This is a genomic window from Streptomyces sp. LMG1-1-1.1 (assembly GCF_040815545.1).
Lineage (GTDB): Bacteria > Actinomycetota > Actinomycetes > Streptomycetales > Streptomycetaceae > Streptomyces.
The window spans coordinates 1-56,434 of the sequence record NZ_JBFPNH010000036.1 but is presented as its reverse complement, the minus strand read 5'-3'; the positions used below and the strand labels follow the sequence as shown (position 1 = coordinate 56,434).

Here is a 56,434-nt window from a genome sequence, read left to right as displayed (position 1 = left end):
GGCGCGGCTCGTGCTGCCGGACGACGTACTTCGCCTCCGGGTAGGCGCCGCTGGCGTACTCGTAGACGTAGTCGCCGAGATGGAGGATCGCGTCCAGGTCGGCGCGGCCGGCGAGGTGGCGGTAGGCGGAGAAGTGGCCTGCCTCCCAGTTCGCGCAGGAGACCACGCCGAAGCGGACGCCGGGTGCGGCGGCGTCGGCGGCAGGGGCCGTGCGGGTGCGGGCGGCGGGCGAGACGGCGTCGCCCGCGGTGAAGCGGAACCAGTAGGCGGTGGCCGGGCGCAGGCCGCGGACGTCCGCCTTGACGGTGTGGTCGGAGGAGGCGCTCGCCGTGGCCGTACCGGAGGCGACGACCCGGGCGAAGCCGCGGTCCTCGGCGAGTTCCCAGCCCACCCGGACGTCAGGGCCGAGGCCCGATCCGGGCACGGCCTCGGGGGAGGGGGTGACGCGCGTCCAGAGCAGGACGCCGTCGGGCAGCGGGTCACCGGAGGCGACGCCGTGCAGGAAGGCGGGTGCCCCGGAGTCCGCGAGGGCGGGAGAGGCCGCCCCGAGGAGGGCGGGTGCCGCGACGGCGGTGACGGCGGCGGCCTTGACGACCGCGCGACGTGTGGGGGCGGGAGATATGAAACGACTGGTCACGGCCAGTCAGATTACTGACGAGTACGCCCGTTGGGCAGGCGAAATCCGGAAGTTCGCCGACTCGTCGCCCCACGGACGCCCCCGCCCCCGCTCCCGGCCGGGGAGGCGGGGGCGGGGGCGGGGAGCGGGGCGGGGTGAGCGAGGGGCGTCAGGCCTTGAGGGCCGCCGCGATGGCCGTGTCGAACTCGGCCGGCGTCATCGGCGGGTTGTCGCTGCCCGCCGCCGTCACCGGCTTGCCGTCCATCTTCAGGGTCGGGGTGCCCGTCACCCCGCTCGCGTCGAAGGCCGCGGACATCTTCATCGCCCAGGCGTCGAAGGTGCCCTCCTCCACGTTCTTCTTGAAGGCGGCGTTGCCCTTGAGCGCCGGCACGGAGTCCGCCACCTCCAGGAGGTAGGAGTCCCTGGCGAACTTGTCGTCGTTCTCCTCCGGGTGGAAGTCCGTCGAGTAGAGCGCCGACTTGTACTTCAGGAAGGCCTCGGGGCTGACGTCCAGGGCCGCGCCGAGCGCGGACAGGGCGTTCTTGGAGCCCTCGCCCGGGGCGCCGTCGTCGATGAAGGTGGCACCGACGTACTTGATCTTGTACTTGCCGGCCTCGACGTCCTTCTCGACCGTGGAGCCCACCGACTGCTCGAAGGTCGCGCAGATCGGGCAGCGCGAGTCCTCGTACAGCTCCAGCGTCTTCTTCGCCGTCGACTTGCCGATGACGACCGTCGTGCCGTTCGCCCCCGAGGTGTTCTTCGGGGCCGTGACGGTCTTCGCGTCCGCCGCGGCCTCCCACTGGGACGGCTTGTTGGACTGCACCACCGCGTAGCCGATGCCGCCGGCCGCGGCCAGCACGGCCACGGCCGAGACGCCGACGACGAGCTGTCGGCGGGCCCGGTCCTTCTTCGCCTGGCGCTCGCGCTCGACGCGCAGGCGCTCGCGGGCGGCGGCCTTGTGGGACTGGCTGTTGCGTGCACTCATGATGATGATCTCCGTGAAGGGGGAAGGCAGGGGGAACCGCGGGACGCGCTCAGACGAGGGCGAGACCCGGGTTCGGCGGTCCCCGCCGCCCCACGGAGTGCACGAGGAACCGGGTACGGGACGGCCGCGGCCGCCCCACCGGCCGCCCGGCACGCCGGGGAGCCGGACCACCCGCACGGAAGAACGCCGCCACCAGGAGCAGCGGCCGGAACGCACTGGCCGCCACCGCGCCGACCAGCCGGGCCAGCGCGCGCTCCCCGCCGCGCAGCCAGCACGCCGCCGAGAACCCGACGCCCACGTGGGCCACGAGCAGCAGCCACGGCAGCGCCGGGTCGGGGGAGGACAGCAGGGCGGCGGCGCCCCCGCCCTCGGGGGTCGCCACGCCGGGCAGCGGGGTCCCCACGGCGCCGCCGCAGAACACCTCGACCCCCACCGCGCGCAGCGAACCGGCGACCGGGCCGCCGGCGGGGCCGTAACAGACCGCCTGACCGCTGGTGAAGAGGGTGTCGGCCGCCAGTTCCAGCGGGACGAGGAGCCCGGCGATCGGGCCGAGGCCGCGCTCGCGGCCGGCCAGCGCGTATGCCACGGCGAAGACGGCGACCGCCACGGGGACCACGGTCCCCAGCGGCAGCGGAACGCCCGAGAGCAGCACGTGGGACGCCACGGACAGCGTCACGACCAGGGTCGTGAAGAACGCCGCCCGCAGCGTCCTCAGCTGCGTCCCTGCCATGTCCATCGTCGTGGAGTGTGCCACGGGGGGCCGTAAGAGGTCCCTAAGGACTCCCTGTGGACGGCCCCGCCGATCCCTACAGGCCCGGGATCCGGCCGTTGCGGAAGAGGTCCACGAAGATCTGGTGGTCCGCCCGCGCCCGGGCGCCGTAGGAGTGCGCGAAGTCCACCAGGAGCTGGGCGAAGCCCTCCTCGTCGGCCGCGATGGCCGCGTCGATGGCCCGCTCCGTCGAGAACGGCACCAGCGAGTGGCCGCTGGAGTCGTCCGCCGCCGCGTGCATGGTCGCCGTCGCCCGGCCCAGGTCCGCGACGGTCGCCGCGATCTCCTCCCAGTCGTCGATGTCCGACCAGTCCAGGTCCACCGCGTACGGCGAGACCTCGGCGACGAGCTGCCCGGCGCCGTCCAGCTCCGTCCAGCCCAGCCACGGGTCCGCGTGCGCCTGCAGCGCCCGCTGCGAGATCACCGTGCGGTGGCCCTCGTGCCGGAAGTACTCCCGCACCGCCGCGTCCGTGACGTGCCGGGAGACCGCCGGGGTCTGGGCCTGCTTGAGGTAGATCACGACGTCGTTCTCCAGGGCGTCGCTGTTGCCCTCCAGCAGGACGTTGTACGAGGGGAGGCCGGCCGAACCGATGCCGATCCCGCGCCGCCCGACGACGTCCTTGACCCGGTACGAGTCGGGGCGGGCCAGGCTGGACTCCGGCAGCGTCTCCAGGTAGCCGTCGAAGGCCGCGAGGACCTTGTACCGGGTGGCCGCGTCCAGCTCGATCGTGCCGCCGCCCGCGGTGAAGCGGCGCTCGTACTCGCGGATCTCGGTCATCGAGTCGAGCAGCCCGAAGCGGGTCAGCGCCCGTGCCTCGCGCAGCGCGCCGAGCAGCGCCCCCTCGGCGGTCTCCAGGGTGAAGGCGGGGACCTCGTCGCCCTTGGCGCCGGTCGCGAGGGCGTGGACGCGCTCCCGGTACGCGGCCGCGTAGATCCGGACCAGCTCGGTGATCTGCCCGTCGCTGAGCGCCTTGGCGTAGCCGATCAGGGCGAGCGAGGCGGCGAGCCGCTTCAGGTCCCAGGTGAAGGGGCCGACGTACGCCTCGTCGAAGTCGTTGACGTTGAAGATCAGCCGGCCGTTGGCGTCCATGTACGTGCCGAAGTTCTCGGCGTGCAGGTCGCCGTGGATCCAGACCCGGCCGGTGCGCTCGTCCAGGTACGGGCCGCCGCGGGCCTCCCGCTCCAGGTCCGCGTAGAACAGGCAGGCCGTGCCCCGGTAGAAGGCGAAGGCGGAGCCGGCCATCTTCCGGAACTTGACGCGGAAGGCCGCCGGGTCGGCGGCGAGGAGCTCGCCGAAGGCGGTGTCGAAGACGGCGAGGATGTGCTCACCGCGCTCTGCCGCGGTGGGCTGGGGGACCGACATCGAGGTGCCTCCTGGTGCAAGACTGCGCATGACAAATGGGACAGGTGTTCCCGCTCTCCCAACGCCCGACGGTACCGGCGAGTGCCCGCGATCTGTCAGTCGGCCGACGTAGACTTCCACGCTGTCCCCCCAGAAATTCAGTCGGAGGCCTCCCCCGTGACCAAGCCGCCCTTCACGCACCTCCACGTCCACACCCAGTACTCGCTGCTGGACGGTGCCGCGCGGCTGAAGGACATGTTCAACGCGTGCAACGAGATGGGCATGACGCACATCGCGATGTCCGACCACGGCAACCTGCACGGGGCCTACGACTTCTTCCACTCGGCGAAGAAGGCCGGGGTCACGCCGATCATCGGCATCGAGGCGTACGTGGCCCCCGAGTCCCGGCGCAACAAGCGGAAGATCCAGTGGGGGCAGCCGCACCAGAAGCGGGACGACGTCTCCGGTTCCGGCGGCTACACCCACAAGACGATCTGGGCGGCGAACGCCACCGGACTCCACAACCTCTTCAAGCTGTCCTCCGACGCGTACGCCGAGGGCTGGCTGCAGAAGTGGCCCCGGATGGACAAGGAGACGATCTCCCAGTGGTCGGAGGGGCTCATCGCCTCCACCGGCTGCCCCTCCGGCGAGCTCCAGACCCGGCTCCGCCTCGGCCAGTTCGACGAGGCCCTCAAGTCGGCCTCCGAGTACCAGGACATCTTCGGCAAGGAGCGGTACTTCCTGGAGCTGATGGACCACGGCATCGAGATCGAGCGCCGGGTCCGCGACGGGCTCCTGGAGATCGGCAAGAAGCTCGGCATCCCGCCGCTGGTCACCAACGACTCGCACTACACGTACGCGCACGAGGCCGGCGCCCACGACGCCCTGCTCTGCATCCAGACCGGCAAGAACCTCTCCGACCCGGACCGCTTCAAGTTCGACGGCACCGGCTACTACCTGAAGTCCACGGACGAGATGTACGCCGTGGACTCCTCGGACGCCTGGCAGGAGGGCTGCCGCAACACCCTCCTGGTCGCGGAGCAGGTCAGCACCGACGGCATGTTCGTCGAGAAGAACCTGATGCCGAAGTTCGACATCCCGGAGGGCTACACCGAGGTCAGCTGGTTCCGCGAGGAGACCATGCGCGGCATGCACCGCCGCTTCCCCGGAGGCATCCCGGACGACCGCATGAAGCAGGTCGAGTACGAGATGGACACCATCATCTCGATGGGCTTCCCGGGCTACTTCCTCGTCGTCGCCGACTTCATCATGTGGGCGAAGAAGCAGGGCATCGCCGTCGGCCCCGGCCGAGGCTCCGCCGCCGGCTCGATCGTCGCGTACGCCATGGGCATCACCGACCTCGACCCGATCCCGCACGGACTGATCTTCGAGCGCTTCCTCAACCCCGAGCGCATCTCCATGCCCGACGTCGACATCGACTTCGACGAACGCCGGCGCGTCGAGGTCATCCGGTACGTGACCGAGAAGTACGGCTCGGACAAGGTCGCCATGATCGGCACCTACGGCAAGATCAAGGCCAAGAACGCCATCAAGGACTCCGCGCGCGTCCTCGGCTACCCGTACGCCATGGGCGACCGGCTCACCAAGGCCATGCCCGCCGACGTCCTCGGCAAGGGCATCGACCTCAACGGCATCACCGACCCCTCGCACCCGCGCTACAGCGAGGCGGGCGAGATCCGGGCGATGTACGAGAACGAGCCGGACGTGAAGAAGGTCATCGACACCGCCCGGGGCGTCGAGGGCCTGGTCCGCCAGATGGGCGTGCACGCCGCCGGCGTCATCATGTCCAGCGAGCCGATCGTCGACCACGCCCCGATCTGGGTGCGGCACACCGACGGCGTCACCATCACGCAGTGGGACTACCCGCAGTGCGAGTCGCTCGGCCTGCTGAAGATGGACTTCCTCGGCCTGCGCAACCTCACGATCATGGACGACGCCGTCAAGATGGTGAAGTCCAACAAGGGGATCGACATCGATCTCCTGGCCCTGCCGCTGGACGACGCGAAGACCTTCGAACTGCTCCAGCGCGGTGACACCCTCGGCGTCTTCCAGTTCGACGGCGGACCCATGCGGTCCCTGCTGCGGCTGATGAAGCCCGACAACTTCGAAGACATCTCCGCCGTGTCCGCCCTGTACCGGCCGGGCCCGATGGGCATGAACTCGCACACGAACTACGCCCTGCGCAAGAACGCGCAGCAGGAGATCACCCCGATCCACCCCGAGCTGGAGAAGCCGCTCGAAGAGGTGCTCGCGGTCACCTACGGCCTGATCGTGTACCAGGAGCAGGTGCAGAAGGCCGCCCAGATCATCGCCGGGTACTCCCTCGGCGAGGCCGACATCCTCCGCCGCGTGATGGGCAAGAAGAAGCCCGAGGAACTGGCGAAGAACTTCACCATCTTCCAGGCCGGCGCCAAGAAGAACGGCTACAGCGACGAGGCCATCCAGGCCCTCTGGGACGTCCTGGTCCCCTTCGCCGGCTACGCCTTCAACAAGGCGCACTCGGCCGCGTACGGCCTGGTCTCCTACTGGACCGCCTACCTCAAGGCCAACCACCCGGCCGAGTACATGGCCGGCCTGCTCACCTCGGTCAAGGACGACAAGGACAAGTCCGCCGTCTACCTGAACGAGTGCCGCCGCATGGGCATCAAGGTGCTCCCGCCGAACGTGAACGAGTCCGAGTCGAACTTCGCCGCCCAGGGCGACGACGTGATCCTCTTCGGCCTCTCCGCCGTCCGCAACGTCGGCACCAACGTCGTCGAGTCGATCATCAAGTCGCGCAAGGCGAAGGGGAAGTACTCCTCCTTCCCCGACTTCCTCGACAAGGTCGAGGCCGTCGTCTGCAACAAGCGGACGGTCGAGTCGCTGATCAAGGCCGGCGCCTTCGACGAGATGGGCCACACCCGCAAGGGCCTGGTCGCCCACCACGAACCCATGATCGACAACGTGGTGGCGGTCAAGCGCAAGGAGGCCGAGGGACAGTTCGACCTCTTCGGCGGGATGGGTGACGAGGCGAGCGACGAGCCCGGCTTCGGCCTCGACGTCGAGTTCTCCGACGTCGAGTGGGAGAAGTCGTACCTGCTCGCCCAGGAGCGCGAGATGCTCGGCCTCTACGTCTCCGACCACCCGCTGTTCGGCATCGAGCACGTCCTGTCCGACAAGACGGACGCGGCGATCTCCCAGCTCACCGGCGGCGAGCACGGAGACGGCGCGGTCGTCACCATCGGCGGCATCATCTCCGGCCTCCAGCGCAAGATGACCAAGCAGGGCAACGCCTGGGCCATCGCCACCGTCGAGGACCTCGCCGGCTCCATCGAGTGCATGTTCTTCCCGGCCACCTACCAGCTGGTGTCCACCCAGCTCGTCGAGGACACGGTCGTCTTCGTCAAGGGACGGCTCGACAAGCGCGAGGACATCCCCCGCCTCGTCGCCATGGAGCTGATGGTCCCCGACCTGTCGAACGCCGGGACCAACGCACCGGTGATCCTCACCATCCCGACGGTGAAGGTGACCCCGCCGATGGTCACCCGGCTCGGCGAGATCCTCAAGCACCACAAGGGCAACACCGAGGTGCGGATCAAGCTCCAGGGCCCCCGCACCACGACCGTGCTCCGGCTCGACCGGCACCGGGTGCAGGCCGACCCGGCCCTCTTCGGCGACCTGAAGGTGCTGCTCGGCCCGTCCTGCCTGGCGGGCTGACCTCCGCGACAACCCCGCTCCGGCCTCCGCACACGCGCAAGGGGCGCGCCCGTCGTCACGGGCGCGCCCCTTTGCCGTGGAGGCGTCAGTTGTGGCCGAAGCGCTTCTGACGACCCTTCCGCGCCATGTCACCCGGTGTGACCTGGGTGGCGCGCTGTTCGGCCTGGGATTCGAGGGCGGACTGCTGCGCCTGCTGGGCGCCGCGCTCGGCCGGGGACTGCTGCTTCTGACCGCGGGTCTGGTTGCGGTTCTTGGCCATGGGAATGCCTCCTCAAAGGGACCTAGGGGCCAGGGCCGCTGTCAGACTCACATACGGTACGAAGCGCCGCATGTTGGATCATTACGGAGCGTAGGGGGCGAGCTGGCGTGATATTCGCCACGCCGATGATCCAGTTCCGGCCGTCAAGCCCCCGACAGTCGGGCAGACTCGAAGGAAACCCGAAGCACCCTTTCGAATCCGAGGCTCCCGAAAGAGGGTGGAACACGTGGACCGCTGCGTCGTCCTGGTGGACGCCGGCTACCTCCTGGGCGCCGCCGCCAGTCTTCTCGCCGGGGAACCGGCCCGCTCCCGGATCACCGTCGACCACGCCGGCCTCATCCGGCAGCTGCGCGAGCGGGCCGAGGCCGAGACCGCCCTGCCCCTGCTGCGGATCTACTGGTTCGACGGCGCACCCGACCGGGTGCCCCAGCCCGAGCACCGCAGACTGCGCGTGATGCCCCGCGTCACCGTCCGGCTGGGCGCCCTGACCAGGAGCGAGGGGCGCTGGGCGCAGAAGGGCGTCGACGCGGCCATGCACACCGAGCTGACCGAGCTCGCCAGGAACCGGGCCTGCTCCGACATCGTGCTCGTCACCGGCGACGGCGACCTGCTGCCGGGCCTCATGTCGGCCAAGGAGCACGGCGTCGCCGTCCACCTCTGGGCCGTCCAGGCCGCCGACGGCGACTACAACCAGTCCGAGGACCTCGTGGCCGAGGCCGACGAACGGCGGGTCCTCGACCGGACCTGGATCACCCGCGCCGTCCGCGCCAAGGACCTCAGCGGCCTCTGCGCGCCCCCGCCCGCCCCGCGCCCCGAGATCGCGGCGATCCTCTCCGCGCCGCTGCCCGAGGCCGCCCTCGCCGCCTCGGCCGAACGGGCGGCGGAGGCCGCGGCCGCGCGCAACGGCAGCCCCGCCCCCGCAGGGGACCCCTCCGTCCCCGCCGACCGCGGCCACGGCGCCGACGGCCTCGTCCACCGCAACGGCCACGTCCGCGACGACGACCGCGCCCACGGCAACGGCCACCTCCCCGACAACGGCCACCTGAGGGACGACGCCCACCTCCGCGAGGACGGCCACCTGCGGGACGACGGCCACCTGAACGGCGCCCACCTGAACGGCACGGGGCTCCCCGCCCCGGCCCAGGGCAAGGGCGTCCCCACCCCCAAGGACCTGGCCGGCCTGCGCGGCCCCGGCACCACGTCCCTCCCCGGCCCGTCCGTCGCCGCCGGGCCGCAGGGCACCAGCGCGCTCCGCTGGTCCTCCGACCGGGGCTGGGTCGAGCGCCCCGCGCCCTCCCTCGGCGAGCCGGCCGAGACCGCCTCCCTGCCCACCCTCGCCGCGCTCACCAGTGCCGAGCAGCGCTGGGCCGACCGCGAGGAGGACATCACCACCGTCGGCGGTGACCCGTTCGAGGTCGGGCAGGTCTTCGCCCGCCGTTGGATGGAACGGCTTCCCGAGCAGAGCCACGTACAGAAGCTGTCCACCCTCTACCCCCGCATCCCGCACCGCATCGACGGCGAACTCCTCCGATACGCCGCCCGATTCGGCCTGCTCGCCCACAAGGACGACCAGATCGACGAGCACGACCGGTACGCGATCCGGGCCGGGTTCTGGCGCGAGATCGACGTCCGGGCCGCCGCCGAACACGCCCCCGCGCCCGGACCGGGCCCGGCGACCCCGTAGGCTCTTCCCCCGTGAGTACGGTGTGCGTGGTGCGGGATCTGGTCAAGACGTACCCCGCCACGCGCGGCAGGCGCGGTGCGCCCGCGACACCCGAGGTGCGGGCCACCGACGGGATCAGCCTCGACGTGCGCGGCGGCGAGATCTTCGGCCTGCTCGGCCCCAACGGAGCCGGCAAGTCCAGCCTCGTCCGCCAGCTCACCGGACTCATGCGCCCCGACTCCGGCACCGTCGAGCTCCTCGGCCACGACCTGGTCCGCCACCCCGAGCGGGCGGCCCGGCTCCTCGCCTACCTCGGCCAGGAGTCCACCGCCCTCGACGAGCTGACCGTCGCCCTCGCCGCCGAGACCACCGGACGGCTGCGCGGCCTCACCGCACACGACGCGCGCGCCGAGCGCGACGCCGTCCTGGAGGAGCTGGGCCTCACCCCGCTCGCCTCCCGGCCCCTCAAGAAGCTGTCCGGCGGACAGCGGCGGCTCGCCTGCGTCGCCGCCGCCCTCGTCGGCGGACGGCCCGTCCTCGTCCTCGACGAACCCACCACCGGCATGGACCCCGTCGCCCGCCGGGCCGTCTGGGCCGCCGTCGACCGGCGCCGCGCCGAGCACGGCACCACCGTGGTGCTCGTCACCCACAACGTCATCGAGGCCGAGACCGTCCTCGACCGGGTCGCCGTCCTCGACCACGGCCGGGTCATCGCCTGCGACACCCCCACCGGGCTCAAGGAACGCGTCGCCGGCGAGGTCCGCGTCGAACTCGTCTGGCGCGACGCCGCCCCGCTCCACCTGCCCGAGGTCGCCGCCCTGCGGGAACTCGCCCAGGAGACCGGACGGCGCTGGAGCCTCCGGCTCGCCCCCGACGCCGCCCGCGCGGCCGTCGCCACCGTCACCGGCGGCGCCGCCTTCGCCGCGCTCGACGACTTCACCCTCGCCACGCCCAGCCTGGAGGACGTGTACCTCGCACTGGGCGGGGCGACCGAGGGGCTGGTGAAGGCGTGACCCGCCGTGCCCCCCGCGCCCCGCGCGGCCCTCATGAACCGCACGTCACCGTCAGGAGCTGCCCGCAGTGAGCACCGTGCCCGCGGAGGTCCTGCCGACCGCCGCGCCGACCCCCCGGTCCCGCGGCGCCGAGGACGGCCCCGCACCCCTCGCCCCGCGCGCCCGGCTGCTGCCCGCCCTGGCCGCCGTCTACCGGGCGCAGCTCTCCCGGGCCCGGGTCGCCCGCATCCCGCTGCTCTTCGTGGCCACCTTCCAGTCGATCGGCATCATGGTCATGATGCGCGGGGTCGTCGACGGCGGCACCGAGGCGCGCGCCGTCGTGGCGGGCTCCACCGTCCTGGTCGTCGCCTTCGTCGCGCTCAACCTGCTCGCCCAGTACTTCGGGCAGCTGCGGGCCGGCGGCGGCCTCGACCACTACGCCACGCTGCCCGTGCCGCCCGCCGCGGTCGTGCTCGGCGCGGCCGGGGCGTACGCCTCCTTCACCGTGCCGGGGACGGCCGTCACCGCCGTCGCAGGCTCCGTGCTGTTCGGCCTTCCGCTCGGCCACCTGTGGATCCTCGCCGCCGTCGTCCCGCTCTCCGGCGCCGCGCTCGCCGGACTCGGCGCGGCCCTCGGACTCCTCGCGCCCCGGCCGGAGCTGGCCACCCTCCTCGGCCAGCTCGGCATGTCGGCGGCGCTGCTCCTCGGCGTACTCCCGGCGGAGGGGATGCCCGCACCGGTCGCGTGGGCGCGGGACCTGCTGCCGTCCACGTACGGCGTGGAGGCCCTGGCCCACACCTTCGACCCGCACCCGGACTGGGCGCTCGTCGCCGGCGACCTCGCCGTGTGCGGGGCGGTCGGCGTCCTCTCCCTCGCCGTCGCCACCTGGGCGTACCGGCGGGCCGCCGTCCGCTGAGGCGGGCCACAGGCGCACCTGGCACGATGGCGGGGTGACCGCACCCCTGACTCCGCCCCACCAGCCGCCGCACGACCCCGACTGGCCCCCGTCGCCCCCGCCGGCCGACGGGCCGGCCGGCGACCCGATCACGGGCGCCGAGGTGCTGCAGGGCGTCCTGGTGACCCTCGTCTCGGCGGTCGCGGGCGCGGTGCTCGGAGTCCTGTGGCTGACCCTGGCCCCCCGCGTCCAGCTGATTTCGGACGGCAAGGGGGTCTACCTCCGCGACTCCGAGGGCGAGTCGGCGATCGGCTCGGACGGCACGTTCGTGCTCCTCGCCCTGGCCTTCGGCGCGGTCGCCGCGCTCGTGGTCTTCCTGCTGCGCCGCAAGGGCGGGGTCCCGCTGGTGCTCGGCCTGGCCCTGGGCGGCGTCCTCGGCTCGCTCCTCGCATGGGGCCTCGGCACGTCCTTCGGCCCGACGGACGACGTCGTCGGCCACGCCAAGGCGGTCGGCCCCAACGTCGTCTTCGAGGCGCCGCTCGAACTGAACATGGCCGCGGCCGCGATGCTGGCCTGGCCGCTCGCGGCGATGATCGTGCACCTCGCCCTCACGGCCGCGTTCGGCCCCCGCGACCCCGAGCCGGAGGCGTGGGACCAGCCGAAGCCGTACCGGCAGGGCCCGAGCGCCGGCTGACGGCACCGGCCTCGGGGACGGCCGCGCCGGACGTCAGGCGCGGCCGATCGGGGCGACGACCGCCGAGGTGAGGGCCGCCAGGTCGGCGGGGGAGAGCTCCACCTCGAGACCGCGGCGGCCCGCCGAGATGCAGACGGTCGCGTGGTCCGAGGCCGAGGCGTCGAGGACGGTACGCAGACGCCTGCGCTGGCCCAGCGGGGAGATCCCGCCCCGGACGTACCCCGTGGTGCGCTCCGCGGCCGCCGGGTCCGCCATCGCCGCGCGCTTGCCGCCGACCGCCGAGGCCAGCGCCTTCAGGTCCAGCTGCCCCGCCACCGGGACCACCGCCACGGTCAGTTCGCCGTCCACGTCGGCCACCAGCGTCTTGAAGACCCGGTCGGGGGAGACCCCGAGGGCCTCCGCCGCCTCCTCGCCGTAGGAGGGGGAGGCCGGGTCGTGCTCGTACGCGTGCAGGGTGAAGGGGGTGCCGGCCGCGGTCAGCGCCACCGTCGCCGGGGTGCCCCCGCCGTTCTTCTTCTGCTTCTTCGCCACGCGCTCTTCCTCGGCTCGGTCCGTCCCGCGGGGGTCCGGCTCAGTTCGGGTACGTCGGGCCCTGCGTCAGGTCCACCGCCGGCAGCGACGGCAGATGGCGGAGCACGGCCGTCTCCGCGCGCAGCAGCGTCAGCTCCTCGCGCAGCCGCGTCGCCGTGTCCGGTGCCTGGAGCAGCCGCTGCTTCGACGGGGTGTCGAGCACCGCCGCCGCAGCGACCAGGTAGGACACCACCGACGGGTCGTCGGGCAGCTCACTCGTCGTCAGCGAGCGCTCCCGCGCCCCCGCGAGCCGCTTCTGATAGCTGCGGAAGGCCCGCAGGACGCCCTCGGAGAGGGTGCCGGCCTCCTCGCCGCGCTCCTCCGGGATCTCCTCGACCTCGGCGACGAGGAACGGTCCGCTCGCGTCGACCGAGAGCAGCTTCACCCGGGTCGTGCCGGTGGCCATCACCTCGAAGCTGCCGTTGGCGCGTTCGCGGATCGAGGCCGCGTCGGCGATGCAGCCGACCCGGTGGAAGGACTGGATCGGGTCGGAGCCGAAGCCCGCGCCGGGGCCCTTCTCCGGCAGCGACGTCTGGTCCGGCATGCCCGGGGCGGTCGGCGCGACCTCGCGGCCGTCGCGGATGGCGACGACCGCGAACCGGCGCGGCTCCGACTCGTCGATCGTGAGCAGCTCGCGCATCATGGCGCGATAACGCTCCTCGAAGACGTTCAGCGGCAGCACGAGGCCCGGGAACAGCACCGCGTTGAGCGGGAAGAGAGGCAGGCGAGCGGTGGTCACAGCGGCCAAGCCTAATGGCCGCCGGGCCCGCCCCGTCCGGCCCGTCCGTCTCCGGTGTCCCAGAGGGGTGTCCGACGGGCCACCTCGGCCCGTACGAGGTCCCTCGCGGCCAGGAATCCGAGGAGGGGGTCCCCCCTGTTCGAACGAAGCCGAGAGCCTGGGGAAGGGTCCTCCGGTACGGAGCCCCGCGCGGCCCTCCAGGGAAACGAGGTCGCGTACGGGCCGATCCGGCCGAACTCCTCCCGCGCCTCCCGCCACCGCGCCTGCTCCACCAGTACGTACGCGAGCAGGTTGCGGACCTCGGCCGGCCACGGGTCGCCCGCGGGGAAGGCCGCCGACAGGGTCAGGGCGCGGTCCGCGGCCCGGTCGATCCGCGCCGCGGGCACCGACCCGTCGTCCGCGGGCCCCACCCGCAGCCGGTCGTAGGCCGCGCGGACCGGCAGCGCACGGACGAGCGAGTCCTCCACGGCGTCGTCCGCGGCCTGTTCGGCGAAGTCGAAGGCGGCGCGGTGGGAGCCGTACCACTGCGCGGAGAGGTACTTGAGCGCCGCGACGTGGCAGCCGTAGTGGTGGGGGGAGCGGCGCACGGCCTGCGCCCAGAGCGACTCGAAGACGGTGTGCCCGGCGTGCGCCCCGCGCGCGTGGTCCAGGGCGAGGCGCCACGGCACCGGGTCCCGCGGCGCCTGCTCCGCGACCGCGCTGATCAGCGGGGCGAGGTCGCGCAGCCGCTCGGCCCGGGCCGGCGACTCCCAGGCCCTGCGGACCGCGAGCTGCGCCGTGACGAGGAGGGCGTCGGGGTCGCGGGGCGCGGCGTCGAGCCAGTGCGTCAGCCACTCCTCCCTGTTGTACGCGAAGGTGGCGAGCCGGGTGACGTACCGGTCGCGGTCCTCCCACTCGCCGCCGTCCCGGGTGGTGGCGAGCAGCTTCGCCGCCGGTTCCGGATCGGCGAGGGCGGCGGCGACGAGGGCGGGGGCGAGCCGCTCGTCCGGGGCGTCGAGCAGCACGTCGTCGTCCGGCACGAACCCCGCGGCGAGCCGCGGTGCGTGCCGGGCCGAGCGGACGGCGCCGACCAGGGCGCGGAGCAAGGACATCGTGCGACGTATTTTCCCACCGCGCCGGGGTCCCGCGCGCCCGCCTGCCCAGCCCTTTCACCCTCATTCCACCGGGCCCACACCACGGCTCCCGAGCCCCTCCACCGGGCCGCCCGGCCGACCGCCCGTCACCCGGCCGCCCGGCCGCCCGACCGCACCCCGCCCGTCGCCCCGCCCGGTCGGCCGTGCGACCGGCCCGCTCCGTCAGCCGCGCCGCAGCAGCCGGGTGGCGCCCGCCGCCACCGTCGTGGCCAGGATCCAGCCGAGGAGGATGAGCACGGCGGCGGCCCACTGCCAGAGGCCCTCCAGGCGCCAGTAGCCGTCCTGGCCGAGGTTGATCACCGGGAGCAGGAGGTCGAGCGCGTACAGCGGTCCGTTCCACTCGGGCGCCTCGTCGCCCTTCAGGGCGATCGGGCGGTAGTGGGAGAAGGCGAGGGTGCCCGCCCCCCAGAGCACCGCCATCCACAGGGCGGCCCGGCCCGGCCGGTAGCCGTACGCCACCGTCCAGTCCTGGAGGTACCCCCACAGCTTTCCCGCCAGGGGGAGCGTCTCGCGTCTTCGGCGCTGCTTGGCGAGCAGCACCTCGCGGGCGTCGGCGTCCTCCCCGCTGTTGCGCAGCACCGTCGCGAGCCGCTCGTACGGCTCGGGGGCGTACTCCGGGGTCGCCGCCGCGACCCACTCCAGGCGCCGGGCCAGCGGGAACGGCCCGTACGGCACGAGGTTCTCGTAGGCGAAGCCGCCCATCGCGAGCCCGCCGGGGCCCGGCCAGCTGGTCGACAGGTCGATCAGCGTGACGACCTTGGCGCCGTTCAGCACGACCCGCCCCTCCTCGGGCCGCTCGCCGTTGAACCGCAGCTCCGGGGTGACGATCCGGCGCAGCGACACCTCCTCCCGGCGCGCGCCGTTCAGCACGAACCGGGCCTGGTGCAGATCGACCGCGTCACCGAACCGGCCGTCGTCGAGCCGCACCCCGCCGTGGCACTCCACCGGCTTGCGCCGGGCGCCCTGGGCGGGCGACACCCCGTATGGCGGGGTGGCCGTGGAGTAGGTGGAGGCGTAGCTCCCCGAGTCGTCGTACACCCACGCCGCGTTCAGATAGAGCGAGCGCTCCACCGTCAGCTGCGGGGCGTTCAGGGCGCGGCGGCCCTGCGCCCCGCGCAGCACGCTGCCGCGCAGGCTGAGCGACACCCCGACGTTCGCCCCGCGCAGGCTCAGCTCGCCGTGCGTCTCGATCAGCTCGGCCTGGACGTCCTGCGCCACCACCATGCCGTCCGCCGTGATCGCCCGCCCCCGCCGGTCCGGCCACACCTGGATCTGGTTGATCAGCAGGTCCGTGCCGATCTGGGCGTCCGTCAGGCGTATGCCGTGCCGCACCCGGCAGCGCGGCAGGTGCAGGTCGCCCTCCGTGTGGAGGCGGGCCGCCTCCAGGCGCGGCAGCGAGCACTCCACCATCCGCAGCGTCCCGAAGCGCGCCTCGGGCAGCACCACCTCTCCGTCGAAACGGCAGCCGTGCAGCTCCACGTACGGCCCTATCGTCCCGCCCGCCAGGTTCAGCACGCCGGTGATCCGCACCCCGCGCAGCTTCAGCGCGGCCACCCGCCCGGACCGGGCCGGCGGCCCGGCGAGCAGCAGCAGCGCCACCACGTCGGCGCGGACGCTCCGCTCCTCACCCCACTCCCACTCCCGCTCCCTGAACGGGTCGTCCCGCTCCGCGATCCCCTCCGTGAGATCGCACGTCCTGCCGATCCGGAACGCCCGCCACACGGCCCGTTCCGGGCCCGTGAGGCCGTCCGGCATCCCGTCCTCGTGCGGCTCGGTCACTGCCGCCCCCTCGCTTTCCACGATCCGCTCCCACGACTCCGCCGACTCCGCCATGGGGGGATTCGTGGATTCGTACAGCCGTTCTTCCCGCTGTGTGACGGGCTGAACGCTAACGGTCAGGTGTGGCGACAAGACGCCACTGTGGCGTGTATCAGTCAGCGAATGGCATGTATCAGCTGTTGATACGGCCGACCGGCGTCGATGGGCCGTCTGCGAGAATTGACCCGTGATCTCTCGAATCGATCTGCGCGGTGAGACCCTGCCCGAGGGTTCCGCCCTGCGCGACCTGCTGCCCCGTGCCGAGTTCGACGTGGAAGCCGCCCTGGAGAAGGTGCGGCCGATCTGCGAGGACGTCCGGCATCATGGCGCGGCCGCGGTGATCGACTACGGGGAGAAATTCGACGGCGTCCGCGTCCCGGGCCTCCGCGTCCCCGCCGACGCGATCACCCGCGCCCTCGACGAGCTCGACCCGGCCGTCCGCGCCGCCCTCGAGGAGTCCATCCGGCGCGCCCGGCTCGTCCACCGCGAGCAGCGCCGCACCACCCACACCACCCAGGTCGTCCCCGGCGGCACGGTCACCGAGAAGTGGATCCCGGTCGAGCGCGTCGGGCTCTACGTGCCCGGCGGCCGCTCCGTCTACCCGTCCTCCGTCGTGATGAACGTCGTCCCGGCGCAGGAGGCCGGCGTCGAGGGCATCGCCATCGCCTCGCCGCCGCAGAAGGAGTTCGGCGGCCTGCCGCACCCGACGATCCTGGCCGCCTGCGCCCTGCTCGGCGTCGACGAGGTCTACGCCGCCGGCGGCGCCCAGGCCATCGCCATGTTCGCCTACGGCACCGAGGGAACGGCCGGCGAGCCGGGCTGCGCCCCCGTCAACCTGGTCACCGGCCCCGGCAACATCTACGTGGCCGCCGCCAAGCGCCTCCTCAAGGGCCGCATCGGCATCGACGCCGAGGCCGGCCCGACGGAGATCGCGATCCTCGCGGACTCCACCGCCGACCCCGTCCACGTCGCCGCCGACCTCATCAGCCAGGCCGAGCACGACCCGATGGCGGCCTCCGTCCTCGTCACCGACTCGGACGAGCTGGCCGCCGCCACCGAGGCCGAACTGAAGACCCAGGTCGCCGCCTCCAAGCACGTCGACGACCGGATCGTCCCGGCCCTCGCCGGCCGCCAGTCCGCGATCGTCCTCGTCCGCGACCTCGCCGACGGACTGAAGGTCGTCGACGCGTACGGCGCCGAGCACCTGGAGATCCAGACCGCCGACGCCGCCGCCGTCGCCGACCGGGTCCGCAACGCGGGCGCGATCTTCGTCGGCGCCTGGGCGCCGGTCTCGCTCGGCGACTACTGCGCCGGCTCCAACCACGTCCTGCCCACCGGCGGATGCGCCTGCCACTCCTCGGGCCTCTCCGTGCAGTCCTTCCTGCGCGGCGTGCACATCGTGGACTACACGCGCGACGCGCTCGCCGACGTCGCCCACCACGTGGTGACCCTCGCCGAGGCCGAGGACCTGCCGGCCCACGGCGCCGCGATCAAGGCACGATTCGGATGGAAGGTCCCCGAGAGCAAGTGAGCCAGAACGACAGCATCCGGATCGACGACCTGCCGGTCCGCGGCGAGCTGAAGGGCAAGTCCCCGTACGGCGCGCCCCAGCTCGACGTCCCCGTCCAGCTGAACACCAACGAGAACCCCTACCCGCTGCCCGAGCCCCTGGTGGCCCGGATCGCGGAGCGGGTCGCCGAGGCCGCCCGCGGCCTCAACCGCTACCCCGACCGGGACGCGGTCGAGCTGCGCACCGAGCTCGCCCGCTACCTCACCCGCACCGCGCACCACCCGGTCGCGGTGGAGAACGTGTGGGCGGCCAACGGCTCCAACGAGGTCCTCCAGCAGCTGCTGCAGACCTTCGGCGGCCCCGGCCGTACCGCGATCGGCTTCGAGCCCTCGTACTCGATGCACGCCCTGATCGCCCGCGGCACCGGCACCGGCTGGATCTCCGGCCCGCGCAAGGACGACTTCACCATCGACGTGGCGGCGGCCGAGAAGGCCATCGCCGAGCACCGGCCCGACGTCGTCTTCATCACCTCGCCCAACAACCCCACCGGCACCGCGGTCGACGCCGCCACCGTCCTCGCCCTCTACGAGGCGGCCCAGGCGGCCAAGCCCTCGATGGTCGTCGTGGACGAGGCGTACGTGGAGTTCAGCCACCGGGAGTCGCTGCTGCCGCTCCTGGCGGGCCGCCCCCACCTGGTGGTCTCCCGGACCATGTCCAAGGCGTTCGGCGCCGCCGGACTGCGCCTCGGCTACCTCGCCGCCCACCCGGCCGTGGTCGACGCCGTCCAGCTGGTCCGCCTCCCGTACCACCTCTCGGCCGTCACCCAGGCCACCGCGCTCGCCGCCCTGGAGCACACCGACACCCTCCTCGGGTACGTCGAGCAGCTCAAGGCCGAGCGCGACCGGCTCGTCTCCGAACTGCGGGCGATCGGCTACGAGGTCACCGAGTCCGACGCCAACTTCGTGCAGTTCGGGAAGTTCCCCGACGCGCACGCGGCCTGGCAGCGGATCCTCGACCGGGGCGTCCTGGTCCGGGACAACGGCGTACCGGGATGGCTGCGGGTCACCGCCGGCACCCCCGAAGAGAACGACGCGTTCCTCGACGCGGTCCGTGAATTGATGAAGGAGCAGGAACGATGAGCCGCGTAGGCCGCGTTGAGCGCACCACCAAGGAGACCTCCGTCGTCGTCGAGATCGACCTCGACGGCACCGGAAAGGTCGACGTGTCGACCGGGGTCGGCTTCTACGACCACATGCTCGACCAGCTCGGCCGGCACGGTCTGTTCGACCTGACCGTGAAGACCGACGGCGACCTGCACATCGACTCGCACCACACCATCGAGGACACCGCCCTCGCCCTCGGCGCCGCCTTCAAGCAGGCGCTCGGCGACAAGGTCGGCATCTACCGCTTCGGCAACTGCACCGTCCCGCTGGACGAGTCGCTCGCCCAGGTGACCGTCGACCTCTCCGGCCGCCCGTACCTCGTGCACACCGAGCCCGAGAACATGGCGCCGATGATCGGCTCGTACGACACGACGATGACCCGGCACATCTTCGAGTCCTTCGTCGCCCAGGCCCAGATCGCGCTGCACATCCACGTGCCGTACGGCCGCAACGCCCACCACATCGTGGAGTGCCAGTTCAAGGCCCTGGCCCGCGCGCTCCGCTACGCCGCCGAGCGCGACCCGCGCGCCGCCGGAATCCTCCCCTCCACGAAGGGCGCGCTCTAGTCGTGAACGGCCTCTCCACCATCCTCATCGTCGTCGGGCTCTTCCTGCTCGGCGGCATCTACTCCTTCGTCAAGCAGCAGATGCCCAAGGGCGTGATCGTGCTCGTCGCCCTCGGCGCCGCGATGTGCCTCGGCGCCGGCGTGCTGCGGCTGGACGTGTGGGCATGAGCGCGTCCCCGAAGAAGGTCGTCGTCTTCGACTACGGCTTCGGCAACGTCCGCTCGGCCGAGCGCGCGCTCGCCCGGGTCGGCGCGGACGTCGAGATCACCCGCGACTACGAGAAGGCGATGAACGCCGACGGGCTCCTCGTCCCCGGCGTCGGCGCCTTCTCCGCCTGCATGACGGGCCTCAAGGAGGCCCGCGGCGACTGGATCGTCGGCCGCCGGCTCTCCGGCGGCCGCCCCGTCATGGGCATCTGCGTCGGCATGCAGATCCTCTTCGCGCACGGCATCGAGCACGGCGTGGAGAGCGAGGGCCTCGACGAGTGGCCCGGTACGGTCGAGCCGTTGAACGCCCCCGTCGTCCCCCACATGGGCTGGAACACGGTCGACGCGCCCGCCGACAGCCAGCTGTTCGCCGGTCTCGACGCCGACGCCCGGTACTACTTCGTGCACTCCTACGCGGTGCGCGAGTGGACCCTGGAGGTCGGCAACAAGAACATCCGCGCCCCCAAGGTCAGCTGGGCCACCCACGGCGAGCCCTTCGTCGCGGCGGTGGAGAACGGCGCCCTGTGGGCGACCCAGTTCCACCCCGAGAAGTCCGGCGACGCCGGAGCCCAGCTCCTCACCAACTGGATCGGAACCCTGTGAGCACTCTCGAACTCCTCCCCGCCGTCGACGTCCGCGACGGCCAGGCCGTCCGGCTCGTCCACGGCGAGTCCGGCAGCGAGACCTCCTACGGCTCTCCGCTGGAGGCCGCCCTGGCCTGGCAGCGGGCCGGCGCCGAGTGGCTCCACCTGGTCGACCTGGACGCCGCCTTCGGCACCGGCGACAACCGCGACCTGGTCCGCCAGGTCACCGAGGCCATGGACATCAAGGTCGAGCTGTCCGGCGGCATCCGCGACGACGCCTCGCTGGCCGCCGCCCTCGCCACCGGCTGCACCCGCGTCAACCTCGGCACCGCCGCCCTGGAGACCCCGGAGTGGGTCGCCAAGGTCATCGCCGAGTTCGGCGACAAGATCGCCGTCGGCCTCGACGTGCGCGGCACCACCCTGCGCGGCCGCGGCTGGACCCGTGACGGCGGCGACCTGTACGAGACGCTGGCCCGCCTGGACTCCGAGGGCTGCGCGCGGTACGTCGTCACCGACATCGCCAAGGACGGCACGCTCCAGGGCCCCAACCTGGAGCTCCTGAAGAACGTCTGCGCGGCCACCGACAAGCCCGTCGTCGCCTCCGGCGGCGTCTCCTCCCTGGACGACCTGCGGGCCCTGTCCGGCCTCGTCCCGCTCGGCGTCGAGGGCGCGATCGTCGGCAAGGCGCTGTACGCCAAGGCCTTCACCCTCGAAGAGGCCATCGCCGCGGTGGCCGCCGTATGACCGATTCCGTACGCAAGGTCGTCACCGGCGCTCCCTGGGAGGAGCAGTTCGGCTACTCGCGCGCGGTGGAGCTGCCGAACGGCCTGGTCCTGGTCTCCGGCTGCACGTCGGTCGTCGACGGCCAGATCGCCGACGGCGGCCCGTACGACCAGGCGGTCAACTCCTTCAACGTCGCCTTCGGGGCGCTGAAGCAGCTGGGCCTGGGCGCGGAGCACGTCGTCCGGACCCGGACGTACATCACGCACGCCCGGGACGTGGAGGAGGTCGGCCGCGCCCACAAGGAGCTGTTCGACGGCGTCCGCCCCGCCGCGTCGATGATCATCGTCTCCGGCTTCGTCGACCCGCGCCTGGTCGTCGAGGTCGAGGTCGAGGCGTACCGGAGTGATGTCGCATGAGTCTCGCCGTACGCGTGATCCCCTGCCTGGACGTGGACAACGGCCGGGTCGTCAAGGGCGTCAACTTCCAGAACCTGCGGGACGCGGGCGACCCCGTCGAGATGGCCAAGCTGTACGACGCCGAGGGCGCCGACGAGCTGACCTTCCTCGACATCACCGCCTCCTCCGGCAACCGGGAGACCACCTACGACGTGGTGCGCCGCACCGCCGAGCAGGTCTTCATCCCGCTCACGGTCGGCGGCGGCGTCCGCTCGGCCGAGGACGTCGACAAGCTGCTGCGGGCGGGTGCCGACAAGGTGGGCGTCAACACCGCCGCAATCGAGCGCCCCGAGTTGATCCGCGAGATCGCGGAGCGCTTCGGCCGCCAGGTGCTCGTCCTGTCCGTGGACGCGCGCCGCACCGCCTCGGGCTCCTTCGAGGTGACGACGCACGGCGGCCGCAAGGGCACCGGCATCGACGCCGTCGAGTGGGCGCACCGGGCCGCCGAGCTGGGCGCGGGCGAGATCCTGCTCAACTCGATGGACGCGGACGGCACGAAGGACGGCTACGACACCGAGATGATCGCGGCGGTGCGCAAGCACGTCACGGTGCCGGTGATCGCCTCCGGCGGCGCCGGAAAGCTCGCCGACTTCGCGCCGGCCGTGGCGTCGGGGGCGGACGCGGTGCTCGCGGCCTCCGTCTTCCACTTCGGCGATCTGCGGATCTCGCAGGTCAAGGACGCGCTGCGGGAGGCGGGCCACCCGGTCCGCTGAGCAGTCGTCAGGAAGGGCCCCCGCGGGGGCCCTTCTTCTTGCCCGGATGTGCAGGATTATTTGCGCAACTTCTATTGCGCAAGATTTCTTTCGCATCTATGGTCGTGGACATGACCTCGCAGGAGAACCGCCGCATCGACGACCTGGGCACTCTGAAGGCGATCGCGCACCCCCTGCGCATGCGCCTCTACCGGGCCCTCTTCGTGGCCCGCACCGCCACCGCGTCCCAGCTCGCCGAGCAGGTCGACGAAGCCGTCTCGCTCGTCAGCTACCACCTGCGCAAGCTCGCCGAGCACGGCCTCATCGAGGAGGCCGAGACGCAGTCAGCCGACGGCCGCGAGCGCTGGTGGCAGCCCAGCTCGTACGGGCTGAGCATCCGCGACGAGGACGTCCGCGGGAACCCGGAGACGGCCGCCGCGAGCGACGCCGTCGGCCGCACCCTCAACGAACAGCGCGCCGAGCTCCACCGCCGCTTCATGGACGAGCGGCTCACCTGGTCCGACGAATGGCGCTCGGCCGCGATCAGCTCCGAATGGCTGCCGCGCCTCACCGCCGCCGAACTCGCCGCCCTCGGCACCGAACTCGACGCGCTCCTCCAGAAGTACGACCAGCGGGCCCGCGCCGCCGAGGCCGCCGGTGACACCGAGGGCCGCGAGAACGTCGCCGTCCACCTGCACGGCTTCCCCTACCGAGGCTGAGAGACGATGACCACGACCACGACCCCCGCCGCCGTCGCACCCGCCCGCCCCGCCCACCGCAACCGCCAGGTGCTGCGCTGGCTCGGCGCGTACACCGCCTCCACTCTCGGCGACAGCGTCTACTACCTCGGTCTCTCCTGGGCCGCCGTCAGCAGCGGCACCCCCGCCCAGGCCGGGCTCGTCATGACGGTCTCCGCCGTCCCCCGCGCCCTGCTCATGCTCTTCGGGGGAGTGATCGCCGACCGCCTCGGCCCCCGCCGCGTCGTCATCGTCTCCGACACCGTCCGCTGCCTGTCCACCCTCGGCCTCGCCGCGATCCTCTTCCTCGCCACGCCCGGACTGTGGGTGCTCGCCGTCGTCGCCCTCGTCTTCGGCACCGTCGACGCCGTCTTCCTGCCCGCCGTGGGCGCCCTGCCGCCCCGGATCGCCGACCGCGACCAGCTCGCCCGGGTCCAGGGCATGCGCGGCATCGGCTACCGCGCCGGCGCCGTCCTCGGCGCCCCGCTCGGCGGCCTCGCCGTCGCCCTCGGCGGCTCCGCGACCGCCTTCGCCGTCGCCGGCGTGCTCTTCGCGCTCTCCCTGCCCCTGCTCTGCACCCTCAAGCTGCGGTCACTCCCCGAGGAGAACGGCGAGAGCGGCGGCACCGCCCTGCGGGACCTCGCCGACGGCCTGCGCTACGTGCGCGGCCACCGCGTGCTCGGCCCGCTGATGATCGTCATACTCCTCGCCGACCTCGGCTTCGTCGGACCGCTCAACGTCGGCCTCGCACTCCTCGCCGAACAGCGCGGCTGGGAGGCCGCCGGCATGGGTTGGGTGCTCTTCGGCTTCGGCGCGGGCGCGGGCTCCGCCTCACTGCTCCTCACCGTGCGCGGGCGCGTCCCCCGGGCCGGCGCCGTGATGGGCTGGAGCATGACCCTCGGCGCCCTGTCGATCGGCGCCCTCGCCTTCGTACCGCAGCTGCCCCTCGCCGTACTCGTCGCCGGGAGCGTCGGCCTGCTCGCCGGACTCAACGGTGTGCTCTGCGGCGCACTCGTCCAGACCGAGTCCGACCCCGCCTACCTGGGCCGCGTCTCGGCGGTCGCCAGCCTCGGCAGCCTCGGTCTCGCCCCCCTGAGCTTCCCGCTCACCGGCGCCGCCATCGGCCTGTGGGGCCCCGGCCCGGTCTTCGTCGTCAGCGCCTCGGTCTGCGCCCTGTCAGGGGTCTTCGCCCTGCTGGTCCCCGCCCTCCGCAAGGCCGAACTGCCGAAGTAGCCGGAGGGTCCGGACAGGACCCCCGGCACGACCCGGAAGGTCAGGTCCTGAGCGGCGTCCTGTCCGGACAGGACCCAGGGGATGTCCTGCCGATCATGCCGGGCTCGACAAGACACCCCTAGAGCCCCAGCTGCTTCGTCTCCCGCAGCCGCTCGATCGCCTCCGGCTCCCCCTCAAGGGCCACCTTCGCCGAGTCCTGGCGCCCGTACAGGTACATCACCAGCTCGCCCGGCTCCCCGGACGCCGTCACCACTGGGGTGCCGCGGTGGGCCACGACCGTCTGGCCGTTCGGACGGCGCAGGACCAGACCCACCGGGGCCTTGCGGCCCAGCAGCCGGGCCATCCGCTCCAGACGGGACCAGAGGGCGTCGGCGAAGACCGGATCCAGCTCGCGCGCCGACCAGTCGGGCTGGGCCCGGCGCACGTCCTCCGCGTGCACGAAGAACTCGACGACGTTCGCCCCCTCGTCCACCTGCTTGATGGTGAACGGGGAGAACCGCGGCGGTCCCGTGCGGATGAGCTGGATCAGCTCCTCGTACGGCTTGTCGGCGAACTCCGCCTGCACCCGGTCCTGCCGCTCCCGCAGCGCCGGTACGAGGGAACCGGCCGCCGCGTCGGGCCTGCGCTCCCGCACCACCACATGGGCGGCGAGGTCCCGGGTCCGCCAGCCCTCGCAGAGCGTCGGCGCGTCCGGGCCCGCCGCCTCCAACAGATCCGCGAGCAGAAGCCGTTCACGTTTCGCATGGGTCGACATGCCCGCCAGCGTACGACCGGGGCAGCCGGTCCGCCCAGTGGACGCCCGGCCGGACACCGCCCCGGACCACGGCACAATGGCGCCATGAGCAGCAATCTCGACCCGGCCGTCTCCGCCCGGCTCAAGCGCAGCCCCGACGGGCTCGTGCCCGCCATCGCCCAGCAGTACGACACCGGCGAGGTGCTGATGCTCGGCTGGATGGACGACGAGGCCCTGCACCGCACCCTCACCACCGGCCGCGCCACCTACTGGTCCCGCAGCCGCCAGGAGTACTGGGTCAAGGGCGACACCTCCGGCCACGTCCAGCACGTCAAGGCCGTCGCCCTCGACTGCGACGCCGACACCCTCCTCGTCAAGGTCGACCAGATCGGGGCCGCCTGCCACACCGGCACCCGGACCTGCTTCGACACCGACGTGCTCCCCGTATCCCAGTAAGGTCTGGCGCCATGGATCTCGAGACGTTCCGCAAGCTGGCGGCCGACCGCCGCGTCATCCCCGTCAGCCGCAGGCTCCTCGCGGACGGCGACACCCCGGTCGGGCTCTACCGCAAGCTCGCCGCCGAACGCCCCGGCACCTTCCTCCTCGAATCCGCGGAGAACGGCCGCTCGTGGTCCCGCTACTCCTTCATCGGGGTCCGCAGCGACGCCACCCTGACCGTGCGGGACGGCGAGGCCCACTGGCTGGGCACCCCGCCCGTCGGCGTCCCCACCGACGGCGACCCCCTCGACGCGCTGCGCGCCACCGTCGAAGCCCTCCACACCCCCCGTGACCTCTCCTCCGGGATGCCCCCGTTCACCGGCGGCATGGTCGGCTACCTCGGCTACGACATCGTCCGCCGCCTGGAGAAGATCGGCGACTCCACCCGCGACGACCTGGAGCTCCCCGAGCTCACCATGCTCCTCACCAGCGACCTCGCGGTCCTCGACCACTGGGACGGCACGGTCCTCCTGATCGCCAACGCGATCAACCACAACGACCTGGAGACCGGCGTCGACGAGGCGTACGCGCACGCCGTCGCCCGCCTGGACGCCATGGAGGCCGACCTCGCCCGCCCGGTCGCCACCGCCCCCACGGCCCTGCCCGCCTCCGAACTGCCCGGGTTCTCCGCGCTCTGGGGCGGCACCGCCTACCAGGACGCCGTCGAGGACATCAAGGAGCGCATCCGGGCCGGCGAGGCCTTCCAGGTCGTGCCCTCACAGCGCTTCGAGACCCCGTGCACCGCCTCCGCGCTCGACGTCTACCGGGTCCTGCGGGCCACCAACCCCTCCCCGTACATGTACCTCTTCCGCTTCGAGAACGGCTTCGACGTCGTCGGATCCAGCCCCGAGGCCCTCGTCAAGGTCGAGGGCGGGCAGGCGATGGTCCACCCCATCGCCGGCACCCGGCACCGGGGCGCCACCCCGCAGGAGGACCACGACCTCGCCGAGGAACTGCTCGCCGACCCCAAGGAACGCGCCGAGCACCTCATGCTCGTCGACCTCGGCCGCAACGACCTCGGCCGGGTCTGCGCGCCCGGCTCCGTCGAGGTCGTCGACTTCATGTCGATCGAGCGCTACTCGCACGTCATGCACATCGTCTCCACCGTGACCGGCAAGGTCGCCGAAGGCCGGACCGCCTTCGACGTCCTCACCGCCTGCTTCCCCGCCGGCACGCTCTCCGGAGCCCCCAAGCCCCGCGCGATGCAGATCATCGAGGAGCTCGAACCCTCCCGGCGCGGCCTGTACGGCGGATGTGTCGGTTATCTCGATTTCGCCGGCGACGCGGACACCGCCATCGCCATCCGCACCGCCCTGCTCCGCGACGGCACCGCGTACGTGCAGGCCGGAGCGGGTGTCGTCGCCGACTCCGACCCCGTCGCCGAGGACAACGAGTGCCGCAACAAGGCCGCGGCCGTCCTCCGCGCCGTCCACACCGCCAACCGGATGAACGACAACTGAGCACGTAGGGGATAGTGGGGTACGTGAGTGCCGTACCCGTACCCCAGCCCCGGGCCGCCCGCGCGGCCGTCCCCACCGGCGGCCGCCGCAGCCTGGCCGCGGCCCTCCTCCTCGGCGCCCTCGGCGCCACCGTCGTCCTGCTGTCCGCCGGCCAGATCTGGGCCGAGGGCACCGCGTCCGTCGGCGGCGGCAGCGTCCCCGTCAAAGCCGACGGAAGCGCCGTCACCGGCGTGCCGACCGCCCTCGCGATCGTCGGCCTCGCCGCCCTCTTCGCCGTCTTCGCCGTGCGCCGCACCGGCCGCACCCTCGTCGCCGCGCTCCTCGCGCTCAGCGGCGCGGGCGCCGCGCTCGCCGCGGTCCTCGGCGCCTCCGACAGCACCGCCCTCGACGCCGAGGCCGCCCGCATCAGCGGCGACACCGCCGCCGCCGTGGCCGGCCTCACCCACACCGCGTGGCCGTACGTGACCGCCGCCGGCGCCGCCCTCATCCTGCTCGCCGGCCTCTTCGCCCTGCGCTTCGGCAAGAGCTGGCCCGCGATGGGCGGCCGCTACGAACGGTCCGGCACCCCGCGCGCCGGGCGCAAGGCACCCACCACCGACCCCGACCGGCCCGAGGACCTGTGGAAGGCCCTCGACCGCGGCGAGGACCCCACGCACGGAGGCTGACCGGAGGGCCGATCGCGACGCGTGATCGTCCCGGCACCCCCGATTCATCCTCGCGCGCCCACGTGCGGGACAATGAGCGCCGAGTGTCCGCGCACGCGAGACCTCACCATCGAGCAACTGCAACGAGGAGCAACTCATGGCGGGCAGCGCCCACGGACACACCCCGGCCGCCTGGACCGGTGTCATCATCTCCTTCATCGGCTTCTGCATCGCCGGCGTCTTCATGGTGGCCGCCAACCTGCCCGGTTTCTGGGCCGGCGTGGGTGTCATCGTCCTCGGCGGCATCGTCGGCGGCGCGATGAAGGTCGCGGGCCTCGGCATGCCGAAGGAGTCGGCGGCCGTCGCCGCCGCCCGCGAGGCCGCCACCGCGACCGCGCAGGCCCGTTCCTGACGCGACACGACGCACCCGAGGGTGCAGTCCGGCCGTGCCGGGCTGCGCCCTCGCGCGTCAGGGGCGAGAATCACCGGGTGGACACGCACCCGACGGCCGGAGCCGCGACCGACGCTTCCCCCACCCGACCGGGTGAATCCACCCCACCGGGAAACCCCGCCCCGCCCGCCCCCGCCGGACGGCCCGGAGGTCCGGGTGACGCCGGATCCGCATGGCCCGGGGGTCCGGGGGGTGCCGGATCGGCGGGGCCCGGGGGTCCGGGAGGTGTCGGATCGGCGTGGCCCGGGGGTCCGGGTGACGCCGGATCCGTGTGGTCCGGGGGTCCGGGAGGTGCCGTACCGCCGCCGCGGCCGCTCGTGCGGCGGCTGCTCGCGCCGGTCGGGACGCTCGCCGGGGTCGCCGCCGCGTTCGCGTACGTCGGGGCCGTCGACCCCAACGAACCCGGGCACTACCCCGTCTGCCCGCTGCTCCGCTTCACCGGCCTGTACTGCCCCGGGTGCGGCGGACTCCGTAGCGCCCACGCCTTCGTCACCGGCGACCTGCCGACCGCGCTCGGCGCGAACGCCCTGGCCGTCATCGGCTACGGGCTCTTCGCCGTCGTGATGGCCGTCTGGCTGATTCGTGCCACCCGCGCGGTGCCGATGCGCCTCGCGATCTCCCCGGTCTGGTGGTGGGGGATCGGGGCCGTCCTCGCCCTCTTCACCCTGGTCCGGAACCTTCCCTTCGGCTCCGCGCTGGCCCCCTGAGGCCCTTCACCGGCACTCGGGGACCCCCGACGGGAGTCCCAGCAGATGGGACGCCGCTCCGGCCGATGCGAGTCCGGGGCCGTCCTGCGGATAGGATCGAAGTGGCTGAACCTGTTTCCTCATCACCGTCCCGGAAGGGGGCCCCTCGCGTGAGTGTGCTCGACGAGATCATCGAAGGCGTGCGCGCCGACCTCGCAGAGCGACAGGCGCGGGTCACCCTCGACGAGCTCAAGGAGCGCGCCGCCAAGGCGCCGCAGGCCAAGGACGGCGTCGCCGCACTGCGCGGAGACGGCGTCACCGTGATCTGCGAAGTCAAGCGCTCCAGCCCGTCCAAGGGCGCACTCGCCGCGATCGCCGATCCGGCCGGACTCGCCGCGGACTACGAGGCGGGCGGCGCAGCCGTCATCTCCGTCCTCACCGAGCAGCGCCGCTTCGGCGGCTCCCTCGCCGACCTGGAGGCCGTCCGCGCCCGGGTCGACATCCCCGTCCTGCGCAAGGACTTCATCGTCACCGCGTACCAGCTCTGGGAGGCCCGGGCGTACGGAGCGGATCTCGCGCTCCTCATCGTCGCCGCCCTGGAGCAGGAGGCGCTGGTCTCCCTCATCGAGCGTGCCGAGTCCATCGGGCTGACCCCGCTGGTCGAGGTCCACGACGAGGACGAGGTCGAGCGCGCCGTCGAGGCGGGCGCCCGGATCATCGGCGTCAACGCGCGCAACCTCAAGACCCTCCAGGTCGACCGCTCCACCTTCGAGCGCGTCGCCCCCGAGATCCCGGCGCACATCGTCAAGGTCGCCGAGTCCGGCGTCCGCGGCCCGCACGACCTCATCGCCTACGCCAACGCCGGCGCCGACGCGGTCCTGGTCGGCGAGTCCCTCGTCACCGGCCGCGACCCGAAGGCCGCCGTCGCCGACCTGGTCGCCGCCGGCGCCCACCCGGCCCTCCGCCACGGCCGGAGCTGACCCCGCCATGACCCCCGTCCGCGCCACGCCGACCGCCCTGGGCCCCGCCCCGGGCGGCCCGGCCGTGCCCGCGGACGCCTCGGGCCGCCGCGGCCGGCTCCGTACCGCCGCGGCCCCCGTCTCCAAGCACGCCCCCTTGGCCAGGGGCTGCCGCCCGCGCGGCTGTCGCGCGCCCGCCCGCCGTGTCCACGGCCGCCGGGTCCGCTACGTCATCGGCTCCGAGCCGGGCCAGGTCAACGGCATGCGATGGCGCCCGCGCGCCCCGCGCACCTCTCCACACGACACCAGCCCCACCCGCCGCCCCTGACCCCACCCCCCGTACGGGCTTCGCCCACCACGGTGCGGGCTTTGCCCACCACGGTGCGGGCTTTGCCCACCACTGTGCGGGCCACGCCCACCACGGTGCGGGCCACGCCCACCACTGTGCGGGCCACGCCCACCACTGTGCGGGCCACGCCCACCACGGTGCGGGCCACGCCCACCACGGTGCGGGCCACGCCCACCACCGTGCGGGCCACGCCCACCACCGTGCGGGCCACGCCCACCACCGCGTGGGCCGAGCCCTCCGTCGTGCGGGCTGAGCCCCCCCGTGGGGGCCGCGCCCGCCGTCTGCCCACCCCCGTGTGGGCAATCGTCCCGCTGGGGCGGGACGGGTGGGCACACGGGACGGCGCCCTCGGCGGCGCCTCCGCCCCCTGCGCCTGGACCCGCACCAAAAGACGGGCCTTGCACCGGGTGCGGGGTCGGGCCCGGAAGCCTAGGCCCGGCAACGGGCCGTCCGTTGTGCCCACCCGTTCCGCCCCAGCGGAACGATTGCCCACAACGGGCAACGGGCGGCCACACCGGCCGGCGGGCACCCGCAACGGGCGGCCCCGACGGCCGACGGGCACCCGCAGGGCGCCCCCGACGGGTGGGCGCCACGACGGGTGGGGGGAAGGCGACCGTGTTGCCGTATGTGAGCGTGGCGCGCGCATAACGTGACCATCAACCCCACGTATCCCGGGGCACCCGCCCCGCGAGGAGCATCCGCATGTCGAGCGAGTTCTTCATTCCGGACCTGGAGGGCCAGGTCCCCACCGTCGAGGGCTACTTCGGCGAGTACGGCGGCAAGTTCATCCCGGAGGCCCTGGTCGCCGCCGTGGACGAGGTCGCCGTCGAGTACGACAAGGCGAAGGCGGACCCCGAGTTCGCCCGCGAACTCAACGACCTCATGGTCAACTACACGGGCCGTCCGAGCGCCCTCACCGAGGTGCCCCGGTTCGCCGAGCACGCGGGCGGCGCCCGGATCTTCCTCAAGCGCGAGGACCTGAACCACACCGGCTCGCACAAGATCAACAACGTGCTGGGCCAGGCACTGCTGACCAAGCGCATGGGCAAGACGCGGGTCATCGCCGAGACCGGCGCCGGCCAGCACGGCGTGGCCACGGCCACCGCCTGCGCCCTGTTCGGCCTCGACTGCACCATCTACATGGGCGAGGTCGACACCCAGCGCCAGGCCCTGAACGTGGCCCGGATGCGGATGCTCGGCGCCGAGGTCATCGCCGTGAAGTCCGGCAGCCGCACCCTCAAGGACGCCATCAACGAGGCCTTCCGGGACTGGGTCGCCAACGTCGACAGGACGCACTACCTGTTCGGCACCGTCGCCGGCCCGCACCCCTTCCCCGCCATGGTCCGCGACTTCCACCGGGTCATCGGCGTCGAGGCCCGCCGCCAGATCCTGGAGCGCGCCGGGCGGCTGCCCGACGCGGCCATCGCCTGCGTCGGCGGCGGCTCCAACGCCATCGGCCTCTTCCACGCCTTCGTCCCGGACGCGGGCGTGCGCCTGATCGGCTGCGAGCCGGCCGGCCACGGCGTCGAGACCGGCGAGCACGCGGCCACCCTCACCGCCGGCGAGCCCGGCATCCTGCACGGCTCGCGCTCGTACGTCCTCCAGGACGAGGAGGGCCAGATCACCGAGCCGTACTCGATCTCGGCCGGTCTCGACTACCCGGGCATCGGCCCCGAGCACGCGTACCTCAAGGACAGCGGGCGCGGCGAGTACCGCGCCGTCACGGACGACGCCGCCATGCAGGCGCTGCGGCTGCTCTCCCGTACGGAGGGCATCATCCCGGCCATCGAGTCGGCGCACGCCCTCGCGGGGGCCCTGGAGGTCGGCAAGGAGCTCGGCAAGGACGCCCTGCTCCTCGTGAACCTCTCGGGGCGCGGGGACAAGGACATGGACACGGCCGCCCGCTACTTCGGGCTGTACGACGGGGAGGGCTCGAAGTGACGACCGGAAACATCCAGCTGCTCGGTGACACCCTCGCCAAGGCGAAGGCCGAGGACCGCGCCGCGCTGATCGCCTATCTGCCGGCCGGGTTCCCGACCGTCGACGGCGGCATCGCGGCGATCAAGGCGGCCTTCGACGGCGGCGCCGACGTCGTCGAGGTCGGTCTGCCGCACAGCGACCCGGTCCTCGACGGGCCGGTCATCCAGACCGCCGACGACATCGCCCTGCGCGGCGGCGTCAAGATCGCCGACGTCATGCGGACGGTCCGCGAGGCCCACGAGGCCACCGGGAAGCCGGTCCTCGTCATGACCTACTGGAACCCGATCGACCGGTACGGCATCGAGCGCTTCACCGAGGAGCTCGCCGCGGCCGGCGGCGCGGGCTGCATCCTGCCCGACCTGCCGGTCCAGGAGTCCGCGGTCTGGCGCGAGCACGCCGACAAGCGCGGTCTCGCCACCGTGTTCGTCGTCGCGCCCAGCAGCAAGGACGAGCGCCTGGCCACCATCACGTCGGTCGGCTCGGGCTTCGTCTACGCCGCCTCGCTCATGGGGGTCACCGGCACCCGCGCGTCCGTCGGCGAGCAGGCCGCCGACCTGGTCCGCCGCACCCGGGCCACCTCCGGGCTGCCGGTCTGCGTCGGCCTCGGCGTCTCCAACGCCACCCAGGCGAAGGAGGTCGCCGGCTTCGCCGACGGCGTCATCGTCGGCTCCGCCTTCGTGCAGCGCATCCTCGACGCCGACGGCGACGAGGCCGCGGGGCTGGCCGCCGTAAGGGAACTGGCGGGCGAACTCGCCGAGGGTGTACGCCGCGTTTCGTAGCCCGTTCGGGTGGATCCGGGACCGGGGAGGCACGTACGCGCCTCCCCGGTTCGTTCCTGAGGCGTGAGCGAGAACAACCGTGGTGACGGTAACCGGAGCGCGCGGGAGCGCCTCCAGCAGCAGCGCGAGCGCGACAAGGCCCGCGAGAAGCAGCGGCGCGTCCTGATCGTGTCGGCGGCGGTGGTCGGGGTCCTCGGCCTCGCCGCGGTCGTCGGGGTGATCGCCGCGAACAGCGACAACGACGGCGGATCCGACAAGGCGGGCCCGGTGGTCGCGCCGACGGGATCGATCGAGGGCGACAAGCCCGCGATCCCCACGGGCACGACGGACGCCCCGTCCACGCTCGCGGTCTGGGAGGACTTCCGCTGCCCGGCGTGCGCCCAGTTCGAGACCGTCATGCGCGACACCATCCACGAGCTGGAGGCCTCCGGCGCGCTCAAGGCCGAGTACCACCTCGCCACCCTCATCGACGGGAACATGGGCGGCAGCGGCTCGCTGCGCGCGGCGAACGCGGCGGCGTGCGCCCAGGACGCGGGCAAGTTCACCGCGTACCACGACACGCTCTACTCGAACCAGCCGCCGGAGACGGACGACGCCTTCGGCAAGAACGACAAGCTGATCGAGCTGGCGGCGAAGGTCCCGGGGCTCGACACGCCCACCTTCCGCAGCTGCGTCCAGGACGGCACGCACGACAGCTGGGTCACGAAGTCGAACGAGGCCTTCCAGAAGGGCGGCTTCCGCGGCACCCCGTCCGTCCTCCTCAACGGCGAAGCGATCTTCCCGACCAAGGGGAACGAACAGATCTCCCCGGAGAACCTGAAGAAGTGGGTGGCCGAGGCCAACAAGGGCAAGAAGGCCGGCACGGCCTCGCCCTCGGCCGGCTGAGCCGCCTCCCGGCGGGGTTAGTTACCCATACGTTGCCGGGTGGGCTGCCGTCCCGCCCGCCCGGCAAGGTAGCGTCGGTCCTGCCATGGACCTTGCCTACATTCCCAGCCCGTCGACCGGCGTGATCCACCTCGGACCGATCCCGCTGCGCGGCTATGCCTTCTGCATCATCATCGGTGTCTTCGTCGCCGTCTGGTACGGCAACAAGCGCTGGATCGCCCGGGGCGGCACCGCCGGCACCGTGGCCGACATCGCCGTCTGGGCGGTGCCTTTCGGCCTCGTCGGCGGACGCCTGTACCACGTGATCACCGACTACCAGCTGTACTTCAGCGAGGGTGAGAACTGGGTCGACGCCTTCAAGATCTGGGAGGGCGGCCTCGGTATCTGGGGCGCGATCGCGCTCGGCGCCGTCGGTGCCTGGATCGGCTGCCGCCGCCGGGGCATCCCGCTGCCGGCCTACGCCGACGCCATCGCCCCCGGTATCGCCTTCGCCCAGGCCATCGGCCGCTGGGGCAACTGGTTCAACCAGGAGCTCTACGGCCGGCCGACCGACCTGCCCTGGGCCCTGAAGATCACCGAGGGCGCGAACCGCGAGGCCGGGCTCTACCACCCGACCTTCCTGTACGAATCGCTCTGGTGCGTCGGCGTCGGTTTCCTCGTCGTCTGGGCCGACCGCCGCTTCAAGCTCGGCCACGGGCGGGCCTTCGCGGTGTACGTGGCCGCGTACTGCGCCGGCCGGGTCTGGACCGAGTACCTGCGCGTCGACGAGGCGCACCACGTGCTCGGCCTGCGGCTGAACGTGTGGACGGCGATCGTCGTCTTCCTGCTCGCGGTGGTCTACCTCGTGGTCTCGTCGCGGATGCGGCCGGGGCGCGAGGAGATCGTGGAGCCGAAGGCGGCGGAGAAGGACGGGAAGCCCGGGACGGACGCGAAGTCCGCGGAGTCCGCTGAGTCCGGGGAGGGCGAGTCGGTGGACGGCGGGCCCGAGGACGCCGCCGCGGTAGCGGACGACGGCTCCGACTCCGGCTCCTCCGAGTCCTCCGACTCCCGCATCGACCTCGACAAGAACGAGGAAGCCGGTGCCGGCAACGGCGCCGGGTCGGCCGCCAAGGGCTGACCCTTCCCCTGCCGAGAGGGCCGCCGGAACCGAAAGGTTTCGGCGGCCCTCTCGCGTACGGGGTCAGGCCGTGCGGGAGGCGAGGGCGAGGACGCGGTGGGCGCCCTGCACCACCGCCGCGTCGACGAAGCGGCCGTCGGGGAGGGCCAGGGCGCCCTGGTCGGTGGCGGCCGCGGTGACGACCTCCCGGGCCGCGTCGACCTCCTCCGGGGTGGGCAGGTAGGCCCGCTCGATGACCGGGAGCTGACGGGGGTGGATCGCCGCCCGGCCGAGGAAGCCCATGGCCCGGCCCCGGGCGCAACCGGCGGCCAGGGCGTCCAGGTCGCCGATGTCGGGGTGGACCGACTGGGCCGGCGGCGGGAGGCCCGCGGCTCGGGCCGCGACCACCACCCGGCCGCGCGGCCAGTCGAGCCCGCTGTCCTCCCGTACCCCCAGGTCGGCACGGAGGTCGGCCTCGCCGAGCGCGATGCCGCGCACGGCCGGGTGGGCGGTGGCGATGGCGTACGCGTGCTCCACGGCGAGGGCGTTCTCCAGGAGCGGGTAGAGGGGGAGCCCGGGGGCGAGTCCGGCGATCCGGTGGATGTCAGTGGCGTGTGTCACCTTGGGTACACGGAGACCGCAGAGGCCGGGGAGGGGGGCCAGGGTGGGGATGTCGTGCGGGGAGTGGACACGGACGTGCACCGGGACGGGGTGGGCGTCGGCGAGCAGATCGGCCGTGGCGTCGAGGGCGTACGCCTTGCGGTGCGGGGCGACCGCGTCCTCCAGGTCGACGATGACGACGTCTGCGCCGGACGACAGGGCCTTGGCGACGACCTCGGGCCGGTCGCCGGGGGCGTACAGCCAGGTGAGGGGCGTACGGACGCGGGCGAGACCGTCGACCCCGGTCATGCCGCCGCTCATACCGCTCCCCGGTCGCGGAGGTCGTCGATCTCGGCGGGGGTGAGGCCGAGTTCGGTGAGGACGGTGGTGGTGTCGGCGCCGTGGGGACGGCCGGGCCAGCGGATGGCGCCGGGGGTCTCGGAGAGCCGGAAGAGGACGTTCTGCATCTTGATCGGGCCGAGTTCGGGGTCCTGCACCTCGGTGACCGTGCCGAGGGCCTGGTACTGCGGATCGGCGACGACGTCCCGGATGTCGTAGACCGGGGCGATGGCCGCCTCCGCCTTCTCGAAGGCCGCCATCGCCTCGTCGCGGGTGTGGCGGGCGATCCAGGAGCCGACCGCCTCGTCCAGGACGTCCGCGTGCGCGGCCCGGCCCGTGCCGTCGGCGAACCACGGCTCGTCGATCAGCTCCGGGCGGCCGACCAGGCGCAGCACCCGCTCGGCGATCGACTGGGCGGAGGTGGAGACGGCGACCCAGGAACCGTCGGCGGTCCGGTACGTGTTGCGCGGGGCGTTGTTGCGGGAGCGGTTGCCGGTCCGGGGCTGGACGTAACCGAGCTGGTCGTACCAGAGGGGGTGGGGTCCGATGACGGCGAGCATCGGCTCGATGATCGCCATGTCGACGACCTGGCCGCGGCCGGTCGTGGTCCTGGCGGTGAGCGCGGTCATCACGGCGTACGCGGTGGCGAGGGCGGCGATCGAGTCGGCCAGACCGAAGGGAGGCAGGGTGGGCGGGCCCTCGGGCTCGCCGGTGATGGCGGCGAAGCCGCTCATGGCCTCGGCGAGGGTGCCGAAGCCGGGCCGGTGGGCGTACGGGCCGAACTGGCCGAAGCCGGTGACCCGGGCGAGGACCAGCCGCGGGTTGACGGTGGAGAGCTCCTCCCAACCCAGACCCCAGCGTTCCAGGGTGCCGGGGCGGAAGTTCTCCACGATCACGTCCGCGTCGGCGGCGAGCGCGAGCAGGGTGTCGCGACCGCCGGGCGACGACAGGTCCAGGGTGATCGCCCGCTTGTTGCGGCCCAGGACCTTCCACCAGAGACCGACGCCGTCCTTGGCGGGGCCGTGCCCGCGGGACGGGTCGGGCTTGCGGGGGTGCTCGACCTTGACGACGTCGGCGCCGAAGTCGCCGAGCATCATGGCCGCGAGCGGCCCGGCGAAGAGGGTGGCGAGGTCCAGGACGCGCAGTCCCTGGAGCGGCGCCTGGGCGGGGGGAGCGGGGTTCGTCGGCGCGGTGGCCGGTGCGTGGACGGTCATGCGGAGTCGGCCTCCAGGGTGTCGGGGGAGAGGAACGCCGCCTCGATCTCGACGCGGTACGGCATCGACGTCGACGCGCCCTCGCGCTGGACGGAGAGCGCGGCGGCGGCCTGCGCCCAGGCGAGTGCCTCCGGGGCGGGGCGGCCCTCGCCGAGGGCGACCGCGAGGGCGCCGACGAAGGTGTCGCCGGCCGCCGTGGTGTCCACCGCCCTGACCCGGGGGGCGGGGACGGTGACCGGCTCGGCGTCGCGGGCCGCGTAGAGGCCGCCGGCCGCGCCCAGGGTGATCACCACCTCGGGGACGAGCCGCAGCAGCGCCTGGGCGGCCGCGCGCGGGTCGGTGAGTCCGGTGAGGGCGGCGGCCTCGTGCTCGTTGGGCACCAGCAGGTCGGTGACGGCGAGGAGTTCCGGAGGCAGCGGCTGGACGGGAGCGGGGGTGAGGATCGTGCGGACGCCGAGCCGGCGGGCGGTGACGGCGCCCTCGACGACCACGGGGAGGGGGAGTTCGAGCTGGAGGAGCAGGGTGTCGGCGGTGCCGATGAGGGCTTCGTCGCCGTGGGTGAGGGAGGTGACGGTGCCGTTGGCGCCGGGGACGACGACGATCGCGTTGCCGCCCTCGTCGTCGACGACGATGTGGGCCGTTCCGGAGGAGCCCTCGGCGGTGCGCAGGAGATCGGTGTCCACCGCGCAGTGTTCGAGCGTGGCGCGGAGCCGTGTCCCGAAGTCGTCCGCGCCGACCGCGCCGATCATCGCGACCTCGGCGCCCGCGCGCGCGGCGGCGACGGCCTGGTTGGCGCCCTTGCCGCCGGGGATCGTGCGGAACGAGCGGCCGGTGACCGTCTCGCCGAGGGCCGGGGCCCTCGGCACGAAGGCCACGAGGTCCATGTTCGTGCTGCCGAGCACGACGATGCTGGTCATGGGCGTACTGCCTCCGTGTGTGTCAGTTCGGCCAGAGTGTCGAAGCCGATGCCGTCGAAGGACGGGACCGACGTCGCCAGACGGTTCTTGAGGGGAGCGGTCCAGCGCTCCGGCAGCCGGTCGGGGTGCCCGGCGAGGAGACCGGCGACCGAACCGGCGGTCGCCCCGTTGGAATCGGTGTCCCAACCGCCCGACACCGCCGCGCAGACCGAGCGCGAGAAGTCGCCGTCGCCGTGGGTGAGGGCGGCGGCGACCAGGGCGGCGTTGGGGACGGCATGCACCCAGTGGTACCCGCCGAGCTCGGCGTGCAGGCGGTCCACGACGGCGTCGAAGTCGGGTGTGGCGCGGGCCGCCTCGATGCCGAGCCGGACGGCCGCGGCCAGCCGGGAGCGCGGCGGGATCACCGCCAGTCCGGTGGCGAGCGCCCGGTGGACGTCGGCGGTGCCGGTCGCCGCCGTGGCGAGTGTCGCCGCGACGAACATGGCGCCGTACACCCCGTTGGCCGTGTGGGTGAGCGCCGCGTCCCGGTACGCCTGCTCGGCCGCGGCGGACGGGTCGCCCGGATGCGTCCAGCCGTGCACGTCGGCCCGGATCTGGGCGCCGATCCACTCGCGGAACGGGTTGCGGTGGAGGGCGGTCAGCGGGGGTTCGATCCCGTCGAGGAGGTTGCGGTAGGCGACGCGCTCGGCCGTGAAGGTGCGGCCGGCGGGCAGCTCGTCGAGCCAGAGGCGCGCGACGTCGGCGGTGGTGAAGTCGCGCCCGTACCGCTGGAGGAGGAGCAGGTCGAGGAGGGGGTAGTTCAGGTCGTCGTCCTCCGGCATCCCGTCGATGTTCTCGGCGAGGGAGGTGGCGGCGGAGCGGCGGTTCCAGGGGTGGGCCGCGAGCAGCTCCCCGGGGACGCCGCGGGCGGTGAACCACGTGGTGAGGGGCCAGTTCCCGGCGGCCCGGGCGAGCGCCCGGATGGCGGGGAGGGGGAGCTTCTCGACGGGTTTGCCGAGGAGGCAGCCGGCGGCGCGGCCGAGCCAGGCGGCGTGCAGCCGCTGCAGGAGCCCGGTGTCCTCCCCGCCGGGCGTCGCCCCGCCGGGCTCCGTCCGGGGGGAGGCCGCTCCTCTTGCAGAAGCGGGGGCCGCAGCGGCGGTGATGTCGCCGAAGGCCGTGGGTTCCAGGGCCGACAGGGAGCCGGGAAGGGTCGCCAAGGCGTCCAGGATTTCCTCCGCCAGAGGACGGAGGTGCGGGCGGGGCGTCTCCGAGGCACCGGCCGACCTCGGGGCGGGCGGGCCGCCCGCGGCCGCCCAGCGGGCCGCGAGGGCGTGGGAGTCGCGGCCGTCCTCCGCCGCCTGCCGCAGCTCGTGGCCCACCAGGTCCTCGGGCTGGACCCAGGTCAGGCGCAGCGTCACCGGTCGGCGCTCGTCAGGGTCGCGAAGGCCGATTCGTGGGCCCGACGCAGCGCGGTGTCGCGGGCGAAGATCTCGCGGGCGACCGTGGTGAGGGCCGCCGCGGGGGCGTGCAGGTCGAGGCGGCTCGCCTCGGCCACCCGCTTCGCCCAGTCGGAGGGGACGGCGGACTCGCCGTGGAGCGCGCCGACGATCGCGCCGGCCATCGTGGCGATCGAGTCGCAGTCGCGGCCGTAGTTGACGGCGCCGAGGACCGTACGGCGGAAGTCGCCCTCGCCGACGAGCAGCATGCCCAGGGCGATCGGGAGTTCCTCGATGGAGTGGAGGCGGGAGGGGCGGCGGGCGCCGAGGGAGGGCGAGCGGTAGTCGGGGCCGACCGAGTCGAAGGGGGCGACCGCCCTGCGGAGGGGGGTGAGGGCGGATTCGAAGTCCGTGTGGCCGGCGGCGACTTCGGCGACCGCGTCGATCGCCGCGCGCGTTCCGTCCTTGGCGAGCGAGAGGGCCGCGCCGACCACCGAGGCCGGGGTGGCGCCCGGGGCGCAGGCCGCCGCGACCGCGGCGGCGAACACACCCGCCGCCTCCCGGCCGTACGAGGACTGGTGGGCGCCGGTGAGGTCGATCGCCTCGGCGTACGCGGCGGCGGGGTGGGCGGCGTTGACCAGCCCGACGGGCGCCATGTACATCGCGGCGCCGCAGTTGACGACGTTGCCGCCGCCGGCCTCGCGCGGGTCGACGTGGCCGTAGTGGAGCCGGGTCACGATCCACTTCTCGGCGAGGAAGATCCGCTGGAGGGGGAGCGCCTCGGCCTCCAGCTCGGGGATCCAGACGGGGGAGCCCATGAGTTCGGGCACGAGGTGGTCCGCGACCGCGTACGCGTCGAGGTGGCCGCGGACCTTCTCGTACACCCGGATCAGCGCGTGGGTCATCAAGGTGTCGTCGGTGACGTGCCCGTCGCCCTTGTGGTACGGGGCGATGGGGCGGGCGGTGCGCCAGTCGCCGCCGTTCCAGGGGCCGACGATCCCGGTGACGCGGCCGCCGTGGCGCTCCAGGATCTGTTCGGGGGTGTAGCCCTCGACGGGGCCGCCGAGCGCGTCGCCGACGGCGGCCCCGAGGAGGCTTCCGGTGATCCGGTCATCCAGAGGGGGTCCGACCGGCGCGGGCACGTCCTGTGTGGGTGTCATGCCGGAATTGTCCACCTGGGGCGGCCGGTTCCGTGGCTCCGAGCAGCCCGGCGAGTTCCACCAGGTCCGTACCCGCGAGCCGGGGCAGCGCACAGCCCGCCAGCGTCCGGCAGGCGTCCCGCCAACTCGACGGGACCGAACGGCCGCCGCCCAGCGCGCCGGTGAGCGCACCCGCGAGCGCCGGCGCCGAGTCGGCGACCCGGGAGAGGCAGGCGGCGGCCGGCACCGCCGCCGCCATCTCGCCCCGGGCGGCCGTCGCGAGGGCCAGGGCGACGGGCACGGTCTCGGCGGCCGCGATGCCGTAGCTGTAGACGTGGTCCACGATCTGGTGCTCCAGGAGAGGGACCAGTTCGAACGCCGAGCCGGCGGTCTCGGCCAGCTTCAGCGCGTGCCGGGCGTTGCGGCCGATCTCGGTGACCGGCGGGAGTTCGGCGAGCGCCGCCTCGACGGCCTCCTCCACCGTCGCCCCGCCCAGCGCCGCCGCGACCGCCGCCGCCGTCGCCCGCGCCCCGTGCACGCCGTCGCCGTCCTGCGTGTACCGGGCGTCGAACTCGGCGAGTTCGGCGGCGGCGCGCGGGTCGCCGGGGTGCACCACCGCGAGGACCGCGGCGCGGACGCAGGCCGCGTCGTCGAAGAAGTGCGGGTTGTCGTGGCCGGTCGCGGGCGGGCGCAGGCCGGTGGCGAGGTTCCCGAGACCCGCCCGGACCGAGATCCGGGCACGCAGGGGGAGTACGGCCGACTCGACCTCCGGCGCGCGGTCGGCCGCGGCGGCGACCTGGCCCGCGAGGGCGTTCCACGCCAGGTCGACGGCGGCCCGCAGCCGGCGCTCCGGGGGGAGGCCCGCGAACACCGGCCCCGCCGAGGCGAGCACCGCCTCCGCGGTGAACACCGCCCACTCGGCGTCGTCCGAGGGGCCGAGGCGGAGCGGCTCGGGCGGCTGGTTCAGGGCGATGGGGACCGGGAGGGTGGTCGTCGCGTTCTGCTCCGCGAAGGTGTCGAGTTCGCGCGTGAGACGGCGGGTCCACTCCGGCATCCGGGCGGCGCGGTGGCGCGCGGCGGGCCACCCCGCGGCGTCGCCTGCGGCGATACCGAGCAGCAGGCCCTCCACCGCGTCGCGCCCGGCCCGGTCGGGGGTCTCCGGCTGGTGCGCGCGCGGGCCGCCCCACGAGCCGGTGCCGCGGACGGGGGCGGCGGGCGGTGGGTCCTGCGGGGTGCCGGACAGAGGGCCGGGACCCGGCATCGGGGGCTGTGCCCACCCGTCCCGCCCTGCGGGACGATTGCCCACAGTGGGGGTGGCGAGGGCCGAGGCGGCGGGGGCGGGGGCGGCCGAGGCGGCGGGGGCGGGGGCGGTCGAGGTGGCGGTGTCGGCGGCCGAGGTCGAGGGCGCGGCAGAGGTGGCGGGGGCGGCCGAGGTCGAGGTGGCGGTGTCGGCGGCCGAGGTCGAGGGCGCGGCAGAGGTGGCGGGGGCGGCCGAGGTCGCGGCAGAGGCGGCGGGGGTGGGCGGGGTGGTGGGGGTTGGGGTGGTGGGGTTTGTGGTCATTGGGTGTCCGCCTCCGGGGTGAGTAGGTCGGCGATGTCGAGGACGTGGTAGCCGCGCATGGAGGGGAGGCAGCTGCCGGTGACGGGGGCGATGGCGGAGGCCCAGTCGTCGGGGATGGAGCGGAGGCCGCCGGACGCGCCGGCGAGGGCGCCCGCCACCGCCGCCGTGGTGTCGGCGTCGCGGCCCATGTTGACCGCCGTCAGGACCGCCGTGCGGAAGTCGCCGCGGGCGGCGGCGAAGGCGCCGAAGGCGAGGCCGACGGCCTCGGGGGCGAGGTCCGTCCAGGGGTAGCCGCCGATGACGACGGCGGAGCGGACCTGGCGTTCGCGGGTGAGCGGGTCGGGCTGGACGCGCTGGGCGGCGACGACGGCGCGGCGCAGGGAGCGGGCGGTCCAGGAGTCCATCGGGACGACGGAGAGGGCCGCCGCGATCACGGACGTGACGCCCGCGCCGCCCATCGCCGCCGCGACGCCCGCCGCGACGGCCTGGCCGCCGTAGATGCCCTCGCCGTCGTGGCTGACGCTGCCGTCGATGGCGACGAGGCGGGCGGCTTCCGCGGGGCGCCCGGCGGCGAAGACGCCGAAGGGGGCGGCGCGCATGGCGAGTCCGTCGCTCCAGGCGTGGCGGTGCTGCGCGGAGATGGGGGCGGCGAGGCCGCGGCGGAGGTTCTCCAGGGTGCCGCGCTCGGAGAAGCCCGCGCCGCGGAAGGGGCCTTCGTCGAGGTCGGCGATCCAGTGGTGCCAGGCCCGTTCGACGTGGTGGACGGTGAGGGCGGATCCGTGGCGGGCGAGGAGGAGGGCGGAGAAGATGGCGTACTCGGTGTCGTCGGTGCCGGCCGGGCTCTCCGTGACGAAGCCTTCGATGCGGCCCCAGCGGCGGCGGATCTCGGAGGGCCGCATGTTCTCGGCGGGCGCGCCGAGCGCGTCGCCGACGGCGAGGCCGAGGAGCGCCCCCCTCGCCCGTTCGCGCGTGTCGCATGCCGTGGTGGTCACCATCTCGCGGCCCCTTCCTCCGGTGGAGGCGCGCGGTCGGCGCCCCGATGCCTGGATCTGTGCCACCGCGGGCGGCGAACTCGCCGAAGAAACGTCTCTGTCACCCGGCTGACACCCCGCCAGAATGCGGGGCGCCCAGTGAGGGGGGCCTTAGTAAGTACGGCCTGCCTTGCTGGCGGACCCCTTACATCGCGCGTATTTTCGAGGATGTTGGGGGCGGCGGGTGCATCCCGGCCCGCCGAAACGAGGGGAGAGCCATGTCCATCATCGAAGCTCAGGCGCCGCTGCACGAGGCCCACCGCGACAACCACACCCACCGTGACGTGAACGGCGGTTGGCTCCGGCCGGCGGTGTTCGGGGCGATGGACGGCCTCGTCTCCAACCTCGCCCTGATGACCGGCGTCGCGGGCGGCTCGGTCTCCTCGCAGACCGTGATCATCACCGGCCTCGCCGGACTCGCGGCCGGCGCCTTCTCGATGGCCGCCGGCGAGTACACCTCCGTCGCCTCGCAGCGCGAGCTCGTCCAGGCGGAACTGGACGTCGAGCGCCGCCAGTTGCGCAAGCACCCGGTCGACGAGATGGAGGAGCTCGCCGCGCTCTACGTCTCCCGCGGCGTCGAGCCCGCGCTCGCCCGCGAGGTCGCCCTGCAGCTGTCGAAGGACCCCGAGCAGGCGCTGGAGATCCACGCCCGCGAGGAGCTCGGCATCGACCCGGACGACCTGCCGTCGCCGATGGTCGCCGCGGTCTCGTCCTTCGGCTCCTTCGCGCTCGGCGCGCTGCTCCCCGTCCTGCCGTACCTGCTCGGCGCGACCGCGCTGTGGCCGGCGGTGCTGCTCGCGCTCCTCGGCCTCTTCGCCTGCGGCGCCCTGGTGGCGCGGGTGACCGCCCGCGGCTGGCTGTTCAGCGGGATGCGCCAGCTCGTCCTGGGCGGGGCCGCCGCGGCCGTCACGTACGGGCTCGGCATGCTCTTCGGGGCGGCGCTGTAGCTCCGCACGCCGCGCCCGTGCGGATTCCGCGGCGGGTGGACCCCGTACCTGCGGCGGAACGGATTTCGCAGCCGTACAGAAGACCTGGAGGCCCCCTTGAGGGGCCTTTCGGTCTTTTCGGGGCGACTTTTCGGGACGTAGGCCATGGAACGGCTGTGACGTATCTCCCTGGTCCGATCCTTCGTCGCGATGAGACACTATGCGGGACGCCACATATGTAGCCGGTTACTCGGCGGTTTCGAACTCGTGACCAACGGGAATGAGGCATGAGCGTCACGGGGCAATGGAGCCCCCTAGGCAGGCAATGTCGCCCGCCCAGTGATGGACCGCCGGAGATCCGGAGATCCTCCGAATCCCTCGATCCGTCCCCCGCGGGACAGTCCCTGTTCCCGCACCCCACAGGTGAACCCACACCACCGCTCCGTATCGGCGGTGTCCGCATGCTGGAATGAGCTATCCACTTCGCGAGAAGCCAGCCATCATGTAACCTGCACGAAATTTCGCGGAGGGCCAACGTCGTCCCTCGGTATCTGCATATGCCACGACGACGACGGGAGAGCCGATGCGTTCCGACGCCTGGTCGCCCATGGACGGTCGCCCCGCTCCGCAGGGGATGTACGACCCCCGTAACGAACACGACGCCTGCGGTGTCGGGTTCGTGGCCACCCTCACCGGTGTAGCCAGCCACGCGCTGGTCGAGCAGGCGCTGACCGTACTGCGCAACCTCGAGCACCGCGGCGCCACCGGCTCCGAGCCCGACTCCGGTGACGGCGCCGGCATCCTGCTCCAGGTCCCGGACGCCTTCCTCCGCGAGGTCGCCGGATTCGAGCTCCCCGAGGCCGGCGCGTACGCCGTCGGCATCGCCTTCCTCCCCGAGGACGGCACCGACGAGACCGTCGCCACGATCGAGACGATCGCCGCCGAAGAGGACCTCACCGTCCTCGGCTGGCGCGAGGTCCCCGTCGCCCCCGAGCTGCTCGGCGCCTCCGCCCGCGCCACCATGCCGGTCTTCCGCCAGCTCTTCGTGGCCGACGGCGAGAGCACGGGCATCGCGCTGGACCGCAAGGCGTTCGTGCTGCGCAAGCGCGCCGAGCGCGAGGCCGCGACCTACTTCCCGTCGCTCTCCGCCCGCACCATCGTCTACAAGGGCATGCTGACCACCGGCCAGCTGGAGCCCTTCTTCCCGGACCTGTCGGACCGCCGCTGCGCCACCGCCGTGGCCCTGGTCCACTCCCGGTTCTCCACCAACACCTTCCCGAGCTGGCCGCTGGCCCACCCGTACCGCTTCGTCGCCCACAACGGTGAGATCAACACCGTCAAGGGCAACCGGAACTGGATGACCGCCCGCGAGGCCCAGCTCGACTCCACCGCCTTCGGCGAGGGCTCCCTGGAGCGGATCTTCCCGATCTGCACCCCGGACGCCTCCGACTCGGCCTCCTTCGACGAGGTCCTCGAGCTGCTCCACCTCGGCGGCCGCTCCCTGCCGCACGCGGTCCTCATGATGGTCCCGGAGGCGTGGGAGAACCACGAGACCATGGACCCGGCCCGCCGCGCCTTCTACCAGTACCACTCCACGATGATGGAGCCCTGGGACGGCCCGGCCTGCGTCACCTTCACCGACGGCGTCCAGGTCGGCGCGGTCCTCGACCGCAACGGCCTGCGCCCCGGCCGCTACTGGGTCACCGACGAGGGCCTCGTCGTCCTCTCCTCCGAGGTCGGCGTCCTCGACATCGACCCCGCCAAGGTCGTCCGCAAGGGCCGCCTCCAGCCCGGCAAGATGTTCCTCGTCGACACCGCCGAGCACCGCATCGTCGAGGACGACGAGATCAAGGCCGCCCTCGCCGCCGAGCACCCCTACGAGGAGTGGCTGGAGACCGGCGAGATCGAGCTCTCCGACCTCCCCGAGCGCGAGCACATCGTGCACACCCACGCCTCGGTCACCCGCCGCCAGCAGACCTTCGGCTACACCGAGGAAGAGCTCCGCCTCATCCTCGCGCCGATGGCCCGCACCGCCGGCGAGCCGCTCGGCTCCATGGGCACGGACTCGCCGATCGCGGCCCTCTCCGCCCGCCCGCGACTGCTCTTCGACTACTTCACGCAGCTGTTCGCGCAGGTCACGAACCCGCCGCTGGACGCCATCCGCGAAGAGCTCGTCACGAGCCTCCGCTCCTCCCTCGGCCCCGGCAGCAACCTGCTGGAGCCCACCTCCTCGTCGTGTCGCAGCGTCACCCTGCCCTTCCCGGTGATCGACAACGACGAGCTGGCCAAGCTCATCCACATCAACGCCGACGGCGACATGCCCGGCATGAAGGCCGCGACCCTCTCCGGCCTCTACCGGGTCTCCGGCGGCGGCGACGCCCTCGCCGCCCGCATCGACGCCATCTGCGCCGAGGCCGACACCGCCATCGAGGGCGGCGCCCGCCTCATCGTGCTCTCCGACCGGCACTCCGACGCCGAGCACGCGCCGATCCCCTCGCTGCTGCTCACCGCGGCCGTCCACCACCACCTCATCCGCACCAAGCAGCGCACCAAGGTGGGTCTGCTCGTCGAGGCCGGTGACGTCCGCGAGGTCCACCACGTCGCCCTGCTCATCGGCTACGGCGCCGCGGCGGTCAACCCGTACCTCGCCATGGAGTCCGTCGAGGACCTGGTCCGCGCCGGCACCTTCATCGAGGACCTGGAGCCCGAGCAGGCCATCCGGAACCTGATCTACGCGCTCGGCAAGGGCGTCCTCAAGGTCATGTCCAAGATGGGCATCTCCACCGTCGCCTCCTACCGCGGCGCCCAGGTCTTCGAGGCCGTCGGCCTCGACGAGACCTTCGTCGCCACCTACTTCAACGGCACGGCCACCAAGATCGGCGGCGCCGGCCTCGACGTCGTCGCCAAGGAGGTCGCCGCCCGCCACGCCAAGGCGTACCCCGTCTCCGGCGTCCCCTCGGCGCACCGCGCCCTGGAGATCGGCGGCGAGTACCAGTGGCGCCGCGAGGGCGAGCCGCACCTGTTCGACCCGGAGACCGTCTTCCGCCTGCAGCACGCCACGCGCAACAAGCGGTACGACATCTTCAAGAAGTACACGGAGCGGGTGAACGAGCAGTCCGAGCGCCTCATGACGCTCCGCGGCCTCTTCGGCTTCTCCTCGGAGCGGGAAGCGATCTCGATCGACGAGGTCGAGCCGGTCTCCGAGATCGTCAAGCGCTTCTCCACCGGCGCCATGTCGTACGGCTCCATCTCCCGCGAGGCGCACGAGACCCTCGCCATCGCCATGAACCAGCTGGGCGCCAAGTCCAACACCGGCGAGGGCGGCGAGGACCCGGACCGCCTCTACGACCCGGCACGCCGCTCCGCGATCAAGCAGGTCGCCTCCGGCCGCTTCGGCGTCACCAGCGAGTACCTGGTCAACGCCGACGACATCCAGATCAAGATGGCCCAGGGCGCCAAGCCCGGCGAGGGCGGCCAGCTGCCCGGCCACAAGGTCTACCCGTGGGTCGCCAAGACGCGTCACTCGACGCCCGGCGTCGGCCTCATCTCGCCGCCGCCGCACCACGACATCTACTCCATCGAGGACCTGGCCCAGCTGATCCACGACCTCAAGAACGCCAACCCGGTCGCCCGCATCCACGTGAAGCTGGTCTCCGAGGTCGGCGTCGGCACGGTCGCCGCCGGTGTCTCCAAGGCCCACGCTGACGTCGTCCTCATCTCCGGCCACGACGGCGGAACGGGCGCCTCGCCGCTCACCTCGCTCAAGCACGCCGGCGGTCCCTGGGAGCTCGGCCTCGCCGAGACCCAGCAGACGCTGCTGCTCAACGGCCTGCGCGACCGGATCGTCGTCCAGACCGACGGCCAGCTCAAGACCGGCCGCGACGTCGTCATCGCCGCGCTCCTCGGCGCCGAGGAGTTCGGTTTCGCGACCGCGCCGCTCGTCGTCTCCGGCTGCGTCATGATGCGCGTCTGCCACCTGGACACCTGCCCGGTCGGCATCGCCACCCAGAACCCGGTCCTGCGCGACCGCTTCTCCGGCAAGGCCGAGTTCGTCGTCAACTTCTTCGAGTTCATCGCCGAGGAGGTCCGCGAGATCCTCGCCGAGCTGGGCTTCCGCACCCTCGAAGAGGCCGTCGGCCACGCCGAGCTCCTCGACACCAGCCGCGCCGTCACGCACTGGAAGGCGCAGGGTCTCGACCTGGAGCCGCTCTTCTACGTGCCGGAACTGCCCGAGGGCGCGGTCCGCCACGCCCGGATCGAGCAGGACCACGGCCTGGAGAAGGCCCTCGACAACGAGCTGATCCAGCTCGCCGCCGAGGCCCTCAACGCGGCCACCGCCGAAGAGGCCCAGCCGGTCCGCGCCCAGGTCGCCATCCGCAACATCAACCGCACGGTCGGCACCATGCTCGGCCACCAGGTGACGAAGAAGTTCGGCGGCGCCGGCCTCCCGGCCGACACCATCGACATCACCTTCACCGGCTCCGCCGGCCAGTCGTTCGGCGCCTTCCTGCCGAGCGGCGTCACCCTCCGCCTGGAGGGCGACGCCAACGACTACGTCGGCAAGGGCCTCTCCGGCGGCCGCGTCGTCGTCCGCCCGGACCGCGGCGCCGACCACCTGGCCGAGTACTCGACCATCGCGGGCAACACCATCGGATACGGCGCGACCGGCGGCGAGCTCTTCCTCCGCGGCCGCACCGGCGAGCGCTTCTGCGTCCGCAACTCCGGCGCCCTCGTCGTCTCCGAGGGCGTGGGCGACCACGGCTGCGAGTACATGACCGGCGGTACGGCCGTCGTCCTCGGCGAGACCGGACGCAACTTCGCGGCCGGCATGTCCGGCGGCGTCGCCTACGTCGTCGACCTCGACCGGGACAACGTCAACTCCGGCAACCTGCAGGCGATCGAGGCCCTGTCGGACACCGACAAGGCGCAGCTGCACGACGTCGTGCGCCGCCACTTCGAGGAGACCGGCTCCACGGTCGCCGAGAAGCTCCTCGCCGACTGGGACGCCGCGGCGGCCCGGTTCAGCAAGATCATCCCCACCACGTACAAGGCAGTGCTCGCCGCCAAGGACGCCGCTGAGCTCGCAGGTCTCTCCGAGACCGAGACCACCGAGAAGATGATGGAGGCTGCGTCCCATGGCTGACCCCAAGGGCTTCCTGACCACCGGGCGTGAAGTCGCCCAGACCCGACCGGTGAGCGAGCGCGTCCGGGACTGGAACGAGGTCTACGTCCCCGGCTCCCTGCTGCCGATCATCAGCAAGCAGGCCGGCCGCTGCATGGACTGCGGCATCCCGTTCTGCCACAACGGCTGCCCCCTCGGGAACCTCATCCCCGAGTGGAACGACTACGCCTACCGCGAGGACTGGTCGGCGGCGCAGGAGCGACTGCACGCCACCAACAACTTCCCGGAGTTCACCGGCCGCCTGTGCCCGGCTCCGTGCGAGTCGGCGTGCGTGCTCGGCATCAACCAGCCGGCCGTCACCATCAAGAACGTCGAAGTCTCCATCATCGACAAGGCCTGGGACGCCAACGACGTCAAGCCGCAGGCGCCCGAGCGCCTCTCCGGCAAGACCGTCGCCGTCATCGGCTCCGGCCCGGCCGGTCTGGCCGCCGCCCAGCAGCTGACCCGGGCCGGCCACACCGTCGCCGTCTACGAGCGCGCGGACCGCATCGGCGGCCTCCTCCGGTACGGCATCCCCGAGTTCAAGATGGAGAAGCGGCACATCAACCGCCGCATCGAGCAGATGCGCGCGGAGGGCACCAAGTTCCGCACCGGCGTCGAGATCGGCCGCGACATGCCGGCCACGGCGCTGCGCAACCGGTACGACGCGGTCGTCATCGCCGCCGGCGCCACCACCGCCCGCGACCTGCCCGTCCCGGGCCGTGAGCTGGCCGGCATCCACCAGGCGATGGAGTACCTGCCGCTGGCCAACAAGGTCGTCGAGGGCGACTTCGTGGCCCCGCCGATCACCGCCGAGGGCAAGCACGTCGTCGTCATCGGCGGCGGCGACACCGGCGCCGACTGCGTCGGCACGGCCCACCGCCAGGGCGCGGCCTCGGTCACGCAGCTGGAGATCATGCCCAAGCCGGGCGAGGAGCGGAACCCCGGCCAGCCCTGGCCGACCTTCCCCATGCTCTACAAGGTCACCTCGGCGCACGAGGAGGGCGGCGAGCGGGTCTACTCCGTCTCCACCACCCACTTCGAGGGCGACGAGGACGGCAACGTCCAGTTCCTCCACCTCATCGAGGTCGAGTTCGTGGACGGCAAGCTCACCCAGAAGCCGGGCACCGAGCGCAGGATCCCCGCCCAGCTGGTCACGCTCGCCATGGGCTTCACCGGCACGGACGTGGAGAACGGCCTCGTCTCCCAGTTTGGTCTGGACCTCGACGAGCGGGGTAACATCGCCCGTGACGCGGACTTCGCCACCAACGTCGATGGCGTCTACGTCGCCGGTGACGCCGGCCGCGGCCAGTCCCTCATCGTGTGGGCCATCGCCGAGGGCCGCTCCGCCGCCCGTGGCGTGGACCGCTACCTGACCGGAGCCAGCTCCCTGCCGGCCCCGATCCGCCCGACGGACCGTTCCCTGATGGTCTGATCGGACCCCGAAAACGTCCCGTACAACGACGTACGGAACTGAGCGCGGCGCCCCCCGAATGTCCCCGACCGGACGACTGGGAGGGCGCCGATGCGCGTCCCGGCACCGGACGCGCGCCCCCGCGGACCCCTCCCGGCCCTCTAGCTCTTCCCGGGAAAGATCCACGTCAGCAGCGACGCCGTCGACACCGCCAGGACCCCCGCGAGGCCCATCCACCGCGCCCACCCCGTCATCCGCCGCACGGCCTTCGCCCGCCGCCTCTCGTACCGCAGCAGATCCTCGGCCCCCGACCGCAGCGTCCGGCCCGGCGACTCGTGCACGGCCGCCACCATCAGCCACGACGCGAGCAGGAGCAGCAGGAACGCCCCCGCGAGCAGTCCGATCACCCACCACCGCGGCCCGGTGGTCATCTTGCTCAGGTTCTCCTGCCCCTTGAGCACGAACACCACGGTCAGCAGCCCGGTGAGCGTGGCCAGGAAGTTCCGGTACCCCTCCGCCTGCTGAAGCGCCGCCCTCAGCTGCTCGGGCGGCGTCGCCATCGCCAGTACGCGCTCGTCGGCGTCCCGCAGCTCCGCGGGCGTGAACTCGTTCACCGCCCGTTCCCCCGCGGCCGCGCGATCCAGAACGACGCCCCGCACCCCAGCTCGACCCCCGCCGGCCGGTCCACATGCCACGTCTCACACGCACACCGCGCGTACCTCGGCGTCGCGTCCTCCGACCCCAGCCCCCGCGACGACCCCGGTCCCTTCGTCACGTACTGCACGTCCTCCCACACCCGCCTCGTCACACACCGGCACTCCGGACACTCACCCGACGCCTCCACCCGCCCCCCTCCCCGCGACTCCCACAGGAACGTGGTGACGGGCGAGGTCAACGGCCGGTCCGTGACGCGGTAGGGAACAACGGAACTCATGTGCGCGGGCCTCCAGTGGTGGTGGGAAAACGAGGCGCGTCAGACGCGGCTGCGAGGCGGTGGGCGGCTCGTCGGTGCGGGCCCACTCCGATGAGCAGCGCCCGCCTTCTTCCGGTCGCCTGCTCCTCGGCCGTGTCCGTCGCCGTGCCCACCCGCGCCCCCAACTCCCCTGCCTGGCCCCGCCGGACGTCCATGATTCCAGAACGGGGGTGCCGGACAGGGGTGGTTGGGGTGATGAGTGGTCGGTGACCTCGGTGGAGACGTGTCGTGAGCCGGCCTGATCGAAATGCTTCTAGCAGGCATGGGTGGAGGAGGGTGGAGCCGTAGACTGCCGTCCGTGGCGGAGGGAGGGGCGGTGACGGGGCTGCCGGCGACGAGCTGGGCGGTGCTCGGACTGCTTTCCTTCGGGCGGGAGTCGTCCGGCTGCGACGTCAGGAAGTGGGCGGGGCGGTCGCTCGGCCTCTTCTGCTGGAGCCTGTCGTTCAGCCAGGTCTAGGGCGAGCTCAAGCGGCTGGAGAACGCCGGCTACGCCACCTCGCGCCTGGTCCCCCCGGAGACGGGCACGCGCGACTCGCGCGTCTACCGGATCGCCGACGAGGTGTGGGCGTGCCCCCGGCTCACCGTCGTCTGGGCCGAGCGGTTCGCCACGGCCGAGCGCGACCTGGCCGACGCCATGCTCGCGGACATCGAGGAGTGGGAGAGGAAGCGTCCATGGCACTGAGCCTGCGGAAGGTCGAGGAGACCGCGCCCGCGCTCGTCAGCCTGTACAAGTCGGCGGGGGCGTCGCTCCAGCGGCACGGGATCGGCGGGCAGCGGGTCGCCGTGTACCTGGTGGTCGACTACTCGGGGTCGATGAAGCCGTACTACAACAACGGCAGCGTCCAGGCGCTGGCGGACCGGGTGCTGGGTCTGTCGGCGCACTTCGACGACGACGGCCGGGTGCCGGTGGTCTTCTTCTCGACCGACATCGACGCCGAGACCGACATCCGTCTCGACGCTCACGCGGGGAGCATCGACCGGATCGTCGCCGGGCTCGGGCACATGGGGAAGACGAGCTACCACCTCGCGATGGACGCCGTCATCGACCACTACCTGGACAGCGGTTCCACCGCGCCCGCGCTGGTCGTCTTCCAGACCGACGGGGGGCCGATCAACAAGCTGGCGGCGGAGCGGTACGTCTGCAAGGCGGCCCGGTTGCCGATCTTCTGGCAGTTCATCGGCTTCGGCGACCCGGGAAGCCGGCAGTTCGAGTTCCTGCGCAGGCTCGACGAGCTGGCCGTGCCGGCGAAGCGGCCCGTCGACAACGCGGGCTTCTTCCACGCGGGCCAGGATCCGAACCGGGTACCGGACGCGGAGTTGTACGACAGGATCGTCGGCGACTTCCCCGCGTGGCTGGCCGCGGCCCGCGCCCAGGGCATCGTCCGGTCATGAGCCCGATGCCGCCGCGACCTCCTCGTCGAGGCGGGCGAACCGCTCGTCGGTGACGGGCAGGGCGCCGGCCTGGTCGGCGAGCGGGACGGTCTCGTCGACGCGGTGGAGGCAGAGGAGGTCGATCCGCTCGGTACGGGGCCGGCGGAGGCGGTAATCCGCTGGCCCGCGCGGGTGGTTGAGGGCGATCATGTGGTCCATGACTTCTCTCGTGCGACACGTGACCATCGACTGCGCCGACGCCTACGCCCTGGCGACCTTCTGGGCGGGAGCGCTCGACTCCAAGGTCTCCGACGACGACCAGCCCGGTGACCCGGAGGCGCTCGTCGAATCGCCCGGCGCGAACATCCTCTTCATCCAGGTGCCCGAGCCGAAGGCGGTGAAGAACCGCGTCCACCTCGACCTCCAGCCGCAGGACCGCACGCGCGACGAGGAGGTCGAGCGGCTGCTCGCCCTCGGCGCGACGCTCTTCGAGGACCACCGGAACCCGGACGGCACCGGCTGGGCGACCCTCACGGACCCCGAGGGCAACGAGTTCTGCGTCGAGCGCAGCAAGGCGGAGCGCGCCGCCACGGCCTGACCGCCGATACGGGCCGGGCGGCGACCGGCCGAGCGCCGCCGCGACCGGCCGAGCGCTGCGACCGGTGACCGGTGGCCGGACGAGCGCCGCCGCGACCGCCCGAGCGCCGCGACCGGTGATCGGCCGAGTGTCGCCACGGTCTGAGCGCCGCTACGGGCCCCCGCGACCACCTGCGTATCGCGCTCTCCCGCCCGCCCGGAGTAATCCGGACAGGAGGTGACGGGTATCCGGTGTTTCCTGGACGTATGGGAGACACCGGAACCGGAACCACCTGGTCGGCATTCGAGGCCGCCGAACCCGAGTTCGCCGCGACCGTGCGGGAACGCTTCGGGCAGTTCACGCACCACGCCCTCGCCACCGTACGGAAGGACGGCTCGCCGCGGCTCAGCGGCATCGAGGCCGACTTCCGCTTCGGCGAGCTCTGGTTCGGCATGATGCCGAACTCCCGCAAGGCGCTCGACCTGCGCCGGGACCCCCGCTTCGCGCTGCTCGCCAACCCGGGCGCCGGCACCGGCATGGGCGGCGGGGACGTCCGCGTCTCCGGGCGTGCGGTCGAGGTGACCGACCCGGAGACCGTCGGGCGGTACGTGGCCGCCGCGGGCGCCCCCCAGCCCTTCCACCTCTTCCGGGTGGAGCCGGCCGAGATCGTCCGCACCTGGGTCGACGGCGACGAGATCGTCCTCCGCACCTGGGCGCCGGGACGCCCGTCCCGGACGATCCGGCGCGGCAACGACGACAGCCCGCCGCGCCAGGACGACTGAGCCGGGCCGGCGGCCGGGCGTCATGGCCCGGCGCGGGTGGGCCCAGAATGGGCACGTGCCGACGACCAAGAAGAAGAAGCAGGTGAACGCCGCCGCACCCGAGCGGCGCCGGGAACTCCTCGACACGGCGGCCGAGGTGTTCGCCGCCCAGGGGTACAACGCCACCACCGTCCGCAAGATCGCGGACGCCGCCGGGATGCTCGCCGGCAGCCTCTACTACCACTTCGACTCCAAGGAGTCGATGCTCGACGAGATCCTCTCCGGCTTCCTGAACGAGCTGTGGGAGGGCTACGACGCCGTCCTCGACGCCGGCCTCGGCCCCCGGGAGACCATCGAGGCCCTCGTCACCGAGTCCTTCCGCGAGATCGACCGGCACCGCGCCGCCGTCGCCATCTACCAGAAGGAGTCCCGGCACCTCACCGACCAGCCCCGCTTCCACTACCTCACCGACTCGCAGCGCCGCTTCGAGAAGGCCTGGCTCGGCACGCTGGAGCGCGGCGTCGCCGACGGGGTCTTCCGCGCCGACCTGGACGTCCGCCTCACCTACCGGTTCGTCCGCGACACCGTGTGGGTCGCCGCGTCCTGGTACCGGCCGGGCGGCCTGCACAGCCCCGAGGAGATCGCGCGGCAGTACCTGTCGATGGTTCTGGACGGGATCGCCGTACGGAACGCCTGACCGGACCCCCGTCCGCCCCGGCCGCGGCGGACCCCGGTCCGCCCGGCCGCGCTGTGAGGTCGCCCACGTCGGACCGGTCTGGGCTGGGCTGATCCGTCCGGGCATCGGGCGGGCGGGGCGGGAAGGTCCTGAGGCGCACTATTGTTCCGGTAGAGACATCCGGGGCTCGTTCAGCGTGTTCCGGGAGAGACAGCCGGGGCCCGTATCTCGTGTTCCGGGTAGAGCAGCCGGGGCCCGCGCCGTGCAGGTGCGGGCCCCGGCTGTGCCGCGAGCACCGGCCAGGAAGGCACGCATGACCCGCTCCGAACGCCCCAAGCGCAGCCCCCGCAGCACGCAGGCGAAGTCCACGTCGCAGCCGAAGGGAGCCCGCGGCGGCCGCCGTCCCACGGCGCCCCCGCCGCCGGCCGAGTTCACGCCGCCGGAGTCGGTGACGCCCGCGCTCCCCGCGGTGGCCTCCTTCGCCGACCTCGACATGCCCGAGGGCCTGCTGCGGATCCTCGGCGAGCAGGGCGTCACGGAGCCGTTCCCGATCCAGGCGGCGACGCTGCCGAACTCGCTGGCCGGCCGTGACGTGCTCGGCCGGGGGCGTACGGGCTCCGGCAAGACCCTCGCCTTCGGCCTCGCGCTCCTCGCCCGCACCGCGGGCCGCCGCGCCGAGCCGACCGCGCCCCTCGCGCTGGTCCTGGTGCCCACCCGCGAGCTCGCCCAGCAGGTGACCGACGCCCTCACGCCGTACGCCGGCGCGCTGCGGCTGCGGCTCACCACCGTCGTCGGCGGCATGTCGATCTCCCGGCAGTCGTCCGCGCTGCGGCGCGGTGCCGAGGTCCTCATCGCCACCCCGGGCCGCCTCCACGACCTCATCGAGCGGGGCGACTGCCGGCTCGACCAGGTCGCGATCACGGTCCTCGACGAGGCCGACCAGATGGCCGACATGGGCTTCCTGCCGCAGGTCACGAAGCTTCTGAAGCAGGTCGAGCCCGGCGGTCAGCGGCTGCTCTTCTCGGCCACCCTCGACCGGAACATCGACAAGCTCGTCAAGATGTTCCTCGACGACCCCGTCGTGCACTCCGTCGACCCGTCGGCCGGCGCGGTCACCACCATGGAGCACCACGTCCTGTACGTGGCCGACGAGACCGACAAGAAGGCCGTCACGCTGCGGATCGCGGCCCGCGACGGCCGGACGATCCTCTTCATGGACACCAAGCGGTCCGTGGACCGGCTGGTCAAGCGGCTCCTCGCCAACGGCGTCCGCGCCTCCGGCCTGCACGGCGGCCGCTCGCAGCCGCAGCGCAACCGGACCCTGGACCAGTTCAAGACCGGCCAGGTCACCACGCTGGTCGCGACGAACGTGGCGGCGCGCGGCATCCACGTCGACGACCTCGACATGGTCGTGAACGTCGACCCGCCGATCGACCACAAGGACTACCTGCACCGCGGCGGCCGCACGGCCCGCGCCGGCGAGTCCGGCAGCGTCTTCACCCTGGTCCTGCCCGAGCAGAAGCGCGACATGGGCCGGCTCATGTCGAACGCGGGCATCAGCCCCCGCACCGCGCAGATCAAGTCCAGCGACGAGCAGCTCGTCGAGCTGACCGGCGCCCGGGAGCCCTCGGGCGTCCCCGTCGTCATCGAGACCCCGCAGCCGACCCCGCCGCGCAACGCGGCGGGAACCGGCGGCGGCCGCCGCCGTCGCGGCGGTTCCGGCGGTGCGGCCGCGGGTGCGGGCCGCTCCTCCGGCTCCGGTACGGCCGCGGGCCGCGGC

At 73.0% G+C, this 56,434-nt stretch carries 54 protein-coding genes and 1 pseudogene (1 of these 55 cut by a window edge); 36 read left to right on the top strand and 19 right to left on the bottom strand.

The window, feature by feature from the left end; all coding sequences use genetic code 11:
- The 4 genes from MRBLMG1_RS21620 to MRBLMG1_RS21605 all read right to left on the bottom strand — a co-directional run.
- Nucleotides 1-637, bottom strand: the 5' portion of a protein-coding gene (locus tag MRBLMG1_RS21620) for an alkaline phosphatase D family protein (protein ID WP_367825740.1). 1,013 nt of this gene lie to the left of the window's left edge; the window shows 637 of its 1,650 coding nt (coding positions 1-637); the start codon lies at nt 635-637; its stop codon lies beyond the left edge, outside the window.
- Nucleotides 638-785: 148 nt separating this feature from the next.
- Nucleotides 786-1,601 (bottom strand): DsbA family protein, encoded by an 816-nt coding sequence (locus MRBLMG1_RS21615; RefSeq protein WP_367825739.1) that lies wholly within the window; start codon nt 1,599-1,601, stop codon nt 786-788.
- A 49-nt stretch (nt 1,602-1,650) separates the two neighbouring features.
- Entirely contained in the window at nt 1,651-2,337 is a 687-nt protein-coding gene (locus tag MRBLMG1_RS21610) for a hypothetical protein (RefSeq protein WP_367825738.1), read from the bottom strand.
- A 70-nt stretch (nt 2,338-2,407) separates the two neighbouring features.
- Nucleotides 2,408-3,733, bottom strand: coding sequence for a DUF2252 domain-containing protein (locus tag MRBLMG1_RS21605; RefSeq protein ID WP_367825737.1), 1,326 nt, complete (start codon nt 3,731-3,733; stop codon nt 2,408-2,410).
- 156 nt (nt 3,734-3,889) lie between these two features.
- Between MRBLMG1_RS21605 and dnaE the strand changes: the two genes are divergently transcribed.
- Nucleotides 3,890-7,429 carry a DNA polymerase III subunit alpha gene (gene dnaE / locus MRBLMG1_RS21600; protein ID WP_367825736.1) on the top strand — a complete coding sequence of 1,180 codons (3,540 nt, stop codon included), beginning with the start codon at nt 3,890-3,892 and terminating at the stop codon, nt 7,427-7,429.
- A gap of 85 nt (nt 7,430-7,514) precedes the next feature.
- Here the strand turns inward: dnaE and MRBLMG1_RS21595 are convergent, their stop codons facing one another.
- Entirely contained in the window at nt 7,515-7,688 is a 174-nt protein-coding gene (locus MRBLMG1_RS21595; RefSeq protein ID WP_367825735.1) for a hypothetical protein, read from the bottom strand.
- A 226-nt stretch (nt 7,689-7,914) separates the two neighbouring features.
- Here MRBLMG1_RS21595 and MRBLMG1_RS21590 point away from each other — a divergent pair, with 226 nt between their 5' ends.
- From MRBLMG1_RS21590 to MRBLMG1_RS21575, 4 genes are all read left to right on the top strand, one after another.
- Nucleotides 7,915-9,372: an NYN domain-containing protein gene (locus MRBLMG1_RS21590; RefSeq protein WP_367825734.1), complete on the top strand. Its 1,458-nt coding sequence runs from the start codon at nt 7,915-7,917 to the stop codon at nt 9,370-9,372.
- A 20-nt stretch (nt 9,373-9,392) separates the two neighbouring features.
- Nucleotides 9,393-10,364: an ABC transporter ATP-binding protein gene (locus MRBLMG1_RS21585; RefSeq protein ID WP_367825769.1), complete on the top strand. Its 972-nt coding sequence runs from the start codon at nt 9,393-9,395 to the stop codon at nt 10,362-10,364.
- Between the two features lie 67 nt (nt 10,365-10,431).
- Nucleotides 10,432-11,259 carry an ABC transporter permease gene (locus MRBLMG1_RS21580; protein WP_414721622.1) on the top strand — a complete coding sequence of 276 codons (828 nt, stop codon included), beginning with the start codon at nt 10,432-10,434 and terminating at the stop codon, nt 11,257-11,259.
- 34 nt (nt 11,260-11,293) lie between these two features.
- Complete coding sequence (locus MRBLMG1_RS21575) at nt 11,294-11,932, top strand: DUF2567 domain-containing protein (RefSeq protein ID WP_367825733.1); 639 nt, start codon at nt 11,294-11,296, stop codon at nt 11,930-11,932.
- 33 nt (nt 11,933-11,965) lie between these two features.
- Here MRBLMG1_RS21575 and ybaK read toward each other — a convergent pair whose 3' ends face one another.
- From ybaK to MRBLMG1_RS21555, 4 genes are all read right to left on the bottom strand, one after another.
- Entirely contained in the window at nt 11,966-12,463 is a 498-nt protein-coding gene (gene ybaK, locus MRBLMG1_RS21570; RefSeq protein WP_367825732.1) for a Cys-tRNA(Pro) deacylase, read from the bottom strand.
- Between the two features lie 40 nt (nt 12,464-12,503).
- Complete coding sequence (locus MRBLMG1_RS21565) at nt 12,504-13,241, bottom strand: LON peptidase substrate-binding domain-containing protein (RefSeq protein WP_367825731.1); 738 nt, start codon at nt 13,239-13,241, stop codon at nt 12,504-12,506.
- A gap of 11 nt (nt 13,242-13,252) precedes the next feature.
- A complete protein-coding gene (locus tag MRBLMG1_RS21560; RefSeq protein WP_367825730.1) occupies nt 13,253-14,332 on the bottom strand; it encodes a hypothetical protein in 1,080 nt (359 codons plus the stop codon).
- A 204-nt stretch (nt 14,333-14,536) separates the two neighbouring features.
- Nucleotides 14,537-16,153, bottom strand: coding sequence for an oxidoreductase (locus tag MRBLMG1_RS21555; protein ID WP_367825767.1), 1,617 nt, complete (start codon nt 16,151-16,153; stop codon nt 14,537-14,539).
- A 226-nt stretch (nt 16,154-16,379) separates the two neighbouring features.
- Between MRBLMG1_RS21555 and hisD the strand changes: the two genes are divergently transcribed.
- The 10 genes from hisD (at nt 16,380) to MRBLMG1_RS21505 (ending at nt 24,060) form a co-directional block, all read left to right on the top strand.
- Complete coding sequence (gene hisD / locus MRBLMG1_RS21550; protein ID WP_367825729.1) at nt 16,380-17,723, top strand: histidinol dehydrogenase; 1,344 nt, start codon at nt 16,380-16,382, stop codon at nt 17,721-17,723.
- Nucleotides 17,720-18,841 (top strand): histidinol-phosphate transaminase, encoded by a 1,122-nt coding sequence (locus MRBLMG1_RS21545; RefSeq protein ID WP_367825728.1) that lies wholly within the window; start codon nt 17,720-17,722, stop codon nt 18,839-18,841. Before hisD ends, MRBLMG1_RS21545 begins: the two co-directional genes overlap by 4 nt.
- Nucleotides 18,838-19,431 carry an imidazoleglycerol-phosphate dehydratase HisB gene (gene hisB, locus MRBLMG1_RS21540; protein ID WP_017238764.1) on the top strand — a complete coding sequence of 198 codons (594 nt, stop codon included), beginning with the start codon at nt 18,838-18,840 and terminating at the stop codon, nt 19,429-19,431. The genes MRBLMG1_RS21545 and hisB overlap by 4 nt, the downstream gene beginning before the upstream one ends.
- 2 nt (nt 19,432-19,433) lie before the next feature.
- Entirely contained in the window at nt 19,434-19,598 is a 165-nt protein-coding gene (locus MRBLMG1_RS21535) for a hypothetical protein (protein ID WP_367825727.1), read from the top strand.
- On the top strand, nt 19,595-20,239 hold the full coding sequence (hisH, locus tag MRBLMG1_RS21530; protein ID WP_367825726.1) for an imidazole glycerol phosphate synthase subunit HisH: 645 nt from the start codon (nt 19,595-19,597) through the stop codon (nt 20,237-20,239). Before MRBLMG1_RS21535 ends, hisH begins: the two co-directional genes overlap by 4 nt.
- The gene (gene priA, locus MRBLMG1_RS21525; protein ID WP_017238761.1) at nt 20,236-20,964 is read left to right on the top strand and encodes a bifunctional 1-(5-phosphoribosyl)-5-((5-phosphoribosylamino)methylideneamino)imidazole-4-carboxamide isomerase/phosphoribosylanthranilate isomerase PriA; all 729 of its coding nucleotides are present in this window, start codon (nt 20,236-20,238) and stop codon (nt 20,962-20,964) included. The genes hisH and priA overlap by 4 nt, the downstream gene beginning before the upstream one ends.
- Nucleotides 20,961-21,359 (top strand): RidA family protein, encoded by a 399-nt coding sequence (locus MRBLMG1_RS21520; protein ID WP_367825725.1) that lies wholly within the window; start codon nt 20,961-20,963, stop codon nt 21,357-21,359. Before priA ends, MRBLMG1_RS21520 begins: the two co-directional genes overlap by 4 nt.
- Nucleotides 21,356-22,111: an imidazole glycerol phosphate synthase subunit HisF gene (hisF, locus tag MRBLMG1_RS21515; RefSeq protein ID WP_367825724.1), complete on the top strand. Its 756-nt coding sequence runs from the start codon at nt 21,356-21,358 to the stop codon at nt 22,109-22,111. Before MRBLMG1_RS21520 ends, hisF begins: the two co-directional genes overlap by 4 nt.
- Nucleotides 22,112-22,221: 110 nt before the next feature.
- Nucleotides 22,222-22,809 carry an ArsR/SmtB family transcription factor gene (locus MRBLMG1_RS21510; protein ID WP_367825723.1) on the top strand — a complete coding sequence of 196 codons (588 nt, stop codon included), beginning with the start codon at nt 22,222-22,224 and terminating at the stop codon, nt 22,807-22,809.
- Between the two features lie 6 nt (nt 22,810-22,815).
- The gene (locus MRBLMG1_RS21505; RefSeq protein WP_367825722.1) at nt 22,816-24,060 is read left to right on the top strand and encodes an MFS transporter; all 1,245 of its coding nucleotides are present in this window, start codon (nt 22,816-22,818) and stop codon (nt 24,058-24,060) included.
- Nucleotides 24,061-24,178: 118 nt separating this feature from the next.
- Here the strand turns inward: MRBLMG1_RS21505 and MRBLMG1_RS21500 are convergent, their stop codons facing one another.
- Nucleotides 24,179-24,814, bottom strand: a complete 636-nt coding sequence (locus MRBLMG1_RS21500; RefSeq protein WP_367825721.1) for a TIGR03085 family metal-binding protein — start codon at nt 24,812-24,814, stop codon at nt 24,179-24,181.
- An 84-nt stretch (nt 24,815-24,898) separates the two neighbouring features.
- On the opposite strand from MRBLMG1_RS21500, the gene hisI reads away from it, so the two are divergent.
- The 11 genes from hisI to lgt all read left to right on the top strand — a co-directional run bounded on the left by hisI (nt 24,899) and on the right by lgt (nt 34,600).
- The gene (gene hisI / locus MRBLMG1_RS21495; protein WP_367825720.1) at nt 24,899-25,249 is read left to right on the top strand and encodes a phosphoribosyl-AMP cyclohydrolase; all 351 of its coding nucleotides are present in this window, start codon (nt 24,899-24,901) and stop codon (nt 25,247-25,249) included.
- An 11-nt stretch (nt 25,250-25,260) separates the two neighbouring features.
- Nucleotides 25,261-26,751, top strand: a complete 1,491-nt coding sequence (locus tag MRBLMG1_RS21490; RefSeq protein ID WP_367825719.1) for an anthranilate synthase component I — start codon at nt 25,261-25,263, stop codon at nt 26,749-26,751.
- A gap of 14 nt (nt 26,752-26,765) precedes the next feature.
- A complete protein-coding gene (locus MRBLMG1_RS21485; RefSeq protein ID WP_367825718.1) occupies nt 26,766-27,416 on the top strand; it encodes a TIGR02234 family membrane protein in 651 nt (216 codons plus the stop codon).
- Nucleotides 27,417-27,552: 136 nt separating this feature from the next.
- Nucleotides 27,553-27,807, top strand: coding sequence for an HGxxPAAW family protein (locus MRBLMG1_RS21480; protein ID WP_367825717.1), 255 nt, complete (start codon nt 27,553-27,555; stop codon nt 27,805-27,807).
- A gap of 308 nt (nt 27,808-28,115) precedes the next feature.
- Nucleotides 28,116-28,553: a DUF2752 domain-containing protein gene (locus MRBLMG1_RS21475; RefSeq protein ID WP_367825716.1), complete on the top strand. Its 438-nt coding sequence runs from the start codon at nt 28,116-28,118 to the stop codon at nt 28,551-28,553.
- Nucleotides 28,554-28,702: 149 nt separating this feature from the next.
- The gene (gene trpC, locus MRBLMG1_RS21470; protein WP_367825715.1) at nt 28,703-29,512 is read left to right on the top strand and encodes an indole-3-glycerol phosphate synthase TrpC; all 810 of its coding nucleotides are present in this window, start codon (nt 28,703-28,705) and stop codon (nt 29,510-29,512) included.
- Nucleotides 29,513-29,519: 7 nt separating this feature from the next.
- On the top strand, nt 29,520-29,819 hold the full coding sequence (trpM, locus tag MRBLMG1_RS37350; RefSeq protein WP_414721621.1) for a tryptophan biosynthesis modulator TrpM: 300 nt from the start codon (nt 29,520-29,522) through the stop codon (nt 29,817-29,819).
- A gap of 722 nt (nt 29,820-30,541) precedes the next feature.
- Complete coding sequence (gene trpB, locus MRBLMG1_RS21460) at nt 30,542-31,780, top strand: tryptophan synthase subunit beta (protein ID WP_367825714.1); 1,239 nt, start codon at nt 30,542-30,544, stop codon at nt 31,778-31,780.
- Nucleotides 31,777-32,598: a tryptophan synthase subunit alpha gene (gene trpA, locus MRBLMG1_RS21455; RefSeq protein ID WP_367825713.1), complete on the top strand. Its 822-nt coding sequence runs from the start codon at nt 31,777-31,779 to the stop codon at nt 32,596-32,598. The genes trpB and trpA overlap by 4 nt, the downstream gene beginning before the upstream one ends.
- Nucleotides 32,599-32,661: 63 nt before the next feature.
- Complete coding sequence (locus tag MRBLMG1_RS21450; protein WP_367825712.1) at nt 32,662-33,483, top strand: DsbA family protein; 822 nt, start codon at nt 32,662-32,664, stop codon at nt 33,481-33,483.
- A gap of 85 nt (nt 33,484-33,568) precedes the next feature.
- Nucleotides 33,569-34,600, top strand: a complete 1,032-nt coding sequence (lgt, locus tag MRBLMG1_RS21445; RefSeq protein WP_367825711.1) for a prolipoprotein diacylglyceryl transferase — start codon at nt 33,569-33,571, stop codon at nt 34,598-34,600.
- Between the two features lie 63 nt (nt 34,601-34,663).
- Here the strand turns inward: lgt and MRBLMG1_RS21440 are convergent, their stop codons facing one another.
- The 7 genes from MRBLMG1_RS21440 to MRBLMG1_RS21410 form a co-directional block, all read right to left on the bottom strand.
- Nucleotides 34,664-35,488 (bottom strand): HpcH/HpaI aldolase/citrate lyase family protein, encoded by an 825-nt coding sequence (locus MRBLMG1_RS21440; protein ID WP_367825710.1) that lies wholly within the window; start codon nt 35,486-35,488, stop codon nt 34,664-34,666.
- 8 nt (nt 35,489-35,496) lie between these two features.
- A complete protein-coding gene (locus tag MRBLMG1_RS21435) occupies nt 35,497-36,732 on the bottom strand; it encodes a CaiB/BaiF CoA transferase family protein (RefSeq protein ID WP_367825709.1) in 1,236 nt (411 codons plus the stop codon).
- The gene (rbsK, locus tag MRBLMG1_RS21430; RefSeq protein ID WP_367825708.1) at nt 36,729-37,649 is read right to left on the bottom strand and encodes a ribokinase; all 921 of its coding nucleotides are present in this window, start codon (nt 37,647-37,649) and stop codon (nt 36,729-36,731) included. Before rbsK ends, MRBLMG1_RS21435 begins: the two co-directional genes overlap by 4 nt.
- Nucleotides 37,646-39,046 carry an ADP-ribosylglycohydrolase family protein gene (locus MRBLMG1_RS21425; RefSeq protein ID WP_367825707.1) on the bottom strand — a complete coding sequence of 467 codons (1,401 nt, stop codon included), beginning with the start codon at nt 39,044-39,046 and terminating at the stop codon, nt 37,646-37,648. Before MRBLMG1_RS21425 ends, rbsK begins: the two co-directional genes overlap by 4 nt.
- Entirely contained in the window at nt 39,043-40,224 is a 1,182-nt protein-coding gene (locus MRBLMG1_RS21420) for an ADP-ribosylglycohydrolase family protein (protein ID WP_367825706.1), read from the bottom strand. Before MRBLMG1_RS21420 ends, MRBLMG1_RS21425 begins: the two co-directional genes overlap by 4 nt.
- Nucleotides 40,175-41,464 carry an ADP-ribosylglycohydrolase family protein gene (locus tag MRBLMG1_RS21415; RefSeq protein WP_414721624.1) on the bottom strand — a complete coding sequence of 430 codons (1,290 nt, stop codon included), beginning with the start codon at nt 41,462-41,464 and terminating at the stop codon, nt 40,175-40,177. Before MRBLMG1_RS21415 ends, MRBLMG1_RS21420 begins: the two co-directional genes overlap by 50 nt.
- A gap of 296 nt (nt 41,465-41,760) precedes the next feature.
- Nucleotides 41,761-42,759, bottom strand: coding sequence for an ADP-ribosylglycohydrolase family protein (locus MRBLMG1_RS21410; protein ID WP_367825704.1), 999 nt, complete (start codon nt 42,757-42,759; stop codon nt 41,761-41,763).
- A gap of 254 nt (nt 42,760-43,013) precedes the next feature.
- On the opposite strand from MRBLMG1_RS21410, the gene MRBLMG1_RS21405 reads away from it, so the two are divergent.
- The 3 genes from MRBLMG1_RS21405 to MRBLMG1_RS21395 all read left to right on the top strand — a co-directional run bounded on the left by MRBLMG1_RS21405 (nt 43,014) and on the right by MRBLMG1_RS21395 (nt 50,317).
- Entirely contained in the window at nt 43,014-43,742 is a 729-nt protein-coding gene (locus tag MRBLMG1_RS21405) for a VIT1/CCC1 transporter family protein (protein WP_367825703.1), read from the top strand.
- Nucleotides 43,743-44,304: 562 nt separating this feature from the next.
- Nucleotides 44,305-48,864, top strand: coding sequence for a glutamate synthase large subunit (gene gltB / locus MRBLMG1_RS21400; protein WP_367825702.1), 4,560 nt, complete (start codon nt 44,305-44,307; stop codon nt 48,862-48,864).
- Nucleotides 48,857-50,317 carry a glutamate synthase subunit beta gene (locus MRBLMG1_RS21395; protein WP_367825701.1) on the top strand — a complete coding sequence of 487 codons (1,461 nt, stop codon included), beginning with the start codon at nt 48,857-48,859 and terminating at the stop codon, nt 50,315-50,317. The genes gltB and MRBLMG1_RS21395 overlap by 8 nt, the downstream gene beginning before the upstream one ends.
- A gap of 140 nt (nt 50,318-50,457) precedes the next feature.
- Here MRBLMG1_RS21395 and MRBLMG1_RS21390 read toward each other — a convergent pair whose 3' ends face one another.
- Complete coding sequence (locus MRBLMG1_RS21390; protein WP_367825700.1) at nt 50,458-50,910, bottom strand: hypothetical protein; 453 nt, start codon at nt 50,908-50,910, stop codon at nt 50,458-50,460.
- 657 nt (nt 50,911-51,567) lie between these two features.
- On the opposite strand from MRBLMG1_RS21390, the gene MRBLMG1_RS21385 reads away from it, so the two are divergent.
- The 3 genes from MRBLMG1_RS21385 (at nt 51,568) to MRBLMG1_RS21375 (ending at nt 52,661) form a co-directional block, all read left to right on the top strand.
- Nucleotides 51,568-51,726 carry a hypothetical protein gene (locus MRBLMG1_RS21385; RefSeq protein WP_367825699.1) on the top strand — a complete coding sequence of 53 codons (159 nt, stop codon included), beginning with the start codon at nt 51,568-51,570 and terminating at the stop codon, nt 51,724-51,726.
- A 102-nt stretch (nt 51,727-51,828) separates the two neighbouring features.
- Entirely contained in the window at nt 51,829-51,951 is a 123-nt protein-coding gene (locus MRBLMG1_RS21380; protein ID WP_367825698.1) for a hypothetical protein, read from the top strand.
- Nucleotides 51,942-52,661 carry a VWA domain-containing protein gene (locus MRBLMG1_RS21375; RefSeq protein WP_367825697.1) on the top strand — a complete coding sequence of 240 codons (720 nt, stop codon included), beginning with the start codon at nt 51,942-51,944 and terminating at the stop codon, nt 52,659-52,661. The genes MRBLMG1_RS21380 and MRBLMG1_RS21375 overlap by 10 nt, the downstream gene beginning before the upstream one ends.
- Here the strand turns inward: MRBLMG1_RS21375 and MRBLMG1_RS21370 are convergent.
- Nucleotides 52,656-52,859, bottom strand: a complete 204-nt coding sequence (locus MRBLMG1_RS21370; RefSeq protein WP_367825770.1) for a hypothetical protein — start codon at nt 52,857-52,859, stop codon at nt 52,656-52,658. The two genes, MRBLMG1_RS21375 and MRBLMG1_RS21370, sit on opposite strands and share 6 nt — an antisense overlap.
- On the opposite strand from MRBLMG1_RS21370, the pseudogene MRBLMG1_RS21365 reads away from it, so the two are divergent.
- The 4 genes and pseudogenes from MRBLMG1_RS21365 to MRBLMG1_RS21350 all read left to right on the top strand — a co-directional run.
- A pseudogene (locus MRBLMG1_RS21365) lies at nt 52,858-53,229 on the top strand (VOC family protein); the annotation flags it as partial. The gene MRBLMG1_RS21370 and the pseudogene MRBLMG1_RS21365 sit on opposite strands and share 2 nt — an antisense overlap.
- Before the next feature lie 254 nt (nt 53,230-53,483).
- The gene (locus MRBLMG1_RS21360) at nt 53,484-53,999 is read left to right on the top strand and encodes a pyridoxamine 5'-phosphate oxidase family protein (protein WP_367825696.1); all 516 of its coding nucleotides are present in this window, start codon (nt 53,484-53,486) and stop codon (nt 53,997-53,999) included.
- Between the two features lie 55 nt (nt 54,000-54,054).
- A complete protein-coding gene (locus MRBLMG1_RS21355) occupies nt 54,055-54,675 on the top strand; it encodes a TetR/AcrR family transcriptional regulator (protein WP_367825695.1) in 621 nt (206 codons plus the stop codon).
- A 292-nt stretch (nt 54,676-54,967) separates the two neighbouring features.
- Nucleotides 54,968-56,434, top strand: a 1,467-nt coding sequence (locus tag MRBLMG1_RS21350; protein ID WP_367825694.1) for a DEAD/DEAH box helicase, incomplete at its 3' end; no start/stop codon positions are given.

Bases quoted from the DNA above. Each gene is read 5' to 3' on its own strand.
- hisH (WP_367825726.1), top strand. From the start codon at position 19,595: ATGAGCGCGTCCCCGAAGAAGGTCGTCGTCTTCGACTACGGCTTCGGC.
- MRBLMG1_RS21505 (WP_367825722.1), top strand. From the start codon at position 22,816: ATGACCACGACCACGACCCCCGCCGCCGTCGCACCCGCCCGCCCCGCC.
- trpB (WP_367825714.1), top strand. From the start codon at position 30,542: ATGTCGAGCGAGTTCTTCATTCCGGACCTGGAGGGCCAGGTCCCCACC.
- MRBLMG1_RS21410 (WP_367825704.1), bottom strand. From the start codon at position 42,759: ATGGTGACCACCACGGCATGCGACACGCGCGAACGGGCGAGGGGGGCG.
- hisF (WP_367825724.1), top strand. From the start codon at position 21,356: ATGAGTCTCGCCGTACGCGTGATCCCCTGCCTGGACGTGGACAACGGC.
- MRBLMG1_RS21405 (WP_367825703.1), top strand. From the start codon at position 43,014: ATGTCCATCATCGAAGCTCAGGCGCCGCTGCACGAGGCCCACCGCGAC.
- MRBLMG1_RS21510 (WP_367825723.1), top strand. From the start codon at position 22,222: ATGACCTCGCAGGAGAACCGCCGCATCGACGACCTGGGCACTCTGAAG.
- MRBLMG1_RS21375 (WP_367825697.1), top strand. From the start codon at position 51,942: ATGGCACTGAGCCTGCGGAAGGTCGAGGAGACCGCGCCCGCGCTCGTC.
- MRBLMG1_RS21605 (WP_367825737.1), bottom strand. From the start codon at position 3,733: ATGTCGGTCCCCCAGCCCACCGCGGCAGAGCGCGGTGAGCACATCCTC.
- MRBLMG1_RS21480 (WP_367825717.1), top strand. From the start codon at position 27,553: ATGGCGGGCAGCGCCCACGGACACACCCCGGCCGCCTGGACCGGTGTC.
- MRBLMG1_RS21615 (WP_367825739.1), bottom strand. From the start codon at position 1,601: ATGAGTGCACGCAACAGCCAGTCCCACAAGGCCGCCGCCCGCGAGCGC.
- trpM (WP_414721621.1), top strand. From the start codon at position 29,520: ATGACCCCCGTCCGCGCCACGCCGACCGCCCTGGGCCCCGCCCCGGGC.
- hisB (WP_017238764.1), top strand. From the start codon at position 18,838: ATGAGCCGCGTAGGCCGCGTTGAGCGCACCACCAAGGAGACCTCCGTC.
- MRBLMG1_RS21610 (WP_367825738.1), bottom strand. From the start codon at position 2,337: ATGGACATGGCAGGGACGCAGCTGAGGACGCTGCGGGCGGCGTTCTTC.
- MRBLMG1_RS21415 (WP_414721624.1), bottom strand. From the start codon at position 41,464: ATGCCGGGTCCCGGCCCTCTGTCCGGCACCCCGCAGGACCCACCGCCC.
- gltB (WP_367825702.1), top strand. From the start codon at position 44,305: ATGCGTTCCGACGCCTGGTCGCCCATGGACGGTCGCCCCGCTCCGCAG.
- MRBLMG1_RS21370 (WP_367825770.1), bottom strand. From the start codon at position 52,859: ATGGACCACATGATCGCCCTCAACCACCCGCGCGGGCCAGCGGATTAC.
- rbsK (WP_367825708.1), bottom strand. From the start codon at position 37,649: ATGACCAGCATCGTCGTGCTCGGCAGCACGAACATGGACCTCGTGGCC.
- MRBLMG1_RS21490 (WP_367825719.1), top strand. From the start codon at position 25,261: ATGGATCTCGAGACGTTCCGCAAGCTGGCGGCCGACCGCCGCGTCATC.
- MRBLMG1_RS21435 (WP_367825709.1), bottom strand. From the start codon at position 36,732: ATGACCGTCCACGCACCGGCCACCGCGCCGACGAACCCCGCTCCCCCC.
- lgt (WP_367825711.1), top strand. From the start codon at position 33,569: ATGGACCTTGCCTACATTCCCAGCCCGTCGACCGGCGTGATCCACCTC.
- MRBLMG1_RS21395 (WP_367825701.1), top strand. From the start codon at position 48,857: ATGGCTGACCCCAAGGGCTTCCTGACCACCGGGCGTGAAGTCGCCCAG.
- MRBLMG1_RS21440 (WP_367825710.1), bottom strand. From the start codon at position 35,488: ATGACCGGGGTCGACGGTCTCGCCCGCGTCCGTACGCCCCTCACCTGG.
- MRBLMG1_RS21520 (WP_367825725.1), top strand. From the start codon at position 20,961: ATGACCGATTCCGTACGCAAGGTCGTCACCGGCGCTCCCTGGGAGGAG.
- MRBLMG1_RS21420 (WP_367825706.1), bottom strand. From the start codon at position 40,224: ATGACACCCACACAGGACGTGCCCGCGCCGGTCGGACCCCCTCTGGAT.
- MRBLMG1_RS21560 (WP_367825730.1), bottom strand. From the start codon at position 14,332: ATGTCCTTGCTCCGCGCCCTGGTCGGCGCCGTCCGCTCGGCCCGGCAC.
- MRBLMG1_RS21500 (WP_367825721.1), bottom strand. From the start codon at position 24,814: ATGTCGACCCATGCGAAACGTGAACGGCTTCTGCTCGCGGATCTGTTG.
- MRBLMG1_RS21360 (WP_367825696.1), top strand. From the start codon at position 53,484: ATGGGAGACACCGGAACCGGAACCACCTGGTCGGCATTCGAGGCCGCC.
- hisI (WP_367825720.1), top strand. From the start codon at position 24,899: ATGAGCAGCAATCTCGACCCGGCCGTCTCCGCCCGGCTCAAGCGCAGC.
- MRBLMG1_RS21595 (WP_367825735.1), bottom strand. From the start codon at position 7,688: ATGGCCAAGAACCGCAACCAGACCCGCGGTCAGAAGCAGCAGTCCCCG.